Raw genomic sequence first — 42747 nt, 5'->3', positions numbered from 1 at the left:
GCGCTTGAGATGTCCGCGGCGGTGGGTGATGACGTCGTCGGCGTTGCGCTTGAGATGTCCGCGGCGGTGGGTGATGACGTCGTCGGCGTTGCGCTTGAGATGTCCGCGGAGGTGGGTGACGTCGTCCCGGGCGAGGAAGGCGTCGTGGAGGATGACGCCGACGAAGTTGCTGTCTCCGTGGCAGTGGGGTCAGGCGAGGTAGGGTCCGACGACGGGTCCCCCGTGGGTGCCTCGTCCTGCGGTTCCGATGTGGTCGGCGATCCGTCCGCGGGCGGCGCCTCGGACAGTTCCTCCACGCCGCCCAGGACCGTGTGGCTGTTGTCCTCGGCGACCGGGATGGCCCAGCGTTGCGCGCCGTCATCCGCGGGCTTGGCGTCATAGCTGACCATGGCTATGTCCTCGAGCTCGTCCAACTGAAGAATACGGAGGAGTGTCCAGTTCAGCGGGTTGGTGTGCTTGCCGTGGAGGATGGTTTCGAAATGCAGATGGCAGCCCGTGGACCATCCCGTGGTTCCAACCCGGGCAATGACCTGGCCCACCTGCACGGAATCCCCCGTCCGGACAGCGATGGCCTCCAAGTGGTTGTACGTGGTGATCAGCCCGTTGCCGTGGTCTATTTCGACGCGGTTGCCGCCGCCCCAGGGGTGCCAGCCGGCGGCCCTGACCACGCCGGCGTCGGCCGAATAAACCCTGGTGCCGCAGCCTGCAGCGAAGTCCTGGCCCAGGTGGAAATCACCGCCCGTCCCGGTGATCGGGCTGACCCGGTACCCAAAAGGAGAGCTTGAGGTGAGGAACTCAAGGGGCGCCATGAGGGACCCCTCCGGGGGGCGGGTGAGCCCGGCAGAGGCCACATTGAGTGGCGCGCTCCCGCCCTTGGCGATGGTCCTGACCAGTGTGCGGTTGAACGGAACCAAGGCCCGGCTGTCCGTCAGGAAAGCACCGGCCAGCCCAGGCAGGCCAACATGTCCGGCACCGACAGGCGACGCTCCCGGGCCAGGCTTAGAGGGGAGTGTTCCAGGGAATCCGACGGCGAACAGTGACGCGGCAACAACGGCACTGGCGGCCAGCACGCGCACAGCCAAGGCGCAACCGCCCGCAGGCTCCTTATCCCGGCCGGATCCCCAATGTTTGCCCACTCGCTACTCCCGGATTGGCCCGCCAGACCCCGGATCCAGACGGACTTACCATCTCATGGGACCACAAAGACCTGGGCCTGTGAACCCCCGCGCCGCTACCGCTGCGGACTTTATGTGGATCCGCTGTCAGAAACATGCCCGCCGGACTCTGGGCGAGAATAGTTTCATGCGAAATTTCCCTAGGGAATGGCAGGGTGAGATCAAACGGGTATTCACCGGCACCGCTGACGGTCCGCCTGCTTGGGTTCCGCGGCTGGCCGAGGGGGACGACGCCGGCTATCACCTGCCCGGTTCGGCCGTCTGGGCGGTGCACGGCTCCATGTCCACCATTGTGGCCGGGGTCCGTGCGCTCCTGATGCAGGCCTTGCATCCGGGAGCGCTGGCGGGAATTCACGAGCACTCCGACTTCCGCGCAGATCCGCTGAGCCGGTTGGCCCGGACCATCCGTTGGATCTTCACCGTCACTTATGGCCCGCAGGCCGCCGCAGACGAGGCTTCCGCCCGGGTCCGTCGCCTGCACGAGCCCGTGCAGGGGAGCTACGGTGACGGGCACGGCGGCGAGCGGAGCTACTCGGCCAATGATCCGGAACTCGCCCGCTGGGTCCACATCGCCTTCCTGGACGCTTTCCTCTCAGCCCACAAGATCTGGGGTTCCGCGATCCCCGGCGGCCCGGACGCCTATGTCCGCGAGTGGGCCCAGGCCGGACGGCTGATGGGCGTAGTGAATCCGCCCCTGAGCGAGGCAGAAATGAGGGAACAACTGGACCGCTGGTATAACAACGGCGAGCTGGTGGCGGACAGCAGGGTTGCCGAGACCGTTGAGTTCATCCGCAACCCGCCGCTGCATCCGTTGCTGCGCCCGGGCTACCGGATCATGTTCGCCGGCGCTGTCTACAGCCTGGAGCCGAAGTACCGCCTGATGCTGGGGCTCCAGGTCCCCCGACTGGGGCCGTTCCCGCTCCCCGTGAGACTGGCAACGAAGGTGACTCTCGGCGTAGTACATCTTGCCCTTGGACGCGGGCCTGGACCCAGCGAACAAGCGGCCCGGGAGCGCCTCCGCCGCCTCGGCTACGCGGGCGGCTGACCTGGGCACGTGACCCGTAGCCACGGGTCAAGGTCCGGCTGGAGGAAAGCAAAAACCCGGCCCTGACGATGTCAGAACCGGGTTTCTGGCTGGCGGAGAATGGGGGATTTGAACCCCCGAGGGCGTTAACCCAACACGCGTTCCAGGCGTGCGCCATAGGCCGCTAGGCGAATTCTCCAGCTGCTTCTGAATCAAAAGCAGACACTAGACTACCTGAACTTTCCGGCATCGCCCAATTGGGCCCGGCGGACTATTACCGCGGAAGGGCAGCCGGGACGCATCTGGCCATTAACGTCAAAATGGACGCCCCCAATGCGCCCATTCCTCCGATACGCCGTTGAGCTGCCGGGTCCGGCCCTCCAGCCAGGCCCCGCAGCTCACAACCTTGAGATTGCCCCAATCGGTGTACATATCCATGATCGGCCCTACCCGCCGGATAAGCAATGAAATTGCTGCCGATAACCCTGCCTTCTTGGCAGGATGAGGCCATGACACAGCTGCACGCCCTGGTGGTTTACGTTCCGGACACACACACGGCGGCGCTGCTCGCGGCAATCGGCGACGCCGGCGCGGGCAGGATCGGGAACTATTCGCACTGCACTTTCACCTCCCCCGGCACCGGGCGCTTCACTCCGTCACCCGGCGCCGAGCCGTTCGTCGGGGCGGTGGGTGCGGGCGAGCGCGTGCCGGAAACCCGGGTGGAATGTGTCGTGGAGGAAGAGACGCTCGACGCCGTTGTGCTGGCCCTGCGCGCGGCGCATCCTTACGAGGAGCCCGCCTTCATGACCTGGCCCGTGGACGGCTGGCGACGCTAGTGTCCTGCGTCTGAAATTCGGTTCAGAAGTCGGCCGATTGATTCGAGGATCTGTTCTGCTGTCTTTGTCCAGGTGAAGGGTGTGGGGTTGGTGTTCCATTCGCTGACCCATTTGCGGATGTCGGCTTCGAGGGCTTGGACGCTGCGGTGATCGCTGCGGCGCAGCAGGTCCTCGGTGACGAAGCCGAAGAACCGCTCGACCTGGTTCAGCCAGGATGAGTAGGTCGGCGTGAAATGCATGTGGAAACGCGGGTGGTTCTGCAGCCATGTCTTTACGGCAGGAGTCTTGTGGGTCTGGTAGTTGTCGCAGATCAGGTGCACGTCAAGGCCCTCTGGGACCTCGGCGTCGATCTTGGCGAGGAACTTCCTGAACTCGATGGCCCGGTGCTCGCGGTGCAGGCTGGAGATCACGGAACCGTCCGCGGTGTTCAGTGCCGCGAACAGGGTCGTGGTCCCATGCCTGACGTAGTCATGGGTCCGCTTCTCCGGCATCCCTGGCATCATGGGGAAGGCCGGCTGGGACCGGGCCAGCGCCTGGACCTGCGATTTCTCATCCACACTGAGCACCACGGCGGATTCGGGCGGGTTCAGGTAGAGCCCCGCCACGTCGTAGACCTTCTCCACGAACAAGGGATCATTGGAGAGCTTGTCTGCGCGGTGGGGCTTGAGCTCGAACGCCTTCCAGATCCGCCCGATCGTGGATTTCGACAGACCCGACCGCTGAGCCATCTTCGCCCGTGACCAGTGCGTGGCGTTCTTCGGCGTCGACTCCAGGGTCGCAACCACGACATCCTCAACCTGATCACTGGTAATGCTGGTTGGACGGCCGGGCCTGGGGTCATCGACCAGCCCGTCCAGCCGGCGCTCCAGGAACCGGCGCCGCCACTTCGCCACGGTATGAGGTTCGACTCCGCACCGGGCGCCCACCTCGACATTGCTCAGGCCTTCGGCGCTGCCGAGCACGATCTTCGGGCGCGTGGCCAGCGACTGGGACGATTTCGCCCTGCGCGCCCACCGGGACAGCGTCTCCCGCTCTTCATCCGACAGTTCCACAGGGGCCTTCGGCCGTCCAACGTTCGCCATACCCAATTCTATAATTACGAAGCGAATTTCAGGCGCAGGACACTAGCTCCCGCCTTTGCCAGGACGGCGTCGCCGACGGCCATCGGATAGATTGCGTCTTCTACGGTCATTTGACCGGTGCCCTCAGTAACGACGTAGATCTCTTCCAGCGAACGGTTGGGATGGGCATGTGAATGCATGCCCTCGAAGCCGCCGGGAGGAAGCTCCCAGGCTTGTTGTGCAACAGGCAGTTTGGAATGCCCGTAAAAGAGCCACTGCATCTGCAGCGGCGAACCCTCGTGAAGCTTGTGATGGAAGGCGTGCGTTCCGGCCTGTTCAAGCGTAGGACTCTCCTTTTGTCGACTCAAGCATCCTCAGCGGGGCGTGGCCACCCCCGCCGAGCAGTTGATATTTCGGACCAGTGACGTTCACGGCCCTGCTTTTCACCTTGCTGACGGCTCGCGGACCCGCGCGCCGGGGCAATAGCTTGGTTCGGCTATGTAGCATAGTGCTGTGCGTATACCGCTGTAATACAGAAAGCAGGATAGATGGCCGGTCGTCCCAGAACGGTAATGGAACGGGCTTATAGCGAGATCAAGAAGAAGGTAATGACTCTCCAACTCGCTCCAGGGTCCGTTATCGATGATCTTGGGCTTAGCGAGATGCTCGGTATCAGCCGTACTCCAGCGCGCGAGGCGCTCTTTCGTCTGGTTTCCGAGGGGCTCGTAGTGTCCGATCCTGATAGGAGGGGCTTCTTCGTGAAGCCTCTTGATATTCAGGATTTATCGAGTCTTTTTGAAGCCCACATGGTCTCCGCAAGGGCAATAGGCCGACTCGTTGCAGTGAGGTGCAACGCCACCGGGATTGCCAAGCTGCGGAAAGCGGAAAGCAAAGTTATCCGGGCTATTGAGCACGAGCGCCCCGAGGAAGTGGCCTCCAGCAATGCGGAGTTGCATCGGCTGGAGGCTACGCTGGCGGGCAACGGCTACCTTGCCAACCTCGCCTGTTCCATTCATGATCACGGACAACGGTTGGGCTACTTGGCTTTCGGCGGTGCCACCTCCTGGGAAACGCTGGAACAGCACTTCATTGAGGTTCAAAAGGACCACTCAGAACTGATTGATGCCTATGAAAGGCATGACCCCGATGCAGCGGAAGGCATTGCAGGCCGCCACGTGCTGCTCTTCCGGAACCGCATCTTTAACTTCCTGACTGACGACACCGCCGGCTCCATAAACCTGGGCGGGGATATTCTTCCGTCAATGCGGTTGTCGCGGAGCAACATGGAATAGTCCGTATTCGGCGTCGTCCTGGCCTTCCCAATGAACCTGATGGCTTGTTGTACGCATGCTGCTCCCCCGGGCGTGCAGGATCTGATCCATTGCGCCGGAGAACCAGCCCGTGAACATGTAATCCCCAGTGCCCTGGTCTTCGGATTCGGGCTGATGGAAGGCTGAGTTTCTTACACTGACTGATGCCTTGGCGTGGGCAAGGTCAAAGTCGAGCACCTGAAAGAGCCCCCAGCCGCGTTGTGAAAGTCGCCTTAAATAGTGCTCGAACACATCCATGCCGACCAGGTTGTGCAGTTCTGCTTCGTGTTCGCACCATGTCCAGGCCGATTTGTATCCGGCGTCGTAGAGCAATCGGGAGTAGCGGTCGACTCCAAGTTCTTTTTCGATCGCTTTGTGGTTGTTCACGAAGAAGTGAAGGGGAACATAGAGCATGGGGAGCGAATCTGTGGTCCATCGACCGGTTTCAGGGTCCACGCTGATGGGCACCTCGGGTGAATTCATCATGACCCCCACACGTCTCGAAGAACGCGCATCCAGTTCTCGCCCATGATCTTGCGGACGACGCGCTCGGAGTGCCCTCGTTTCAGCAACGTTTCCGTTAGGTTTGGAAACTCGCCTACGGTGCGGATTCCAAGCGGATTAATGATCTCCCCAAAACTCGTCAATCGACGTGCATACCCCTTGTCGTGGGTCAACCACTCAAAGAAATTCAGGTCCTGTCCCTGGGTGAAGTCCGTCCCGATTCCGATCGAGTCTTCTCCCACTATGTTCATGACGTACTCGATGGCTTCGGCGTAGTCATCGATAGTTGAGTCTGTTCCCTTGGCCAAGAACGGTGCGAACATGGTGACACCTACGAAGCCGCCGTGATCGGCTATGAAGCGCAACTCTTCATCGGACTTGTTTCGGGGATGGGCCTTGAGCCCATATGGAAGGCAGTGCGAATAGCAGACGGGCTTGCTGGACTCGAGAATAACTTCTTCCGACGTTTTCGACCCCACATGCGACAAGTCGCAAAGGATACCGACTCGGTTCATCTCCGCCACGACCTCACGTCCAAAGCCGGAGAGGCCGCCGTCCCGTTCGTAGCAGCCTGTGCCGACGAGATTCTGGGTGTTGTAACAGAGCTGCACCACGCCCACGCCCAATTGTTTGAAGAGACTGACGTATCCCAGTTGATCCTCAAAGGCGTGCGCGTTCTGGAACCCAAGTATGATTCCCGTCTTTCCGGCATCTTTGGCCGCCAGGATATCGGCCGTTGTGCGAACAGGCATGACGAGCTCGCTGCTCTCGGCAATCAGCTTGTTCACGCCCAGAATGTTGTTTACGGTGTCCTGGAATCCTTCCCAGACAGACACCGTGCAGTTGGCAGCCGTCAGACCGCCCTTGCGCATATCAAGGAACAGGTCCCTTTCCCACTTCGCAATGATGAGTCCATCGATAACGATGCTCTCTTCATGGAGAGCGCCTGGATCAATAACGTCCGGAGTGTTCATGGCCGTCCTTCCACACAACTTCTGGTTTCGGTGCCGAATGGCAGTGCAGCTTTTCATAATACGACTCGTATTTGAAAAGGGGAAGATCCGCGCCCGGCAACTTCCTGCCTGTACAGTGTCGGGTCCGAGGATTGACGAGAACTGGGGCTTGAGTGGAGGTGCGCCGTAGACAGACCGGCAATCCAGTAATACGATCTGTATTACGAAATGCAGCGTGCTGTGCTGCCGGCTTGCATCTTCCACTCGGCGAGCTCCTTCCTCGGCAACGATGCCAGCGAGAACGAGCGGTCCGAGCACGAGGGCCCAGATCCCCAACAGGAGACGATGAAATTGACCGTGAATCCCACCATTGACCAGACAGGTTCCGTTAGTCCAAAGCTGCTGAAGAAGGTGATTTCCGCAGCCGCCGTAGGCAATTTCATCGAGTGGTACGACTTTGCCGTCTACGGATATCTGGCGACCATCCTGGCTGCCAAGTTCTTCCCCGGAAGCAATCCGACTACGGCACTCCTGGAAACCTTCGCGGTGTTCGCTGTGGCGTTCGCCTTACGTCCTATCGGTGGAGTCTTTTTCGGCAGACTCGGCGACAGGATCGGACGGAAGAGAACACTCGTCCTGACGATCCTCTTGATCTCCGGATCCACCGCCTCCATTGGCATCCTGCCCGACTACGCCATCTGGGGTATCTGGGCCCCCATCCTTCTGGTGGTAGCTCGTTGCCTTCAGGGATTTTCAGCAGGTGGTGAATACGCCGGGGCCTGCGCTTACGTAATCGAACACGCCCCAACAGAGAAGAAAGCCACATACGCGAGCTTCGTTCCCGTCAGCACATTCTTCTCGTTCGCCTTCGCCGCCGGCTTCACATACCTCCTTGCCCAGGTGGTGGGCCCCGACAGTATGAACGACTGGGGCTGGAGAATTCCGTTCCTCCTCGCAATACCCCTAGGCCTCTTCGGTTTCTATCTGCGCTCCAAGCTCGGCGAAACACCACTCTTCCAGAACATAGAAGAAGGAAAGGAAGTCGAAGCAGCTCCACTGCGCGAAACCATTCGGACCCACTGGCGAACGATCCTTACCTTGGCCGGATTCATCTCCGCCACCGCCCTCTCGTTCTACACATTCACAACATACATGGCGACGTTCATGCAGGTCGTCGGAAAACTCAGCCGACCCGAATCGCTGCTTTCAAGCTGCCTCTGCCTGGTTTTCGCCGGCCTACTCTGCCCCTTCATGGGCCGTCTTTCCGACCGGATAGGACGCCGAAACACCACCCGCTCGGCCTGCATCGTCCTAATCATCACAGTCTTCCCTGCATTCATGCTCGCCGGGACAGGCAACCTCGGGCTTTCAGTACTCGGGCAGTTCCTGCTCGGTATAGGCGCCGTCATGACCGGTATCGTTACTGCCGTCCTCATGTCCGAACTGTTCCCCACAAAGGTGCGCTACACAGCGTCAGCAGCAACCTACAACCTTGCATACACGATATTCGGCGGCACCGCTCCCTTCATCGCCACATGGCTGATCGCCAGTACCGGAAACAACCTCTCCCCGGCCTTCTACCTCGTCGCCGTCTGCCTCATGGCCTTCATCGCATGTTCGAAACTGCCCGAGACATCGAAAGTCCCTGGACTTTTAGCCGGCGAAAGCTCTAACCCGGAATTGGCCAACGCGGATCCGCGTTGGCCAATTCTGTTTTCCCGGTTCGCAACAAATGCCAGCGGCCTCGCGGTCTTCCAAACCGCTTTAGACCTTGCGTCCAGTTGGCCCCATTTAATGCATGATACGTTCGTTGAATGGTTGCATATTTTGAGGTCGGTGGTCCGGTTGGGGCGCGGTGATTTGGCCGGTGCCGCGCATCTGGAACTGGTTTCCGGCGTGGTGCAGCTGCGCCCCGAAGACGCGATGGTGGAATCGATGTTTTCTGGCTGGCGGGCGCAGCAGGGATCTCGCGGGCTGCAGGAAGAGACGATGGTGCCCCGGGAGCAGTTGGTGCGTCGTTTTGTGGAGTTCACCAATGAGTATCCATGGAACTGGGGGCCGGCCGATGTGGACGAGTGGTCGCAGTCGCTGACCTCTGAGGAGCATTTGGCGCCGTCCACGATCCGAGGACATCAGGCGGTTCTGCGGCTGTTCAGCGAATACATCACCGATGCCCGGTATGGGTGGGCGCAGGCCTGCCAGGAAGCTTTCGGCACGCATCCGGTACCGATCACCCATGAGTGGAACACCATCGCCAACCTCAATGACTACGAGGGCGTGCCGGAGGCGCGGCCGTTCACCCGCCAGGAGCTGCAACGGTTCTTGGATTACGCCGACGAGCAGGTTGACCGGGCGGTGCGGTCCAAACGCAAGGGTGCGTTGGCGGCGTATCGTGATGCGACGCTGTTCAAGGTGATCTACGGGTGGGGCCTGCGCCGCACGGAGACCTCGAAGTTGGATCTGACTGATTGGGGCCGGAACCACGCAGCACCGGAGTTCGGCCGGTACGGGATGCTGCACGTGCGCTATGGCTAAGCGGTGCGCGGGCAGACACCGCGGCGGCGGAATGTCGCCTCGATCATGGGATGGGCGGTGGAGGCCGTCATCGACTACGTCGAGAACATTCGGCCCCGCTTCGACTGTGTCGATCATCCGGCATTGTGGCTGACGGAAAGAGGCGGCAGGGTCAAGCCCGCCGAGATCAATGCCCGGTTCGTCGCCTACCGCGACGCGTTGGAGTTACCGCGTGCGCTCACGCCCCACTCCTTGCGACATTCTTATGTGACCCAACTGACCGAGGACGGGGTGGACCGGCGGTTCATCCAGGAGTCAGTCGGGCACCGCAGTGACGCCTCCACCGCGATTTACACCCATGTGAGTTCCGATTTCATGAATACTGCCTTGCGCAAAGCGCTCACCCCGGCCTTCGACCAGTCCCAGTCAGAGCTAAAGGAGCCGTAAATGACACGCCAACTCGACTATCGATGGCATCTGCGCCAGGTCATGGCCAGCCGGTCCATGTTCGCGACCACCGATTTGGCCCCTCTACTGGCCGATCGTGGAATCCATCTTTCATCCAGCCAGATCTATCGTCTGGTGGTTGAGCGTCCTGAGCGGCTTAGCCTCAAAACACTCGTCGCGCTGCTGGACATTTTGGACTGCTCGATGGAGGAACTGATCGAACCGGTGGCGGCGGCCGAACCGGCGCGCAAAGCCAAAGCGGCCGGCTCCGGCGCGGGCCCGGTGGGTGCTCTGCGCCCGAAACGGGCCCGTATCACCGGCCCCGACGCGTAGCCGGTGAAGCCCGACACAGACACTGCCGACCCCCACACTGCCGGCACCGACGCCACCGGCACCGGGGTGGCCTCGGACCCGTTGAGAGTAATCATCGATCTGGTGGCGGGCCTCGAGACCGGTCTTGGCCGGGCTGTGATTCAGGACGTGGTGGTCGGCGTTGCCGGGGGCCGGGCCAAGGCCCGCCGGCTGGCCCAAGCCCTTCGCCGGCGACCGGCGTTGCTCACTGATGGACTCTCACCCGCCCCGCGCGCCGTCGGGGACCTGCTGATCGGCCTGGTCAAGGCCGGCGCGGTGAGGGTCTCGGCCCCGGTCTGCACCGGCTGCCACAAGGCCTTGAGAGCGATGCAACGCAACGGCGAGAACTGGTACTGCGGAGTCTGCGGACCCCGCCCCGAGCCATGCACGGGCTGCGGCCGGGACCGGCCGGTAGCCACCCGCACCCGTGACGGCGGCCCCCGCTGCGTCGGATGCCCGGTCCGCGATGAGCCCGACCCGGTCATCGTCATCGCCAAGATCGTCGCCGCCGCCGATCCCGCGATCGGGGCTGGGGCCGCACACGCGGCGATACTGGCCGCCGCTCCTCAACCGGGCCAGCGCCGCCGTCTGGCATGGGCGCTTGAAGAACGACCGGATCTGCTCACCGGGACCGGAGCCCAGTCACCGGTTCCCGCGGTGCTGCGCCTGATCGAGCTGCTCTGCCAGTCCGGGGCGGAGCACGTTGACAGCCTGTAACTATGCCGAGCCGACAGCCGCCGGGACCCCGCACACTAGACCGCCCTGGCAGCAGCCTCGGCATAGTTGCGGGCTCTCGCCAGAGAATGTCAGGCGGTTCTAGCGTTCGTTGCAACCCCCTTGCTTTTGGTTGTTGCAACGACCGTTGTTCGCTAAGCAGCAATTACGAAGGGCCAGATGGAGGCGCCTTCGAGCACGAGATCAGCAACACACGATCTGGTTCGCAGACGACCGGCGGCATATTCTCAATGTCATCGACCGAGCGAGCATCTAGGGTCCAGGATGGGCAGCTATCAGCTGCCAATATTTCGGACTCCGCTTGACTTTATCTCGACATTGTTGGCATTGGCGGGTCAGCTGAATTTGGTTGATAGCGGGGTCAAGTCCACTTGCGTGATCTGGACAACCCCGCCAATGTAACGTAGAGGTGGTGTTCGCCGAATTATTTGTTACATTTACCTTAGCTACCAGGAGTGCATATGGCTGAGACGCCGCGGTCGCTCGTCCTGAACCTATTTGGGGACTATCTTCGTTATGCCGGCGGGGAGGTCAAACTGGGCGAGCTAACCGAATTGATGATGGCATTCGGAATGGAACCGGCCACCATCCGGGTCAGCATGTCGCGGCTCAAGAAAGAGGGCTGGTTCACCACCCGTCGGGAGGGCCGGGAGACGGTCTACACCCTAAGTGAGAACATGCTCGACGTGCTCATCCAGGGCCGGGCGCGGATCTTCCGCCGCAGGGAGGAACCCTGGACCGGCCGCTGGACCATGGTTATCTACCAGGTGCCGGAATCCGAGCGGGCGGTGCGTGAACAACTTCGCAAGCAGCTGGCCTGGACAGGGTTCGGCCAGCTCTCCCCCTCGACCTGGCTGACCCCGCACAACCTCTCCCGGGAAGCAAAGGAGCTCGCATCCCAGTTTGAGCCTGCCCGGGTGGATGTCCTCTGGTGCGGTTCGGATGACGCAGAGGCGGCCCGGGATCTGGCCGCCCGATGCTGGGACCTGGAATCGCTGGGGCGGGACTACCGGAACTTTTTGAGCACCTATGCGCACCTGGACAACGAACGCGGCAACAGCGGCAAAGACGGGAAGCAGGCCCTGGTGCAACGCACCCGGATCATCGATGATTTCCGCCGCTTCCCGTTCCGCGATCCCGAACTGCCGCAAGAACTTCAACCGGGGGGCTGGCCCGGCCCGGCGGCGTTTAGCCTGTTCAGCCGGGTGCACGGACAGCTGGGACCACAGGCGAACGCCTACGTGGAGAGCGTCATCGGGCGGCCTATCGCCGTGATTACCGAAGCCGATATGTAACAAGAACTTGACGTTCAACCTTTTTAAGTAACATACTCGGAACGAGACCTATCTTACCTACTCCCCAATCTCTAGAAGGTGGCATCGATGGCACTTCGCATAGCCTGCATCGGCGGCGGTCCCGGCGGACTGTTCTTCTCAACCCTGTTCAAGCAGACCGTTCCCGACGCAGAGGTGGTGCTCTTCGAACGGAACCAGGCGACCGATGCCTTCGGCTTCGGCGTCGTCTTTTCAGACGCAACGCTGCGCCGGATCAATGAGGCGGATCCGGTTGTGCTCAACGGGCTCCGGGACTTCGGCACCCACTGGGATGACATCGAGGTCTGGCTCAAGGGAGAACGGAAGACCTTCGCCGGCAACGGCATGGCCGCCATCTACCGCAAGACCTTGCTGCAGCTGATGCAGGACCGGGCAGCGGAAGCCGGCGTCAACCTGCGTTTTGGCGAATATGTGCCCGAGCTGTCCCGGCTGGACGGTTTCGACCTGATCGTCGGCGCCGACGGCGCCAACTCCTCGACCCGCGAGCAGCTGGGCGAGAGTCTGGGCCACACCGCTGAAACCGCCACGGCCAAGTTCATCTGGTTCGGCACGAGCCACAAGTTCAAGGGCATGACCTTTCTCCACCGTAAGAGCGAGTTCGGCAACTTCGCCGTGCACGGCTATCCGATCAGCGATGACCTGAGCACCTTCATCGTCGAAACGGACGAGGAGACCTGGCGCAAGGCCGGACTCGACGAATTCGACGTCAGCCAGCCCCCGGGTCTCTCGGACCTGAAGACGCAGCGGTTCCTCGAGAAGCTCTTCGCCGAAGACATCGCCGGTGAGCCGCTCGTGGCAAACAACTCCCGCTGGGCGAATTTCCGCACCCGCCGCACCCGTTCCTGGCACAAGGGCAACGTCGTCCTGCTCGGAGACGCCGTGCACACCGCGCACTTCTCCGTCGGTTCCGGCACCAAGATGGCCATGGAAGACGCCATTACCCTGGTCCGGGAAGTTGCGGCGCACCAGGACGACCTCGAGACGGCCTTCACCAACTATGAGGCCGAGCGCCAGCCCCAGGTCGCCAAGATCCAGAACCAGGCCCGCGGCGGCCTGAGCTGGTGGGAGAACTTCGCCCGGTATTACGACTCCTTCGACCCGACCGAGTTCACCTTCCACTTCTTCTCCCGCAGCATCGACATCGACAAGATCCGCCAGCGCGACGCCGGCCTGGTCGAGTCCGTTGAAGCGGACTGGCTGGCCAGGCACGGACACACGCCACTGGAAACGCCGCTCGACGCGGGATCCGCCCGGTTCTGCGGCCGCATGCTCTCCCTCACCCACGAAGATGGGCAGGCCGCCCTGACCGGGTCCGGCGACCGCATTCCCCTGGTCACCGACCCGGCCGACGCCAGCGCCACCACGGGACTGCTGCTCACCGCCCCGGACACCGAGGAGGGCCTGGCCGCCGCTTTCGACCAGCTGCCCGCCCGGGCCGCAGCCATCGTGATCCAAGGCGGCAACCCGTTCACCCGTACCCTGCTCTCCGAGGAGGCCCGGCTCGGCCGCGGCCTGACCAGCGTCATCGTCGATGACCGCGGCCCCGTCTCAGCCCTCACCCAGATCCTTTCCGGCCGGGCAGACGCCGTCGCCAGCTCAGCCACGGAGGCAACCGATGCATGACCTGACCCCACTCTTTGCACCCCGCGGCATCATTGTCGTCGGCGCCTCCTCCAGCCCGGAGAAGCTCGGCGCCGTCATGGCGCAGTCGCTCTCCCGCTACCCGGCCCCCGTAGAACTGGTGAACAGCCGCGGCGAGAACGGCATGCACACCAGCATCGCCGACGCCGCAGCTGCCATCCCCGGCGGCCCGGACCTGGCCGTGCTCTGCATCCCCGCGGCCGCCACCGCCCAGGCCCTACGGGACAGCGCAGCGAACGGCGCCAAGGCTGCCCTGGTCTGCGCCGGTGGTTTCGCCGAAGCCGGCGGCCCCGGCATCGAATTCGACCGCAACGTCATGGCAGCTGTCCGGGACACCGGAATCCGGCTGCTCGGCCCGAACACCTCTGGCTTCTTCGTCCCCCACCGCAAGCTGCGCGCCAGCTTCGTCCCCGGCGTCGCGGAACTCGAACCCGGCTCCGTGGCCGTCGTGGCCGCCAGCGGCGGAGTCAACCACGTCCTGGCCTTCCACCTCCAGCGCGCCGGCGTGGGCGTCAGCCTCGCCGTCGGCATCGGAGCGGGCACGGACATCACCGCACCCGATGTCCTGGACTACCTGATCTCCGATGTGCAGACCAAAGCCGTCGCCCTGCACCTCGAAACCGTCAGCGACGGCCCGGCCCTCATCAACGCCGTCGCACGCCTGAGTGCCGTCAAGCCGGTGGTTGCCCTGGTGGTCGGCCGGAACGATGTTTCCGAGTTCGCCCAGTCCCACACCGGGGCACTGGCCACGTCCTGGCGCACCACCCGGGCCGTCCTCAAGCAGGCCGGCGCGGTGCTCGTCGACGACGAGAACCAGCTGGTTGCCGCCGTCACCGCCCTGGCCGGGCGCCGTCTGGCACCCGCCGCCGACCCCGGCGTCGGGCTCGTTACCGGCCAGGCCGGCCCCGGCCTGCTGATCGCCGATGCCCTCCACGGCGCCGGCGTCACGCTGCCACGCCTGGCCCAGGCCAGCCAGGACACCATCGGCACGCTCCTGCCGCCGCTGACCTTCCAGGCCAACCCCGTGGACACCGGCCGGCCCGGACCCGGCTATGAGAAGATCGTGGCGGCCGTCGCCGCCGACCCGGCCATCGACGTCGTCGCGGTTTACGGGCTGACGGAACCCGTCGCGGACCTGCCGCTGTCGGTCGGAGCCTCCGGCGCCGCCGGTTCCCTGCCGATCCTGATCGGCGTGGACGGCCCCGACGGCGACCTGGAACGCGCGAAAAAGTCCGCGCAGCAGCAGGACCTGCCGCTGATCGGCGGACCGACGTCGCTCGCCAATGGCATTACCGCCCTGGTCAACGACGCCCGCGGGCAGTTCCAGCGCGCGCAGGCCCCCGCCGGTGCCTTCACGTGGCCGGATCTGCAGGGGCCCTGGGACGAAAACCGTTCCAAGGAACTCCTCGATGCCCTCGGCATCGCCACCCCATCGCGGCGGCGCTGCATCACCCGCGCCGCCGCCCACGAGGCTCTGAGCGAACTGGGCGGACCTGTCGCGGTCAAACTGCTCGACGCCGCCATCCTGCACAAAACTGAGATCGGCGGGGTGCACCTCGGGGTGGACTCCCCCGCAGTCATGGACCGCGCCCTGGACGGACTCGAAGCCGCAGGGGCCCGCGAATTCCTGGTCGAAGCGATGGCCGCCCCCGGCGTCGACCTTGTGGTCGGGGCCCGCCGCGACCCGGTCTTCGGACCAATCATCGTCCTGGGCCTGGGCGGCACCGCAGCGGAAGTCTTTGCCGACATTTCCATCCGCTCCGCACCGCTTTCTGTCCGCGCGGCCGAAGGCATGCCCGGCGAGCTGAAGGCCCGCGAACTGCTGTACGGCTTCCGCGCAGGACCCGTGCTGGACTCTGCCGATCTGGCCGGATTGCTGGTCAGGCTTGGAGATGCCCTCGTTTCCAATGACGGAATCGCAGAGATCGAAATCAACCCCTTGCGCCTGACCCATGACGGGCTCGTAGCGCTTGATGCCGTAGTGATCAATGTCGAGGAGGACATTCAATGACCAGCCACACCAGTGAAGGCACCGTTCCCTGGCCCCCAGATCTCGCAGCCCATTTCCGCAGCAAGGGCTATTGGGAAGACCGCCCGCTGGGCGCCTACCTTCTCGACTCCGCCGACCGGCTTCCGGACAAGACCGCGGTGGTCGAGGGGGACGTGCGCCTGAGCTACGCGGAACTGGCCGACAGGGTGGATGCCGCCGCCGAACGCCTGCTGCAGTTGGGCCTCAAAGCCGATGACCGCATCATGGTCCAGCTGCCCAACGGCTGGCAGTTCACGGTGCTGACACTGGCCTGTTTCCGGGCCGGGATCATTCCCGTGATGGCGCTGCCGGCGCACCGGCAATACGAGCTGTCCTTCCTCACGGAGCTCTCCGAATCACGGGCCATCGCCGTGCCGGACGTCATCAAGGACTTTGACCACCAGGCCCTCGCCGAAGGACTGGAGTCAACCATTCCGTCCCTGGAGTACATCCTCGTTTCGGGAGCCGCCAAACCCGCCAACACGCGCCTCGAGGACATCCTGGCCCCCGGAACGGACGTGCCGGGCACGCGTGCCCGGCTGGACGCTGCCGCGCCGGCATCTGATTCCCCGGCGTTGTTCCTGCTCTCCGGCGGCACCACCGGGCTGCCCAAGCTCATTGCCCGGACCCACAACGACTATGCCTATAACATCAGGGCCACGTCAGCAGCCACCGCAGTCACCGAGGACACCGTCTACCTGGGAACATTGCCGGCCAGCCACAACTTCCCGCTCGCCTGCCCCGGCATCCTCGGCATCCTGTTCGCCGGCGGCCGGGCCGTCATGCTTCCAAGCCCCGAACCGCGCAAGGCATTCGCCACGATAGAACGGGAGAAGGTCACCCTCTCCACGGCGGTCCCCGCTGTGGCCCAGCGCTGGGTCGAGTACCAGCAGGAAACCGGGACCGGCCAGCTGGCCAGCCTCGAAGTGCTCCAGGTCGGCGGGTCACGGCTGCCGGACGAAATCGCCCGGAAGGTGAAGCCCGTCCTGGGCGCATCCCTGCAGCAGGTCTTCGGCATGGCAGAGGGTCTGATCAACACCACACGGCTGGACGACCCCGAAGACGTCATCTGCACCACTCAGGGACGCCCCGTATCCGAAGCCGACGAGGTCCGCATCGTCGATGACGCCGGCGAGGATCTGCCGGACGGAGTCCCCGGCGCCATCCTGACCCGTGGACCCTATACCCCGCGGGGCTACTACCGCGCACCCGAAGCCAACGAACGGGCCTTTACCCCCGACGGCTGGTACGCCAGCGGGGACATCGTCGAACGGCGCCCGGACGGAAACCTGATCGTCAAGGGACGCGACAAGGACATGATCAACCGGGGTGGGGAGAAGATCTCGGCCGAGGAAATCGAAAGCCTCGTGTACCGGATCGAGGACGTGACCATGGCCGCGGCAGTCTCCATGCCGGACCCGCTGCTCGGTGAACGGCTCTGCCTCTACATCACCGTTAAGCCCGGACGCGAGGTGACCCTCGAGCAAATCCAGGAGATGCTGCGGCAGACCGGTGTGGCGGCTTTCAAGATCCCCGAGCGCCTCGTGGTCCTCGATGAATTGCCCACCACGAAGGTGGGCAAGATCAACAAGAAGGACCTCCGGGCCGACATCGCCGGACGCCTGGCCGCCGCCGGCGCCCCGGCAAAGTAGAAGGGAAGATCATGACACAGAATCCAACGCATGAATCAGTCGCCGCCCAGCACACCGCTGCGGAGCCGACGCCGGAGGAGGCTGTACAGCTGGAGAAGCTGTACGAGGATTTTGAGTCCGGGAACCTGATCCCGCTGTGGACCCAGATCGCGGACCTCATGCCCATGGTCCCTTCCCCCAAGGCCGTTCCGCATGTCTGGCGCTGGAACGACCTCTACCCGCTGGCGGCGCGCGCCGGCGACCTGGTGCCCGTGGGCCGCGGCGGGGAACGCCGCGCGATTGCCCTCGCCAACCCGGGGCTGGGCAAGACCCCGTACGCCACCCCCACGCTGTGGGCGGCCATCCAGTACCTCGGGGCCCGCGAGACAGCCCCGGAGCACCGCCACTCCCAGAACGCGTTCCGTTTCGTGGTCGAGGGTGAGGGCGTCTGGACGGTCGTCAACGGCGACCCGGTGCGCATGTCCCGCGGGGACTTCCTGCTGACCCCGGGCTGGAACTTCCACGGCCACCACAATGACACCGATGCGCCGATGGCCTGGATCGACGGCCTGGACATCCCGTTCGTGCACTACGCCGACGCCGGCTTCTTCGAGTTCGGCACCGAACGGGTCACCGACGATGCCACCCCTGACATCTCCCGCTCCGAACGGCTCTGGGCGCATCCGGGCCTGCGCCCGCTCTCCGGGCTGGATGACACCACCAGCTCCCCCATCGCCGCGTACCGCTGGGAGCACACCGACCGTGCCCTGCGCGAGCAGCTGCTGCTCGAGGACGAGGGCCACCCCGCGACCGTCTCCCAGGGCCACGCCGCGGTTCGCTACACCAACCCCACCACCGGCGGGGACGTGATGCCCACCATCCGGGCCGAATTCCACCGGCTGCGCGCCGGCGCCTCCACGGAGGCCCTCCACGAGGTCGGTTCCAGTGTCTGGCAGGTCTTCGAGGGCTCCGGCTCCGTGGTCCTGAACGGCGAAACCAGGAACCTGGCCAAGGGCGACCTGTTCGTGGTCCCGTCCTGGACCGCTTGGTCTTTGCATGCCGAGACGGAATTCGACCTCTTCCGCTTCAGCGATGCCCCCATTTTTGAACGGCTGAATTTTAACCGCACCTACATCGAAGGACGCAACAACAAATGAGACTCCTCACCCTCCGCACTGACCATGGAACCAAGGCAGTCCGCCAGGACGGCGACACCCTGACCGAGATCGACGGCTTCGCCAACGTCGGCGAGCTGCTGAACACCGCAGGCTGGGAAGAAACCGCCCAGGCCGCCGCCGGCGCCACGCACCCGGCCGACGGCGCCGACCTGGACGCCGTCGTGCCGTTCCCGGGCAAGATCATCTGCGTCGGGCACAACTACCGCAACCACATCAAGGAGATGGGCCGGGAAGTCCCGGAGTACCCCACCCTGTTCGCCAAGTACCAGGAATCCCTGATCGGCCCCAACGATGACCTGGCCCTGCCGCAGGAATCGGACAAGGTCGACTGGGAGGCCGAACTCGCCGTCGTGATCGGCAAGAAGGGCCGCCGGATCAGCGAGGCCGACGCCGCCGAGCACATCGCCGGCTACGCCGTGCTCAACGACGTGAGCATGCGCGACTACCAGTTCCGCACCATCCAGTGGCTGCAGGGCAAGACCTGGGAGAAGTCCACCCCGTTCGGCCCCGCCCTGGTCACCAGGGATGAGTTCAGCGCCGGCCTGATGACCTCCGCCGTGGACGGCGAGATCCAGCAACAGACCCCCACCAACGACGTGGTCTTCACCCCGGAGTTCCTGGTCTCCTACATCTCCACCATCATCACGCTGAACCCGGGCGACGTGATCGCCACCGGCACCCCGGGAGGCGTGGGCCACGCCCAGGAGCCCAAGCGCTACCTGCAGGAGGGCCAGGTCCTGGTCACCAGCATCGAGGGCCTGGGCCAGCTGAAGAACCGCGTGGTCAAGGAAGCCTGATAGTGGAACGCCACGACCAGACGACGGACCCGGACCTGCTCGCGGCCCTGCTGCACGCACGGCGGGGCACGGCGTTCTTCGCCCGCAAGCTCAACGAGCTGTCCGACGCGGAACTCGACGGTGATTCGCTGCTCGCGGGCTGGAGCCGCCGCCACATCACGGCGCACATCGGCTACAACGCCCGGGCCATCGCGCGCCTGGTCGAGTGGGCGGGCACCGGGGTGGAGACTCCGATGTATGCCTCCACCGAGGTCCGGGACCACGAGATCGCGTTCGGCGCCACGCTGAGCCCGATCGCGCTCCGGCACCTCTTCGACCACTCCGCGGTGCACCTGAACGTGGAATGGCGCGACCTGCCAGAGGACGCCTGGCACCACAAAGTGCGCACCATCCAGGGCCGGGAAGTCCCCGCCACCGAGACGGTGTGGATGCGCACCCGGGAGGTCTGGATGCACGCGGTGGACCTGGACAACGGGGCCACGTTCGCGGACATCCCGGCACCCGTCCTTGCCCGCCTGCTGGCGGACATCACCGGCGCCTGGAAAACCCGCGGCACCGACACCGGGCTCGTGGTCAAGGTGACCGGGCAGGATCCGGAACCCACCCTCGGCGCCACCTCCGCACAGTCCCCGACAGTGGTTTCCGGCCCGCTTCCCGCAGTGGTCGAATGGGCCGCCGGCCGGGGCAGCGGCGGCGTCACCGCCGTCCAGAGCGGAACCTCACGGGAGGACGCGCCCGCAGCGCCCAAGTGGATCTGACTCCTGAATTCGCGCACGACCGCCGCTGTCTTGCTTCGGAGGTCGTAACCGTCAACGACAATGACGACAAAGCACGCAAATGCATCGGGCGCCAGATTTTGGGGCCGGATGCATGCAGCGGTCTGGGAATGACCGGGCGCAATGGGCTCCAAGCGATTACGCCACAGCTTTGTGCGGGTGATAAGTGCGGGAAGAAGGAGCCAGGAGTGCCGCAGGACTATCCGCGGCGGATTTGCCAGCGCGGCCCTTACCTGATCTACACGAGTTCCACGCTGGAGACCCAAGTGATCAGGCTTCCGCGGGCATGTAGCGAAAGTCACAGACCCCGCCTACGCAGTCGCCAAGAATGAAGAGCATTAGTCGCTGTCAATCGTTCTTAGGAGATTAGAAATGACTATCGCATCTTCAATCCGCACCACTGTTGATCCGAGGCAACTTCGCAACGCCTGTGGCGATTGGGTTACCGGCGTCTCGATTGTGACGGGCACGGATGGTTTCGGAAACCCCGTGGGCATGGCCGTGAACTCTTTCAGCTCCTTGTCCCTCGAACCGCCTTTGATCCTTTTCTGCCCTGCGAAGAAGTCGTCGACCTGGGCCCATCTACGCGACACGGGCCGGTTCGTCGTCAACATCCTTTCGGCAGATCAGGGCGAACTCTCGGGTGCCTTCGCAAGGTCCGGAGCGGACAAGTTTGCCGGCGTGGACTACCGCACGGAAGACGGCTTGCCTATTCTCAACGGATCGGTGGGCCATTTGGCATGCAGGCTCGTTGATGTCTTTGACGGAGGGGACCACGAAATAGCAATCGGCCGGGTGGAAGCCCTCGAACGCGGTGATCGTCGCCCGCTGGTCTTCCACCGTGGCACCACGCTCGGTTCTGTGGAAGGCCTGTGCGCGTGAAGGTTGAAATCGGAAGTGTTGGCGAGACCAGCTGCGTCCTGACCGATGTCGACAGGTTTAGTGACTTCAAAGTCGTTGTGGACCCCAGGCTGTCGCCTGAGGCCGCGGGAGACGCCATGGCAACGGCCGGTGTCGGTGAATTGCTTGGCGGCAATGCCTGGGTTTCAATTCCATGGCTAAAGAGCCAGCTTGCAGGTCAAGGGGCCACATTCTGGATCGGCTTCGACGGCATGGTCTCATACGCCAAGAGCCATGGTTGGCTTTCCAGCGACCAGACCGCTTTGCAGGCGCACGTGGAGCATCAGGACCTGAGCAGACCAAGGAGTGAAAGTGACGCAATTCCACTCGCGGTTCAGTGAAACCATTGGACTGAAGACGCATTATCTGGAAGCCGGCGAAGGCGGGTACCCCATGGTCCTGCTTCACTCTGGCGAATACGGCGGATGCGCCGAATCCTCTTGGAGCACGACAATTTCCTTGCTCGCCTCGGCGGGATTCCATGTCTATGCCCCGGATTGGCTGGGCTTTGGACAAAGCGACAAGATTGTCGATTTTGTAAATCCCAGAGGACGCCGCCTTCAGCACATGGGTCAGTTCATTCATAATCTTCGTCTCCCCGAACCGCCCGTCATCGTTGGAAACTCCATGGGCGGAACCTACCTCGTTCAGGAGCTGGCGAACGGGAACACAGCATTTGAGGCTGCCGCAGCCGTTGTAGTCAGCGGGGGTGGCTTTGTCCCTGACAACGAAGCTCGCCGAGTGATCCAGGAATATGACCTGACGAAAGAAGGCATGCGCCGGATTCTCGGGGTCCTGCTTCATGACCGAAAATGGACTGAAGACGAGGATTTTGTGGTTTGGAGGCATGAACTGAGCCTGGTCCCCGGTGCTTGGCAGTGCGCGGCGGCTGCCCGCCTCAATCCGCCGGGACCTCCGCATCGTGGCGGAGAGTTCGGCAAGGAAGATCGGACGCGGTATGAGGACGTCCGCTGCCCTACCCTGGTCGTGGCCGGTGCCGAGGATCCACTCCGGCTGCCGGACTACGCCACGGAAATCTCGCGGCGCATACCGTCAAGTGAACTGCTAACCTACGAGAATTGCGGGCACATGCCCAACATCGAATTTCCGGACCGGTTTGTGAAAGACGTAGTGAATTTCTCCCGGAGGAATATCAATCGTGATCCGTCGTCCTTCGACGGACCTGAGATCGCCTACGCAAACCGGTCGCAACCCTAACCGCGAGGAGCACAGCACGTGGCAAAGACGCCGCTTGAAGGGGGAATAGATCCCGCGGCCCTCTCCGCATGGAATCTCAGCTATCTGAGGCAACTTCCGGACGACTTACGCGACACCTTACTCGCGGACGCGTTCGTGGTCACCGTCCCGGCGGGAAATACAATCTACGCTGCGTTCCGAGCGGCGCGATTCGCTCTGATCCACAAGGGTCGAGCGCGGGTCCAGGCGTCATCCCAGGACGGACGGCAAGTCACGCTCCGTTATGCCGGTCCGGGACAGGTCATCGGACTGCCGTCGATGCTGGCCAGCGTCTCTCCAGTGGGTGCTGAAGCAGTCACGGAGTGCGAGGTGATCCTGCTCAATGTTGCGATGATACAAAGGCAATTGAAGACCAGCCCGGAGCTGGCGGGATTGCTTCTGAAAGAAGTCACGGCGGTCCTTTTCGAGGTGATCGAGCTGCTGACGGAGAATGTCTTCGGATCCGTACTCCAGCGCGTAAGCCGGCACATGCTCGATTTGGCCGTGGACACTCCTGAGGGCCTGGTCGTTCAGGCGGACCAGCACAGCATTGCAGAAGCAATCGGATCAGTCCGCGAAGTGGTGGCACGCGCCCTTAGGACGCTTCGCGAGGACGGAATCGTTGAGCGCCGTGCCTCGGGCATTCTGATCACGGACCGGGAACAACTGACCGATCTGGGCCGCGGGGTCTGAGGTCCCGCGAGCAAGGCGTCCGAATCACGCAAGAAATCTGCGCGAGTGCCGTCATCGGCACAGCCTTTGTTCTCCCCCTGCCCGAATCCACTTTTCAACAATTCTCACCACGGAGAGTGACTCTAATCACAGTCAGCGGCCAGCCGCGTCCCTAATGTTGAGGGCGGCGCAGCCTCCCCCCACGGTGAGACTCCCCATCCTCAACTCAGCCCCAGCACGTTTTCAAGGAAGAAAAGGTGACTCCATGACCACGGAAACCACTATGGGTGTGATCCCAAAGCCCTCCCGCCCAGCCAGCGGATCCAGGCGAGCCATTCTCGCGGCCACCCTGGGCAATACTCTCGAATGGTACGACTTCGCCGTCTACGCCTATTTGACACCCGTCATCTCACAATTGTTCTTTCCCAGCCGCGACCCGCTCACATCCATACTCTCAACGTTTGCTGTGCTCGCCGTCGGATTCATCATGCGTCCCGTTGGAGCCGTCTTCTTCGGCTGGCTGGCCGACAGGACCGGCCGAAAGAAAGCACTCATCGTTTCCGTGACGGTGATGGGCGTTGCTACCGTCCTGCTCGGGCTCATTCCGACGCACGCCCAAGTGGGAATGCTCGCCGCCGTGCTGCTGACTGTGGCCAGGCTCTTCCAAGGTTTTTCGGTCGGGGGCGAATACGGGGCCTCGACCTCCTTCCTGGTGGAGCACGCGCCGGCTGGCCGACGCGGACTCTTCGGTTCTCTCGCGTACTTCTCCTCCATCTTGGGGATGGCGATAGGAGGCAGCGTTGTGCTGGTCTTCACCGTCATTCTGTCCTCGGCCGACATGGCCGCGTGGGGTTGGAGGATCCCGTTCCTGCTGAGCTTCCCGCTCCTTCTCATTGGCACGTACATGCGTTTGAAGATCGACGAGACGCCGGAATTCAACACCCTCAGGGACGAAGCTGCGGTAGAAAAGTCTCCTCTCAGGACCGTTGTGCGATCCCACGGAAAGAACATGCTGATTGTCATGGGCATCGTCATAGCCTTCGCCATCAGTACGTACACCGTTGTGTCTTTCATGCTGTCGTACCTACGGACGGTGATTCGTATCGAGACGGTGCCGGCCACCCTGTCCGTCGTGGTGGCCACATTGTTCGGAGCCCTGTTGATCCCTGTTTTCGGATGGCTTTCGGACCGCGTCGGACGCAAGCCCCTGCTCATTCTCGCCTGTATGTCCTGCATCATTCTCCCGCTGGTCGGTTTGATGATCGTCCTCACCGGTTCGATGGCGGCGGTATATGTGGGCCAAATGGTGATGTGGATTCCGGTAGCGATATTCTGCGGCGTGACACCTGCGGCATTTGCCGAGCTGTTCCCAACAGAGGTCCGCGTGTCCGGGTTCGGCATTGCATATGCAGTAAGTACAGCCCTTTTCAGCGGCACTGCACCGTTCGTTGCAACCCTGCTCATCGAACGCACCGGCAACAACCTCGCGCCGGGCTGGTATGTAGCCGTTGCGGGCGCTATCAGCCTCCTGTTTGTTCTGCGCCTCCGTGAAACAAGCCGGGAAGAACTCCCGGCAAATGTCAGGACGCACATCTCCTAAACGATCCGGACGTGAGGTGTCCCATCAGAGCACAGGACCCGCCACGTCAGCATCACTCAGCTTCAAGCCTGCAAAGGAAACCCATGCCTAACGCACTCAAGACGCTCACACTAGTGGACCATCTCACCGGCACTGTCCTCTCCCCTGACATCGTCCTGGACCTAAAGGTGGTCGGGTCCGGCCCGCCAATCCTGCTGCTCCATGGGGCGGAAGGATCAGAGGCAAACCACGAGCTCATAGAGGCTCTGGCCCTCGACCACACCGTCTACGTCCCAACGCACCCTGGCTTCGGCCTGTCTCCCATGCCCACATGGTTCCGGGGTGTGGACGACCTGGCCTACACCTATCTCAATTTGCTTGATCAGTTCGACTTGAGGGATGTCCACCTCGTGGGCTTGCAGTTCGGGGCATGGGTTGGCGCTGAACTGGCGATCAGGGACTGTTCACGCCTTGGGCAGTTGACCCTGGTCAACCCCGTCGGAATCAAAGTCGGGGCTCCAACCGAAAGGGAAATTTTGGATGTCTTTGCCACCGCCCGCGAGCTGGTGGATGCCGCCCGATTTGCTGCTTCGGACAAGAATCCGCTCAGGGATTTGAAGTCTGCCGATCCAGAGGATGTGCTCCTTCTCGCACGGAACGAGGAAGCGCTGGCCACCTATGCGTGGGAGCCTTACATGCACAATCCCCGCCTTAAGTACTGGCTCAGCCGGATCTCGGTTCCTTGCAGGGTCGTCCGGGGAGAGCAGGACGGAATCGTCGGGCCGGACTATGCCCAAGCATTCGCGGACTTCATTCCCAGATCGTCCCTTGAGCTGCTTCCCGACGCCGGCCACTGCGCCCAGATCGACCGGCCCACAGACATCGCCGAACTCGTCCGCGGCTAAGACGACTCCAAACAGAGGATAGAAAACATGGAATATTGGCACTTCAGCGAGACGCCCTACCCTGACCTTCCCCCGGAGAAAACTTACGACTCAGTCCGGGTCACCATGCCAAACTCGGTCATCGACCCGGCCAAAGCGGCCGACCTCTGGGCGCGCTACATAGAAGACTGGAAGGTCGCGGACGAAGCCGGCCTCAACATCATGGTTAACGAGCACCATGGCACGGCAACGTGTATGGACGCTGCCGCCCCCGTCGTAGCGGCGGCCCTCTCCCAGGTCACGAAAAACGCAAAAATTCTGGTTCTCGGAAATCCGGTGTCCAACAGAAAAGATCCGGTTCGCGTCGCCGAGGAAATGGCCCTGGTAGACCTGCTGAGCCGGGGACGCCTGGAAGTAGGCTTTGTCCGCGGCGTTCCCTACGAAGTGTCAGCCACTAATTCTTCCCCAGTGCGCATGAACGAGCGTATGTGGGAAGCAATAGATCTGATCAAGGCCGCGTGGGAAAACCACGACGGGCCGTTCAACTGGGAAGGCGAGCACTTCCAGCACCGCCAGGTCAACATCTGGCCGCGCCCCTACACGCAGCCACACCCTCCCATCTGGGTCACCGGGATGTCGCCAACTTCCGTTCCCCGGATCGCGGACAACGACTACGTCTTGGCAACCTTCCTCACCGGGTACGAAGGCACCAAGAAGGTTTTTGACGCCTACCGGACGCGGTGGGCAGAAAGCGGGAAAGGCGAAGTCCCAGCGGACCGGCTCGCCTATTGCGCCATGACCTACGTTGGACGTACGGACGACGAAGGAATGGAAGGCGCGGAACAGCTGATGTGGTATCTGCGCTCCAACAAAGTTCCGCCGCATTTCATTCTCCCGCCAGGTTACACGCCGTATTTCGTCCGCGCAGCAGCACTGCAGGGCGGCAAATCAGCCTTCGACCTGGCCAGCATGACCATGGATCAACTGTTGGAGTCCGGAATCATGTTCGCAGGGAGTCCGAGCACTGTCACGGCACAAATCGAGGAATTCCACGACCGCGTAGGAGGTTTCGGTCATCTGATCCTCCACGGGCAAGCGGGCTTCATGGACCATGACACGACTTCTCGGGGCATCCGTAACTTTGTGGAGCTCGTGAAGCCTCGCCTCGATTCCCTTTTCACCTCTTCAAATCCAGTCGGGGCAGCTGTCGCGGCCGGTGTCTGAATTGCGAAATCGCGGCCGGCGGACCTCTGGCATCAACGTATTGCCTGGGAGCCCGCCGGCTTTTCCTTTCCCTCTTGTCGCTGACCTCCAGCGTGCCGACTACCAGCGATCAGCCGCTCAGAGCATGTGCCAGGCCGCGGTGAGCATGGAGTGTTCGACCGCGACGAGTGCTTTCATGGGTCCTCGCCGGGCGGTGATACGTGAGTACTTTGCGGCGAAGTAGGTGTTTTTCGATCGTGCTGCCGACAGGGCAGCGATGCCCAGGGCAGCTTTGAGGTAGCGGTGGCCGGGGCGTGTTTTGGTTGATTTGACCCGTCCGGCGGATTCATTGGAGCCCGGGGACGTGCCGGTCCATGATGCCAGGTGTCCCGCGGTGGGCAACACGGTCATGTCGGCGCCGGTTTCGGCGATGAAGATCTCGGCGATTGTGGTGCTGAATCCCGGGATGCTCACGAGGAGTTCCCGGGCGAGGCGAAAGGGTTCGATCGCTTCCTCGATCCTGGCGCTGAGGGCGTCGATGTCGGCGGTGTGGGCGTCGATCCGGTGCAGATACAGTTCGGCCATGTAGCGGTGGTGGCTGCTGAACCGGCCGGTCAGCGCGTTGGTGATGAAGTGAACGCAGCAGCTTGAGTTCCGCGGGAACAAGGAACGGCAACGCCGCTGCCCAGACCGCGTTACCAGTGGTTCACCGTCTTTTGCACGGTCGAACTCTCGGGCTGTTGAACTGCTCCAAAGGGGACCGGATCGACTTTCGTGCAAGGCTGTCAAACTTTCTGACATGCTGAAGCGACCCCTATCCACCTTGCCTCGTCGACCAGTCGATGCAGTTAGGCTGTGGCTTCTTCTACCTGGAGGAGCCAGATGCAGCTCAGGACGTGTTCTTCCATTTCCTTTCTGGCGGTAGCCGCGTCGCCCCGTGCGAGGGCTTCCCGGATCCGGTCGTGATCTTCCTGGCGTTCTCTGATGATCCCTGCCATGGGCTGGGGCGGGCCGGCGGTGCTGACCAGGAAGTCGCTCAGGTCCCACATTCTCCGGCCTGCATTAGCGATGATCCTTGAGGAACCCATTTCGTGAATGGTCTCGTGGAACCTGCGGTTGAGCAGTCGGTAGTGGCGGGCACGAGCGGCTGCGTCCGGGTTGTCTGCGAGTTCGACGATCTTTAGCGATATTGAGTCCAGTTCCTCGAGCGCCCGGAGCGTGCTGCGGCCGGCGGACACTCCCGCTATGGCACCTTCAAAGGCGGAGAACATGCGGAAGAAATCTGCGACTTCCGGCTGGGAATAGCTGGCGACGACGCATCCGATCTGGGGGAAAATCTCCACGAGGCCTTCGGAGGACAGCAAACGCAACGCTTCCATGACGGGCTGTTTGCTTACTCCGAATTCAGTCCTGATGTACTCGACAGATAACTTGGAGCCCGCGGGGTAGTCCCCCTCGAGGAGCCGGGTCTTAAGCGTTTCATACACGTGGGCGGAGAGCCGCCCTCCCGCACCAGGGACCTGATGGACTGCGGACTGAAATTCGATGCTCATGTGTTTAGTATCCCAAGGGCTAATAGTGATCCTGCTGCTGGTTCGGGCCGGGGCGTATACCTGAACGAGGTAATTCTCGATCTAAATTATGCTTCACAGCTCGAATTCCTTCGGATCCGGAATATCTGTTCAGGCTGTCGCCCTGCGCGATTCACATCATCGGAAATGGACTGAACCGCCTCTTGCAACAGCGGAACCGCACGTTCGGCGAAGGAGTCATCAACCCTTGCCAGGGGTCCTGATACCGAGATTGCTGTTGGCATTGGCGCATTGGGCACTGCCATCGCGAAACAGCGAAAAATAACCGACGGCTGGATTCACCAGGGCTTCGGTGATCCCCTCCGCCGCTGGATGACACAGGAAAGAACCGTGCCGACATTCACCGGTCCCGAGACCATCAGCCCGTCCTTGACCTGAGGAACCACGCACAACGGTCCCGGGCCCACATTCACCGATTTGGGTCAACTTAAATGAGACGGGACACCTGCCAGGCTGTCCCTTGCTTATCGCGTTCACCGTGTGGGCAACGATCAGGTGCTGCCGGGTGGTCCGCACTATTCCAAGCACCGGGTCCGGTACGGTAGCTCTTCCACAGGCACCGCACCTGGATCTCCCCTTTCTTATGGCATCACATCGCCGGAGTTTGGGCCGAGGGTTTGTCCGACGAAGAGGTTACCGCCGGGGTCGCTGGCCAGCAGTAGTGCTGTGGGCGCCACTTCCGCGGTCGTTCCGAACCTTCCCAGTGGAAGTTCCTCCCGCTTGGCGGCTTTCCAGCTCTCGGAGATGCCGTCGACCAGCGGCGTCTCGATGGGGCCCGGGGCGATGCTGTTGACGAGCACGTTGTCTGCGGCGGTTTCCAGGGCCAGAGCCTTGGTCAGTCCTACGACGCCGGCTTTGGCAGCGCTGTAGTGGCTGAGCCCGGTTCCACCTTTGATGGCCAGCTGGGAGGCGATGTTGATGATGCGGCCCCACTTCTGCTGCCGCATCTCCCCCACCACCTCCCGGCAGCAGAGGAAGACGCCTGTCAGGTCAACGGCAATCGTTTCGTTCCACATGGCCAGGGTCATGTCTTCCAGCCGCGATTCGGTCAGCAGGCCCGCGCTGTTCACGAGAATGTCGATGCTTCCGAGTTGCACCCGTGCGGCGGCGAAGGCCGCCTTGACGCTCGCTTCGTCCGAGACGTCGACGGCGATGGTTCCCGCCACGCCCGACCGGTCCAGGACAGCCACTCTGTCGCCGTTGGCGGTGAAGGCTTCGGCGATGGCCTTGCCGATGCCGCTGGCTCCGCCTGTGACCACGACGGAGCGGTCCTCTGTGTAACGGGAGTCGTCTGGGTTGTTCATTCTTGTCCTTCCGGGCTTTTCAGGCGCGCATCTTGATGGTGAGACCGCCGTCGACTATCAGCGACTGGCCGGTGACGTAGGAGGCGTCATCGGAGGTCAGGAAGCCGATCACGCTGGCGACCTCCTGGGGCCGTCCGACGCGGCCCCAGGGGATTTCCAGACCGGCGCGTTGCAGGCCGTCAGGACCGAGCGAGTTCACCGGGTCCAGGGACTGGGGCGTCTCGATGAGTCCGGGAATCACGGCGTTGGCGCGGATGCCGCGCGGTCCCAGCTCGGCGGCCACGCTGCGGATCAGCCCGAGCACGCCGGCCTTGGCTGCTGCGTAGTGGGCATGTTCCTCCCACCCGTAGACGCCGCCGGCAATGGAGGACACCGCAACCATCGCTCCGCCGCCGGCCATCCGCGCGGACCCGGCGCGCAGGGTCCGCAGCACACCGGTGAGGTCGACGTCGAGCATGTCGTCCCAGCGCTCATCGGTCATCTCCTCCAGCGGTGAGTTGCGCAGGATTCCGGCGTTGGCCACCGCGTAGTCCAGACGGCCGTACTCGTGGACGGCGCGTTCGGCGAAAGCATCGACGGACGGGGTACTTCGGACATCCACTTCGTGGATGACCCCCTGGCCGCCGGCGGCTTCCACCAGGCGAAGGGTTTCCTCCGGGTCGTGCGGGTCGCCGGGAAATGTGCCGATCACCGACTGCACGCCCCGGTGGGCGTAGTGGACCGCTAGGGCCCGTCCAATTCCGCTGGCCGCTCCTGTGATGACGGCCACCCTGTTCTCAGACGTCATGCGGGTGGTCCTCAAGCAGGGCTTCGACCGGCGGCTTCGCGGCGATCATCAGCAGGCCGGAGAGCAGCGTTCCGGCGGCGCCGACCCACAGGGCGGCAGTGCCGGTTCCCGCGGCGGCGGCCGCTGCCGTGAAGAGGGCACCGCCGAGGATGATGCCGGGCTGGCTCATTGCGCCTATGAAGGCTGTGCCGGTGGCACGGCAGCTGACGGGGTAGCACTCGGCCATGAAGTACTGGATCGCGGCGTACGGTCCGACCAGGAAGAACAGTCCGGCGCCGTAGGTCACGATGATCATGAAGGTGTTTGTGGCGATGGGGCTGAGCATGATGGTGAAGGAGATGCCGGAGAGAATCCAGCCGCCGATGATTGTCCGTTTGCGGCCGATCTTGTCACCGAGCCATCCGTGGAAGACGTAGCCGAAGTACGCGAGCATGTTGATGACGATCAGCATCCAGAATGCATCGGAAAGTTCCACACCCTTGGCGTTCTTCAGGACGGAGCTGCCGAGGATGCTGAAGATCATGATGCCGAAGAAGTTGAAGATCCAGGCCAGCGAGAAGACGATCGTGTTCCGGCGCAGGTGCGGCTCCCAGATGCGCTTGAGCGGGGCAGCGGAAGAGTGTTCGACGCCGAATGCGTGGGCCAGGGAGTGGGCTTCCTCGGTCTTGCCGCTCTTCTCGAGTTGGGTCAGCTTGTGGTGCAGTTCGAACTGCGGCGTCTCCTTCAGTTTCTTGGCGATGAGCCACACGATGATTGCTGCCGGAACGGTCGCCATCACGTACAGTGCGCGCCAGCCGAGGGATGGGAGGAAGGCGAGGGCGAGTGCGCTGGCGAGGAGGAAGCCGAGCGGCCAGCCGCCCTGGATGAAGGAGTAGTGGAAGCCGGGGCGCTTGCGCTTGTCGGCGACTTCGGTGACCTGGTAGACCTCGTTCATGTAGGTCGCGTTGACTGCCTGCTCCGAGAATCCGAGCCCGCCGAAGGAACGGACGAGCACGAGCAGGCCGTTGCTGAGGAACGGGATTCCGGTCGGGATCAGGGCCGTCAGGCCGGAGACGACTGCGGTTCCACCGACGGTGGTCATCATGCCCTTGCGGCGGCCGAGCCGGTCAATGACGGGGCCGATTCCGAAGCAGACGATCGCGGTGCCGACGGCGATCCAGGTGTTGATTGCGTAGGCTTCGGTCTCGCTCCAGCCGAATTCCTCCTGCATGGCCGGCAGGAGGGTGCCGAAGAGTCCGTAGTCGAACACGGCGACGGTCCAGGCCAGCAGGGCCAGAACGGTGGCGGTGGTTGTGTGGTGCTTGGAGAATATCGGGAAGCGGCGTTTTTCGTCCGGTGCGGGTTGCGTCAGGTCGACGGCGGGCTGCTGGATGGTCATTACTGGTTTTCCTTTCGGGGGCTGCGGGCGAGGAAGGAGTCCGCGATCTGGTCGAACGTCAGCCAGCTGACGCCGTCGTGGGAGTTGATGTGTTCGATGAGGCGTTCAAGCATGAGCAGGACCTGGGGGCGGCCCGAGACGTCCGGGTGGATGGTCATGGTGAAGACGGCCTGATCCATTTCCCGGTACACCCAGTCGAACTGGTCGCGCCACATTTGTTCGATGTCCCGGGGGCTCACGAATCCGTGGGAGTTCGGGGCCGCCTTGATGAACATCATGGGAGGCAGGTCGTCCAGGTACCAGTTGGCCGGGATCTCGACGAGGTCGGTTTCCTTGCCCCTGACCAGCGGCTCCATCCAGGTCTCGGCGGCCTTGGTGTAGTCGATCTTCTTCCAGCTGTCGCCGACACGCACGTAGTAGGGCTCGAAATCGCGGTGCATCAAGGAGTGGTCGTATTTGATCCCGCGTTCGAGGAGGATCTCGTTGGTGACCGGGGAAAATTCCCACCAGGGAGCGACATAGCCGGTGGGGCGACGGCCGGAGACCTTTTCGATGAGTTCGATCGACCGGTCCAGGATGGCTGTCTCCTGCTCGCGGGTCATGGCGATGGGGTTTTCGTGCGAGTACCCGTGCACTCCGATTTCGTGCCCAGCGTCGACGATCATCCGCGTCAGGTCCGGGAAGGTCTCGATCGAGTGGCCGGGCACGAACCAGGTGGCGGGCAGGCCGTACTTCTTGAAGAGCCGGATGAGGCGCGGGCCGCCGACTTCTCCGCTGAACAGGCCGCGGGAGATATCGCACGGTGAGTCCTCGCCCCCGTAGGAGCCGAGCATTCCGGCCACGGCGTCCACGTCGACGCCGAACGCGACTTGGATGTCCTTAGTCATGGGATCAACCTTTCATTGCGTTTTTTGTTGAGGTTTTGTTGTTGCGGTTTTGGTTTCGGGATGGAACTAGTCTGGGAGCCTGCCCCGCCGGGCGAAGGTCTCCGCAATGCGGGCCGTGGGGGTGTCGAGCCTGAGCAGAAGACTGAGCAGGATCAACGACTGGGACGGCCTAAGCAGCCCGGAGGGTATGGCGCCGGCCGCGCGCAGGTCCTCGCCGCCGCCGTCGCCGTATCGGGGGACTACGGCACCGGCGTCTACACGGGTGCTGGTGACCACGACGACGCCGGCCGAGGCAGCGTCGGCGATCTCCGTGCACAGCTCACGGTTGGCGTTGCCCGTTCCCGTCCCCTGCAGCACAATCCCGGCCGCCCCGGCCTGGAGGGAGGCCCGCAGGAGAGTGGAGTCGGCTCCGGGATAGGCAGCAATCAGGTCTACGCGCGGCGAAGCGGCTCCGGCGCCCGGTAAAGGCAGAGGCTCGATTCGGGACGGTGCCTGCTGCATCCGGAGTTCGCCGGTGTCGGACACCCATCCTCCGGTTCCGAAATCCGGGTTGGAGAACGCGTTTAGGCTCGTTGTGTGGCTCTTACGTACCCCGGCAGCAGGGAAGATCGTCCCGGCAAACGCGAGCAGCACGCCCCTGCCTCGGGCCTGGGGGGAGCCTGCGACGGCGATCGCGCGGGACAGATTGTCGGGACCGTCCGGGGACTGGGAGTCGGCGGCCTGCTGCGCCCCGGTGAAAACCACCGGGCGAGGATCATCGTGGGTGAGATCGACAAGGTAGGCCGTCTCCTCCATCGTGTCCGTGCCGTGGGTGACCACGACCCCCAGAACCTGGGGTTCGGCCAGGGCTTGCCTGATGCTGGCGCAGACGGCGATCATGTCGTCGACCGTCAGCAGGTATGAACCCTTCTGGAAAACGTCAACCACTCGGACCGGATACGAAGCTTGCACCCCGACGCTGGAGAAAACCTGCTCTCCCGTGTCCGACGCCACGGCACCCCCGGCCTCCGACGCACGGGAGGAGATTGTTCCTCCCGTGGCCAGGAGCACCACGTGGGGTCCAGCCAATTCTGTGACAGTCAATTCCACTCCGTTGTCTCGCGCCTGTTTCCAGGCTCGTACCCAATCGATTGGGTAGATGGATATGAAATAACCTTGTGATGCTTCATGCCGTTGCTTCCGGGCGTTTGGAAGATGTAGCTACTTCCTCGCGGGTGCCGGAATCCTGGCTAACCAATCGATTGGGTACATTGATGAAATGACTATAGAATGTGAGGTGCGGCACGTCAAGGGCTCCCGAATCAGAGATCTGCTTGATATCGGGCAGGCTTAGTGGGCGGCATCTTTTTGAACTGAGGCAGGGAAGCGAATGGAAGGAACCATGGCCGGGGGCCGCGCGGTCACGCTGAAGAATCTGGCGGACGAGCTCGGCATCCACCCGTCGACTGTGTCCAGGATCCTTCACTCGGGCTCCGAAGTGGCGCGCGGGGCGGCCTCCGTGGCCACGGCTGAACGCGTCCGGGAGCTGGCGCGGAAACGGGGCTACTCCCCTGACCCCCAGGCCGCCGGCCTGCGGACGCGGCGCACGCGCCTCATGGGGGTGATCGTGCCCCGGCTTTCGGACCTGGTCCTGGCAATCATGTACGAGGGCATTGACGAGGCCGCTGCGGCGTTGGGCTATTCGACATTCGTCATGAACTCCCGCGACGACCCCGAGGAACAACGGCGGAAGACGGACACCATGCTTGCCCGGCGCGTGGACGGGCTGATCATCGGTGACGCACATCTGGACAGTGGCCTGTTGCGGGAGTTGACGGCCCGGAAGGTGCCTTTCGTGCTCGTGAACCGCCGCGTCCCTGGCTACCCGTCCGCCACCTGCGACGACGTCCTTGGCGGCGAGCTTGTGGCCGACCACCTGTGGGGCAAGGGGCATCGTAACGTCGCTGTGATCGCCGGCGAGCCATACGCCAGCACGGCCGTTGATCGGGCGGCCGGCTTCGTGGACCGCTGGCGTTCGCTAGGCGGAAAAATCCCCCAGAAGGCCGTGGTCTGGTCCCGGTTCGATACGGCCGGCGGACGGGAAGCGGCCGAGAATATCCTGACCCTCTGCAATCCCCATCCGACTGCGCTGTTCGCCGTAAATGACTTTGCGGCAATCGGTGCTATGGGAGCACTAAGGTCCCATGGCCTCACTGTTGGCGGCGACGTGGCGGTGGTTGGTTTCAATGACACATCGCTGGCCGCGGAGCTTCCCATCCCGCTGTCCTCGGTCCACTCCCCCATGCTGGACATCGGGCGGACGGCGGTGCAGCTCCTGAAGCGCGTGCTGGACGGCGAAATCGTCAAGCCCGTCAGGCTGGAACCGAACCTCTGCGTGCGGGAAAGCAGCGCCTGAGGCAGCGGAGGATGACACGGCAAGGGAACCTCTAGTCAGTTGAATCGGAAGGCCGGATCGGCGTCGCCGACCGTCAATGACCCGGCCGGGAAGGCGTCTAAGCCCATAAATTGACATTAGTGACACGACTCACAGCGGCACATCGGAAGTTCGCCCAAGATTGGGACTACTTTTCGTGCACGCCGCACATGTCCAGCCTGAGATTTTCTCAGCGTGGGTTCACGAGCGCGGTTTCCCTGCGGGATTTTCAGTGCGATGCCGCGACGATTCCCAAGGCGAGCATGCACGTGGCACGGACTTCGCCGTCGGACAAATCCAGTTTGAGGAGCTCCTCGATTTTCCGCAGCCTGTAGCTGAGCGTGTTCCGGTGGATGAAGAGCTCCTCGCAGATCTTCGCAGAATTCCCGCTGTGGCGCAGGTAAGCGTCGAACGTCTCCCGCAAAGCGCTGCCGCCGTCGGAGGCCAACGGGGCCAACAGCCGCTGGCACATTGCCACCAGGCCCGGGCTGGGCAGCCCGTGCACGATGCCGGCGAGATCGGCCAGCGGCGCCTGGTGCACGCCGGCCGGCCCAACGTTACGGCGGGCAAGCTGCAGCGCCAGCGGCAATTCGCTGAGGCTCGGGGATTCGGAGACGACGACGGACAGTTCCGGGGCGTCCGTAAAAAACCCCCGCGTGGCATCGAGCAGATCGGCCGCTCCGTGCCTGTGCTGCACCAGCAGCGTGGTGAGCCCGGCTTCCTCCATGAACCTCACCGTGCTGAAACCGGCCTGCAGCCCCACGCGTGCGCGCCAGGCGATGGCACGCAACTTTGCGGGGGCTGCTTCTTCCGAACTGCCGATAAGCACCGCACCCCAGTCGCCGTCAGGATCAAACCCGGATTCGAGGGCGTAGCGGCGCAACGGCGCCAACGGCTCACCGCGGTCCTCGTAGAGGGCCTCCATAAAGCGTGCGGCCTCCCGGGAATGCAGGGGTGAATGCGACCCGAGGGTGTAGCTCAGCTGCATCGCGATGACTGCAGCGACGGGGCCAAGAATGGGCTGCAGCACGATGTCGCTCCCGATTCCCTCGATGGCAAGCCGGAATTGCTCGGAGTCGCCGCTGGGCAGGCGCAGCGCGGTTCGCGTGGGCCCGCCGTGAGCCGCGCCCGCGGAGACAAGCTCGAACGCATTGTGATCGATCACGGCCACCCTCGCGTTGACGACGTCCGCCACCCGCTCCAGAACCTCGGCCAGGGAATGCCCGCCGGCCGCCAGCCGGGTGCATCCATCGGCCAGCTCCCAGCCCTTTCGCAGCTCCTCATAACGCTCGGCGGCGATGGCCTGCTCCACATGGCGCATGATCAGCACGAAGGGCACTTCCGGCGGGAGCTCCAGCAGTGGCAGGCCGTGCGCCTCGCAGGCCTGGATCAGGCCGGCCGGCAGCTCGCGGTGCGCGGCGCCCAGCCCGAATCCCAGCCCGGAGACAGGGACGGAGATCAGCCGTTCCACGTACGCGTCCCAGATCCTGAAGTCCTTGACGTTCAGGCCCATCCCATTGGTCAGCACAAGGGCATTCACACTGAGGAAGGGCGTGGGGTCCATATGCTCGGTCGGAGCGCACCAGGTGATGGGTCGAGCCAGGCGGCCTTCGCCGCCCGTAACGCGAAGGCGGATGTTGAGGTCGGCGTCGTCCGCCAAGTCTGAGATTCGCAAGGAAGCCTCCAAGAACGGCGGGAGTCGCCCGCTGGACAGTGCATTAACCATAATTCACCCCTGGATATTCAGCGAGCTGCACAATATCGGTAACCCGAAATGCTGAGTAGCGTTGCACCCATGCAAACCACTGTGACTCCCGACACTCCCGGACGCGTGCTCTTGAACTCCGACATGGGCGAAGGCCTCGGCCTTCACGAGTTCGGCAACGACGAAGAACTCATGCGCATCATCGACGTCGCCAACGTTGCCTGCGGCTATCACGCCGGCGATCCGGACGTCATGAATCGGACCGTGGCCCTTGCAGCGGAGCACGGCGTGGCCGTCGGGGCGCACCCGGGCCTTCCGGACGTGGTGGGATTCGGACGCCGCCGCATGGTGCTTAGCCCGGCTGAGGTCGAGTCCATCATCCTGTACCAGACCGGGGCCCTGACTGCTTTTCTGGCAAAGCACGGGCTTGAACTCAACCACATCAAACCCCACGGCGCCCTCTACGGAATGCTGGCCGGCGACGAGGAACTGATGCAGGCCGCCGCCGGAACCGCCAAACAGTTTGGCGTCCCCTTCTACGGGCTCGCCGGCACCGCTCACGAAACCGTGTGCCGGGCCATGGGGGTGGAATTCGTGCCGGAACTCTATGTTGACCTCAATTACGGTCCCGCCGGTGAACTCCTTATCCAGCGTCGCCCGGCCCCCACGGACCCGGTCGCCGCTGCCGAGCGCGTCAGACGGGCGCTGGCGGGACAGCCCATTCTGGCCGTTGACGGCACCGAACTGGACATCTCGTTCCAGAGTATCTGCGTCCACTCCGACGCACCCAACGCTGTTGCAGTGGCCACTGCCGTGCGCGCGGTCCTGGGCTGACTCTGACTTATCCAACCATCTGAAAGCGAGCAACCCCGTGGCAACCATCGTCTCCCCGCTCCCCGGAATCTTTTACCGCAAGCCCGGCCCCGGCAAGCCGCCGTTCGCCAACGAAGGCGACACTATCGAGATCGGCCAGACGCTGGGCATCGTCGAAATCATGAAGCAGTTCACCGAAATCCAATCCGATGTGGCCGGGGTCCTCGAGTCCTTCGAGGTCAACGAGGGCGACATGGTCAACCCGGGCGACGCCGTCATCGTCATCCGCGAAGGAAAGCTATGAAGAAACTACTCATCGCCAACCGCGGCGAGATTGCCGTCCGAGTTGCACGGACCGCACGCGAAATGGGCATCGAAACAGTCCTGGTCGCCAGCGAACCCGACGCCAATTCCCTGGCAGCCCGCACCGCCGACAACTTCGTCGTGGTAGGCCCGGCTCCTGCGCCCGCCAGCTACCTGAACCAGGACGCCATCATCTCCGCGGCCTTGGACAACGGCTGCGATGCCGTCCATCCGGGCTACGGCTTCCTCTCCGAGAACTCCGCATTCGCCCGGAAGGTCGCCGATGCAGGCCTGACCTGGGTGGGTCCGGACGCGGACGCCATCGAAATGATGGGCAACAAGTCCATGGCCAGGGAATCCGCCCGCAAGGCCGGCGTCCCCGTGCTCCGCGGCTCGGACGGACCCCTCGATCCCGGGGCCGACGCCATTGAGGTGGCCCGCGGCATCGGCTACCCGCTGGTGGTGAAGGCCTCCGCCGGCGGCGGCGGCCGGGGCATCCGCTTTGTGCACAGCGAGGACGAGCTTCTGAAAACGATCGAGACGGCCCGCGGGGAGGCGGCTTCCGTCTTCGGAGATCCAACGGTTTACCTGGAACGTTTTGTGCAGCATGCCCGCCACGTGGAGGTGCAGATCCTCGGCGACGGAACGAGCTTCATCCACCTCGGGGACCGGGACTGCTCCATGCAGAGACGCTCGCAAAAAGTCATCGAAGAAGCACCGGCACCGGACCTTCCGGACGCCGTCCGCCAGAGGATCCGGGAGTCCTCCGTGGAACTCGCCCGGGAATGCGGCTACAGCGGCGCCGGCACGGTCGAATTCCTCTATGACCCCATCAACCACGAAGCCGCATTCATCGAAATGAACACCCGGATCCAGGTTGAGCACCCGATCACCGAGCAGATCACCGGAATCGATCTGGTCCGCGAACAGCTGCTGATTGCTTCCACAGGATCAATGTCCATCCGGCAGGATGACGTCCGCTTCAGCGGGCACGCCATCGAATGCCGCATCAACGCCGAAGACCCGGAGCACAACTTCTTTCCGAGTCCGGGCCTCATCACGGCCATGGAATGGCCCTCCGGCGAAGGCATCAGGGTGGATACGGGCGTGGAAGCAGGATCCGTAGTGAGCCCGTACTACGACTCCCTGCTCGCCAAGCTGATCGTCCACGCACCCGACCGTGAAACGGCCATTGAGGCCATGCTGACAGCCTTGGACGGAACACACATCGAAGGGGTCAAGACCACCGTCCCGGTTCACAAGACGCTTCTGGCGCGGCCCGAATTCGCCGCCGTGACCCACCACTCGAAGTTCCTTGAAACTGCCGATCTTTTGGAGGCACAATGAGCAGCCCGGCACCCGCCTCGCAGGAGGCGCGCTACACCTGGGGCGGAGACGAATTCCTGTTCGTTGAAGTCTCGGAGTCCATGAGTCTGGCCGCCAACTTTCGGGTCATGTCCATTGCCGCGAAGCTTTCAGCCATGGAACTGCCGGGCATCGTGGACATCTGTCCTGCCAACGCATCGCTGCTGGTGAGGTTCGATCCCGACGTCCTGCCGCCGTCGACCCTGGAAGAGACCGTCCGGACGATTGAAGGGGACCTGACCCACCATCAGGAGCAGGCGCTCGAAACCCGGATCATCGAGGTCCCGGTCTGGTATGACGATCCCTTCACAGCGGAGGTGGCGGAGCGCTTCCGCGAAGGGTTCCATCAGGAGCCTGACGGCACCGACATTGACTACGCGGCGAAGGTCAACAACCTCAAAGATGCCGCCGAATTCATCCAGCGGCACCATGAGCAGCCGTGGCTTGTTTCCATGGTTGGCTTCGTGGCCGGCCTGCCGTTCCTCTTCCAGCTCGTGGAGCGGGAGAAACAACTGGAAGTCCCCAAGTATCTGAGCCCGCGCACCGATACCCCCAAGCTGACGGTGGGCCACGGCGGCTGCTTCGGCTGCATCTATTCCGTGCGCGGTGCGGGCGGATACCAGATGTTCGGCGTTGCTGCCGCGCCGATCTTTGATCCCGCCCAGACCCTGGAAGACTTCAAGGACTTTATGGTGTTCTTCCGTCCGGGGGACATCGTGAAGTTCAAGCCGGTCACCGAGGCCGAGTACAACGGCATCCAGGCGCAGATTTCCGCAGGAACGTTCCGCTACCGGCAGGTACCCGTGACATTTGAGCTGTCAAAGGCCTTGGCGAATCCCGAAGGCTACAACCAGGAACTCATGGAGGCCCTCAATGGCGTTTGACATCAAGAACCCCGGCCTGGCGACAACGGTCCAGGACCAGGGCCGCGGCGGCCACTACAACGTGGGCATCCCGCAGAGCGGTTCCATGGACCAGTACTCTGCCGAACTCGGCAATGCCCTGGTGGGCAACACTGTCAAGGAAGCTGTCCTTGAATGCACGTACCTGGGCCCGGTGCTGACGATCGATCAGGATGCCGTCATCGCGGTCACCGGGGCCCCGGTGGAGGTGAAGGTCAACGGGGAATCCCGGCCCGAGTGGACCCGGTTGCAGCTGAATGCCGGCGATGAACTCAGCTTCGGAGTCATCCAGGGCGGCACGCGCTACTACATCGCAGTCCAGGGCGGCATCGATGTTCCCGAGGTGCTCGGCAGCCGGTCCACCTACAGTCTGGGGGCAATCGGCGGATTCCGCGGCCGGAAACTTGAGGCGGGCGACCTTGTTCCCGTCGGCAGCCCGCTTGACGATGGAACGCTGCCCGACGCCGACACTGTTCCGGAAGAATTCCGGCCCGTGTTCGCGAAGGAACAGGCGGTCCGGATCGTCTTAGGGCTGTACGACCACCGCCTCACCGACGAAGGCCTGGACAACCTTCTCAACGGCGAGTGGAAGCTGACCCCGGTGGCGGACCGGATGGGATTGCGGTACTCGGGCCCGGGCGTGAAGTGGAAGGAGCGGGAGCAGCCCTTCGGAGCCGGTTCGGACCCCTCCAACATTGTGGATGCCGGATACGCGGTGGGGTCCATCCAGATTCCTGGCGGCACGCAGCCCATCATCCTGCACCGCGATGCCGTCTCCGGCGGCGGATACGCCATGGTGGGCACGGTGATCAGCGCCGACATGGATCTGGTGGCCCGTGCGGCCCCCGGCACGTCCACCAGGTTCGTCGCCGTCAGCCAGGAGGAGGCCCTTGTGGCGCGCAGGGAACTTGCTGAACGCAGGAAGAACGCGCGGGCAGCCTTGGGCGTTGGCAGCTGAGTAGCAGCAACGTGATAGCGGCGATCCATGAGCGATGAGCGGCAGCCCTAGCCACGGGTCCGGCGCAGGGTCCGGAGCCGTATCAGGACCCTGCGGGCGGCATATGCGCGAGCAAGCAACTCAAACCTTGTGCATCCAGGCTGACCGGTCCTTACTGGTGGGAGGAGCGCAGGCCGACGGCTACGAGGGCGGGATATCTGGATGATCCAGCTCCCAGTTCAAGGGCGTGAGCGGCAGGCACTTCACTCTCTCGGAACCAGGAGGATGGACATGTTCGCTCGCGTCAGCACTTATCAGCCCGGCCCTGACAGCTCGGGGGCCCCGTCAGAGGACACCGTCAACCGGGTGCTCCAACTGCCGGGATGCCTAGGTATCTATTACTTGCTCGGGAAGGACAACAGGTCGCTGTCCATCACTCTGTGGGAGGACGAGGCAGCCCTCGCCGGCAGCGAGGAGACGGCCACCAAGATCCGCTCGGAGACCAGCGCGGAGCAACACCGGCAGATTCTCGGCGTCGAGGGATTCGAAGTGCTGACACGTCAGCTCAAGGATTGAAGTCCCCCGAACGCAGCTTTACAAACCACTGCCTGACCAACCAGCCCGACGCCGCCAAGGCCCCGGCCGGTGGCGGCGTCGCCGGAATGGGGGAACCCTTGCCGGGCAACTGTGAGCCCGTCCAGAAGCCGGCGAGACCTTTGCCAATCATGACTGCGCCAATGATGCCGAGCACGACCGCGATGACGAGCTTGGAGTAAGCGAACCAGCCATGCCCGGATCGGTTCCAGCACCCCGCGCACTTGAGCACCGCCGAAAAGATATGCCACCACCGGCACCACGACGGTGATCATGGCGATCGCCGTATAGATGAGCAGGGTTGCGGCACTCATGCCGAGCGCGAACGGACTAACCCCAAGATCAATAGCCCGCGGCAGCCGGTGAAGACTAGGAGTTCCTTCAGGAACTCGATCCGCACACCCTTTGTGGTGAACTTGTGCACCAGGGACCGGAGGTCATCCAGGTTCCGTACGAGGCGGTCCATGCTGTGCACGACCAGGTTGTCACCGTCACGGATGAAGCTCGGGAGCTCCTCAAGCTGGGGCGTTTGGTGTCCTTTTCCGTGAAGATCCGATCCAGCTGGACACCTCGAGCTGGTGCCCGGTGTTCTTATCCAGACTGCTGACCCTGATGTATCCGATGCGCTGCCCGGCCATGGTGCGTTCCTAACCAAGAGTGTCGGTTGGACCTTAAGACCGTGACCCTGAGTGTCCATGAATTCCCAAAGCCATCCCAGCCTGACAAAACTGCCACCATCATCCTGACGTCCAGTTGGGGTATACCCCAAACGGACGGTCAAAAACGCTCCCCCACACCTAAGGATCTTGAGGACTACATCGGGCAGGCATACCGGGTGACGGCTGACCGGATTGCCGCCGGCGAAGGGCCGGATGAAACATCTGAGATCCCTGTTGCCTCATTGCAATACCTCCGGGAAGGGTGATTCGTTGCCTCATCTGAAAACCTCCGGATTTTCAGTTGTTCCAGGCCCTGTTGATGGGTTTGGCGGCGGCGG

General features: G+C 63.2%; 42 protein-coding genes, 1 tRNA gene and 2 pseudogenes. 28 read left to right on the top strand and 17 right to left on the bottom strand.

Annotated elements, in window-relative coordinates; all coding sequences use genetic code 11:
• Window positions 1-1070: M23 family metallopeptidase (locus tag AC50YA_RS20750; protein ID WP_494984081.1), on the bottom strand; the 1070-nt coding region annotated here is incomplete at its 3' end.
• 232 nt (window positions 1071-1302) lie between these two features.
• Between AC50YA_RS20750 and AC50YA_RS20745 the strand changes: the two genes are divergently transcribed.
• A complete protein-coding gene (locus tag AC50YA_RS20745; protein ID WP_494984080.1) occupies window positions 1303-2220 on the top strand; it encodes an oxygenase MpaB family protein in 918 nt (305 codons plus the stop codon).
• A 90-nt stretch (window positions 2221-2310) separates the two neighbouring features.
• Here AC50YA_RS20745 and AC50YA_RS20740 read toward each other — a convergent pair.
• Window positions 2311-2398 (bottom strand) — tRNA-Ser (locus AC50YA_RS20740).
• Window positions 2399-2708: 310 nt separating this feature from the next.
• Here AC50YA_RS20740 and AC50YA_RS20735 point away from each other — a divergent pair.
• Window positions 2709-3035: a hypothetical protein gene (locus AC50YA_RS20735; RefSeq protein WP_494984079.1), complete on the top strand. Its 327-nt coding sequence runs from the start codon at window positions 2709-2711 to the stop codon at window positions 3033-3035.
• On the opposite strand, the gene AC50YA_RS20730 is transcribed toward AC50YA_RS20735, so the two are convergent.
• Together AC50YA_RS20730 and AC50YA_RS20725 are read right to left on the bottom strand one after the other, a co-directional pair.
• On the bottom strand, window positions 3032-4117 hold the full coding sequence (locus AC50YA_RS20730; RefSeq protein ID WP_494984078.1) for an IS630 family transposase: 1086 nt from the start codon (window positions 4115-4117) through the stop codon (window positions 3032-3034). The genes AC50YA_RS20735 and AC50YA_RS20730 overlap by 4 nt on opposite strands.
• Before the next feature lie 14 nt (window positions 4118-4131).
• Window positions 4132-4464 (bottom strand): cupin domain-containing protein, encoded by a 333-nt coding sequence (locus AC50YA_RS20725; RefSeq protein WP_494984077.1) that lies wholly within the window; start codon window positions 4462-4464, stop codon window positions 4132-4134.
• Window positions 4465-4644: 180 nt separating this feature from the next.
• On the opposite strand from AC50YA_RS20725, the gene AC50YA_RS20720 reads away from it, so the two are divergent.
• Window positions 4645-5388, top strand: coding sequence for a GntR family transcriptional regulator (locus AC50YA_RS20720; protein WP_494984076.1), 744 nt, complete (start codon window positions 4645-4647; stop codon window positions 5386-5388).
• On the opposite strand, the gene AC50YA_RS20715 is transcribed toward AC50YA_RS20720, so the two are convergent.
• Both AC50YA_RS20715 and AC50YA_RS20710 read right to left on the bottom strand, forming a co-directional pair.
• Complete coding sequence (locus AC50YA_RS20715) at window positions 5356-5889, bottom strand: DUF5943 domain-containing protein (RefSeq protein ID WP_494984083.1); 534 nt, start codon at window positions 5887-5889, stop codon at window positions 5356-5358. The genes AC50YA_RS20720 and AC50YA_RS20715 overlap by 33 nt on opposite strands.
• On the bottom strand, window positions 5889-6884 hold the full coding sequence (locus tag AC50YA_RS20710) for a dipeptidase (RefSeq protein ID WP_494984075.1): 996 nt from the start codon (window positions 6882-6884) through the stop codon (window positions 5889-5891). Before AC50YA_RS20710 ends, AC50YA_RS20715 begins: the two co-directional genes overlap by 1 nt.
• 207 nt (window positions 6885-7091) lie before the next feature.
• On the opposite strand from AC50YA_RS20710, the gene AC50YA_RS20705 reads away from it, so the two are divergent.
• The 18 genes from AC50YA_RS20705 (at window position 7092) to AC50YA_RS20620 (ending at window position 26791) form a co-directional block, all read left to right on the top strand.
• Window positions 7092-9398, top strand: a complete 2307-nt coding sequence (locus AC50YA_RS20705) for an MFS transporter (RefSeq protein ID WP_494984074.1) — start codon at window positions 7092-7094, stop codon at window positions 9396-9398.
• A gap of 57 nt (window positions 9399-9455) precedes the next feature.
• Window positions 9456-9824 (top strand): tyrosine-type recombinase/integrase, encoded by a 369-nt coding sequence (locus tag AC50YA_RS20700; RefSeq protein WP_494984073.1) that lies wholly within the window; start codon window positions 9456-9458, stop codon window positions 9822-9824.
• Window positions 9825-10157 (top strand): helix-turn-helix domain-containing protein, encoded by a 333-nt coding sequence (locus AC50YA_RS20695; protein ID WP_494984072.1) that lies wholly within the window; start codon window positions 9825-9827, stop codon window positions 10155-10157.
• Window positions 10158-10160: 3 nt separating this feature from the next.
• Entirely contained in the window at window positions 10161-10892 is a 732-nt protein-coding gene (locus AC50YA_RS20690) for a hypothetical protein (protein WP_494984071.1), read from the top strand.
• 479 nt (window positions 10893-11371) lie between these two features.
• Window positions 11372-12205: a PaaX family transcriptional regulator gene (locus AC50YA_RS20685; protein ID WP_494984070.1), complete on the top strand. Its 834-nt coding sequence runs from the start codon at window positions 11372-11374 to the stop codon at window positions 12203-12205.
• A gap of 87 nt (window positions 12206-12292) precedes the next feature.
• Window positions 12293-13867: an FAD-dependent monooxygenase gene (locus AC50YA_RS20680; protein WP_494984069.1), complete on the top strand. Its 1575-nt coding sequence runs from the start codon at window positions 12293-12295 to the stop codon at window positions 13865-13867.
• Window positions 13860-15896: an acetate--CoA ligase family protein gene (locus AC50YA_RS20675; RefSeq protein WP_494984068.1), complete on the top strand. Its 2037-nt coding sequence runs from the start codon at window positions 13860-13862 to the stop codon at window positions 15894-15896. Before AC50YA_RS20680 ends, AC50YA_RS20675 begins: the two co-directional genes overlap by 8 nt.
• Window positions 15893-17566 carry a (2,3-dihydroxybenzoyl)adenylate synthase gene (locus tag AC50YA_RS20670; RefSeq protein ID WP_494984067.1) on the top strand — a complete coding sequence of 558 codons (1674 nt, stop codon included), beginning with the start codon at window positions 15893-15895 and terminating at the stop codon, window positions 17564-17566. The genes AC50YA_RS20675 and AC50YA_RS20670 overlap by 4 nt, the downstream gene beginning before the upstream one ends.
• Before the next feature lie 11 nt (window positions 17567-17577).
• Window positions 17578-18702, top strand: coding sequence for a cupin domain-containing protein (locus AC50YA_RS20665; RefSeq protein ID WP_494984066.1), 1125 nt, complete (start codon window positions 17578-17580; stop codon window positions 18700-18702).
• Window positions 18699-19520 carry a fumarylacetoacetate hydrolase family protein gene (locus AC50YA_RS20660; RefSeq protein ID WP_494984065.1) on the top strand — a complete coding sequence of 274 codons (822 nt, stop codon included), beginning with the start codon at window positions 18699-18701 and terminating at the stop codon, window positions 19518-19520. Before AC50YA_RS20665 ends, AC50YA_RS20660 begins: the two co-directional genes overlap by 4 nt.
• Window positions 19520-20278, top strand: a complete 759-nt coding sequence (locus AC50YA_RS20655) for a maleylpyruvate isomerase family mycothiol-dependent enzyme (RefSeq protein ID WP_494984082.1) — start codon at window positions 19520-19522, stop codon at window positions 20276-20278. The genes AC50YA_RS20660 and AC50YA_RS20655 overlap by 1 nt, the downstream gene beginning before the upstream one ends.
• A gap of 390 nt (window positions 20279-20668) precedes the next feature.
• Window positions 20669-21178: a flavin reductase family protein gene (locus tag AC50YA_RS20650; RefSeq protein ID WP_494984064.1), complete on the top strand. Its 510-nt coding sequence runs from the start codon at window positions 20669-20671 to the stop codon at window positions 21176-21178.
• Window positions 21175-21537 (top strand): hypothetical protein, encoded by a 363-nt coding sequence (locus tag AC50YA_RS20645; RefSeq protein ID WP_494984063.1) that lies wholly within the window; start codon window positions 21175-21177, stop codon window positions 21535-21537. The genes AC50YA_RS20650 and AC50YA_RS20645 overlap by 4 nt, the downstream gene beginning before the upstream one ends.
• Window positions 21509-22414: an alpha/beta fold hydrolase gene (locus tag AC50YA_RS20640; protein ID WP_494984062.1), complete on the top strand. Its 906-nt coding sequence runs from the start codon at window positions 21509-21511 to the stop codon at window positions 22412-22414. The genes AC50YA_RS20645 and AC50YA_RS20640 overlap by 29 nt, the downstream gene beginning before the upstream one ends.
• 18 nt (window positions 22415-22432) lie before the next feature.
• On the top strand, window positions 22433-23125 hold the full coding sequence (locus tag AC50YA_RS20635; protein ID WP_494984061.1) for a Crp/Fnr family transcriptional regulator: 693 nt from the start codon (window positions 22433-22435) through the stop codon (window positions 23123-23125).
• A 244-nt stretch (window positions 23126-23369) separates the two neighbouring features.
• Window positions 23370-24704 carry an MFS transporter gene (locus AC50YA_RS20630; protein ID WP_494984060.1) on the top strand — a complete coding sequence of 445 codons (1335 nt, stop codon included), beginning with the start codon at window positions 23370-23372 and terminating at the stop codon, window positions 24702-24704.
• An 83-nt stretch (window positions 24705-24787) separates the two neighbouring features.
• Window positions 24788-25588, top strand: coding sequence for an alpha/beta fold hydrolase (locus AC50YA_RS20625; protein WP_494984059.1), 801 nt, complete (start codon window positions 24788-24790; stop codon window positions 25586-25588).
• A 27-nt stretch (window positions 25589-25615) separates the two neighbouring features.
• Window positions 25616-26791, top strand: coding sequence for an LLM class flavin-dependent oxidoreductase (locus AC50YA_RS20620; RefSeq protein WP_494984058.1), 1176 nt, complete (start codon window positions 25616-25618; stop codon window positions 26789-26791).
• Between the two features lie 120 nt (window positions 26792-26911).
• Here AC50YA_RS20620 and AC50YA_RS20615 read toward each other — a convergent pair.
• The 8 genes and pseudogenes from AC50YA_RS20615 to AC50YA_RS20580 form a co-directional block, all read right to left on the bottom strand.
• A pseudogene (locus AC50YA_RS20615) lies at window positions 26912-27454 on the bottom strand (transposase); the annotation flags it as partial.
• A 164-nt stretch (window positions 27455-27618) separates the two neighbouring features.
• Entirely contained in the window at window positions 27619-28323 is a 705-nt protein-coding gene (locus AC50YA_RS20610; RefSeq protein ID WP_494984057.1) for a GntR family transcriptional regulator, read from the bottom strand.
• 86 nt (window positions 28324-28409) lie between these two features.
• Window positions 28410-28619: pseudogene (locus tag AC50YA_RS20605) on the bottom strand (hypothetical protein); the annotation flags it as partial.
• 324 nt (window positions 28620-28943) lie between these two features.
• A complete protein-coding gene (locus tag AC50YA_RS20600; RefSeq protein WP_494984056.1) occupies window positions 28944-29666 on the bottom strand; it encodes an SDR family NAD(P)-dependent oxidoreductase in 723 nt (240 codons plus the stop codon).
• 19 nt (window positions 29667-29685) lie between these two features.
• Window positions 29686-30453, bottom strand: coding sequence for an SDR family NAD(P)-dependent oxidoreductase (locus tag AC50YA_RS20595; RefSeq protein WP_494984055.1), 768 nt, complete (start codon window positions 30451-30453; stop codon window positions 29686-29688).
• On the bottom strand, window positions 30443-31831 hold the full coding sequence (locus AC50YA_RS20590) for an MFS transporter (RefSeq protein ID WP_494984054.1): 1389 nt from the start codon (window positions 31829-31831) through the stop codon (window positions 30443-30445). Before AC50YA_RS20590 ends, AC50YA_RS20595 begins: the two co-directional genes overlap by 11 nt.
• Window positions 31831-32718 carry a polysaccharide deacetylase family protein gene (locus AC50YA_RS20585; protein WP_252564154.1) on the bottom strand — a complete coding sequence of 296 codons (888 nt, stop codon included), beginning with the start codon at window positions 32716-32718 and terminating at the stop codon, window positions 31831-31833. Before AC50YA_RS20585 ends, AC50YA_RS20590 begins: the two co-directional genes overlap by 1 nt.
• Before the next feature lie 66 nt (window positions 32719-32784).
• The gene (locus AC50YA_RS20580; protein ID WP_494984053.1) at window positions 32785-33801 is read right to left on the bottom strand and encodes an asparaginase; all 1017 of its coding nucleotides are present in this window, start codon (window positions 33799-33801) and stop codon (window positions 32785-32787) included.
• Between the two features lie 286 nt (window positions 33802-34087).
• Here AC50YA_RS20580 and AC50YA_RS20575 point away from each other — a divergent pair, with 286 nt between their 5' ends.
• A complete protein-coding gene (locus AC50YA_RS20575; protein ID WP_494984052.1) occupies window positions 34088-35113 on the top strand; it encodes a LacI family DNA-binding transcriptional regulator in 1026 nt (341 codons plus the stop codon).
• Between the two features lie 247 nt (window positions 35114-35360).
• On the opposite strand, the gene AC50YA_RS20570 is transcribed toward AC50YA_RS20575, so the two are convergent.
• Window positions 35361-36806, bottom strand: coding sequence for a PucR family transcriptional regulator (locus AC50YA_RS20570; protein ID WP_494984051.1), 1446 nt, complete (start codon window positions 36804-36806; stop codon window positions 35361-35363).
• A gap of 120 nt (window positions 36807-36926) precedes the next feature.
• On the opposite strand from AC50YA_RS20570, the gene pxpA reads away from it, so the two are divergent.
• The 6 genes from pxpA to AC50YA_RS20540 all read left to right on the top strand — a co-directional run bounded on the left by pxpA (window position 36927) and on the right by AC50YA_RS20540 (window position 41732).
• The gene (gene pxpA / locus AC50YA_RS20565; protein ID WP_494984050.1) at window positions 36927-37670 is read left to right on the top strand and encodes a 5-oxoprolinase subunit PxpA; all 744 of its coding nucleotides are present in this window, start codon (window positions 36927-36929) and stop codon (window positions 37668-37670) included.
• A 37-nt stretch (window positions 37671-37707) separates the two neighbouring features.
• Window positions 37708-37953: an acetyl-CoA carboxylase gene (locus AC50YA_RS20560; protein WP_494984049.1), complete on the top strand. Its 246-nt coding sequence runs from the start codon at window positions 37708-37710 to the stop codon at window positions 37951-37953.
• Window positions 37950-39299, top strand: a complete 1350-nt coding sequence (locus tag AC50YA_RS20555) for an acetyl-CoA carboxylase biotin carboxylase subunit (RefSeq protein ID WP_494984048.1) — start codon at window positions 37950-37952, stop codon at window positions 39297-39299. The genes AC50YA_RS20560 and AC50YA_RS20555 overlap by 4 nt, the downstream gene beginning before the upstream one ends.
• Complete coding sequence (locus tag AC50YA_RS20550) at window positions 39296-40201, top strand: 5-oxoprolinase subunit B family protein (protein ID WP_494984047.1); 906 nt, start codon at window positions 39296-39298, stop codon at window positions 40199-40201. The genes AC50YA_RS20555 and AC50YA_RS20550 overlap by 4 nt, the downstream gene beginning before the upstream one ends.
• Window positions 40191-41177, top strand: a complete 987-nt coding sequence (locus tag AC50YA_RS20545; RefSeq protein WP_494984046.1) for a 5-oxoprolinase subunit C family protein — start codon at window positions 40191-40193, stop codon at window positions 41175-41177. Before AC50YA_RS20550 ends, AC50YA_RS20545 begins: the two co-directional genes overlap by 11 nt.
• Before the next feature lie 270 nt (window positions 41178-41447).
• Complete coding sequence (locus AC50YA_RS20540; protein ID WP_494984045.1) at window positions 41448-41732, top strand: antibiotic biosynthesis monooxygenase family protein; 285 nt, start codon at window positions 41448-41450, stop codon at window positions 41730-41732.
• On the opposite strand, the gene AC50YA_RS20535 is transcribed toward AC50YA_RS20540, so the two are convergent.
• A complete protein-coding gene (locus AC50YA_RS20535) occupies window positions 41717-42064 on the bottom strand; it encodes a hypothetical protein (protein WP_494984044.1) in 348 nt (115 codons plus the stop codon). The two genes, AC50YA_RS20540 and AC50YA_RS20535, sit on opposite strands and share 16 nt — an antisense overlap.
• Window positions 42061-42447, bottom strand: a complete 387-nt coding sequence (locus AC50YA_RS20530; RefSeq protein WP_494984043.1) for a recombinase family protein — start codon at window positions 42445-42447, stop codon at window positions 42061-42063. The genes AC50YA_RS20535 and AC50YA_RS20530 overlap by 4 nt, the downstream gene beginning before the upstream one ends.
• Between the last annotated feature and the right edge of the window lie 300 nt (window positions 42448-42747).

It is taken from the genome of Pseudarthrobacter sp. RHLT3-21 (genome assembly GCF_059383495.1).
Note: the sequence above shows the minus strand (reverse complement) of the source record. Positions and strands in the feature narration are given on the sequence as shown.

Excerpts from the sequence above, each read along its gene's own strand:
- AC50YA_RS20715 (WP_494984083.1), bottom strand. The coding sequence starts at position 5,889 with ATGAATTCACCCGAGGTGCCCATCAGCGTGGACCCTGAAACCGGTCGA.
- AC50YA_RS20670 (WP_494984067.1), top strand. The coding sequence starts at position 15,893 with ATGACCAGCCACACCAGTGAAGGCACCGTTCCCTGGCCCCCAGATCTC.
- AC50YA_RS20625 (WP_494984059.1), top strand. The coding sequence starts at position 24,788 with ATGCCTAACGCACTCAAGACGCTCACACTAGTGGACCATCTCACCGGC.
- AC50YA_RS20660 (WP_494984065.1), top strand. The coding sequence starts at position 18,699 with ATGAGACTCCTCACCCTCCGCACTGACCATGGAACCAAGGCAGTCCGC.
- AC50YA_RS20735 (WP_494984079.1), top strand. The coding sequence starts at position 2,709 with ATGACACAGCTGCACGCCCTGGTGGTTTACGTTCCGGACACACACACG.
- AC50YA_RS20550 (WP_494984047.1), top strand. The coding sequence starts at position 39,296 with ATGAGCAGCCCGGCACCCGCCTCGCAGGAGGCGCGCTACACCTGGGGC.
- AC50YA_RS20590 (WP_494984054.1), bottom strand. The coding sequence starts at position 31,831 with ATGACCATCCAGCAGCCCGCCGTCGACCTGACGCAACCCGCACCGGAC.
- AC50YA_RS20710 (WP_494984075.1), bottom strand. The coding sequence starts at position 6,884 with ATGAACACTCCGGACGTTATTGATCCAGGCGCTCTCCATGAAGAGAGC.
- AC50YA_RS20650 (WP_494984064.1), top strand. The coding sequence starts at position 20,669 with ATGACTATCGCATCTTCAATCCGCACCACTGTTGATCCGAGGCAACTT.
- AC50YA_RS20720 (WP_494984076.1), top strand. The coding sequence starts at position 4,645 with ATGGCCGGTCGTCCCAGAACGGTAATGGAACGGGCTTATAGCGAGATC.
- AC50YA_RS20595 (WP_494984055.1), bottom strand. The coding sequence starts at position 30,453 with ATGACGTCTGAGAACAGGGTGGCCGTCATCACAGGAGCGGCCAGCGGA.
- AC50YA_RS20535 (WP_494984044.1), bottom strand. The coding sequence starts at position 42,064 with ATGAGTGCCGCAACCCTGCTCATCTATACGGCGATCGCCATGATCACC.
- AC50YA_RS20545 (WP_494984046.1), top strand. The coding sequence starts at position 40,191 with ATGGCGTTTGACATCAAGAACCCCGGCCTGGCGACAACGGTCCAGGAC.
- AC50YA_RS20675 (WP_494984068.1), top strand. The coding sequence starts at position 13,860 with ATGCATGACCTGACCCCACTCTTTGCACCCCGCGGCATCATTGTCGTC.
- AC50YA_RS20730 (WP_494984078.1), bottom strand. The coding sequence starts at position 4,117 with ATGGCGAACGTTGGACGGCCGAAGGCCCCTGTGGAACTGTCGGATGAA.
- AC50YA_RS20585 (WP_252564154.1), bottom strand. The coding sequence starts at position 32,718 with ATGACTAAGGACATCCAAGTCGCGTTCGGCGTCGACGTGGACGCCGTG.
- AC50YA_RS20665 (WP_494984066.1), top strand. The coding sequence starts at position 17,578 with ATGACACAGAATCCAACGCATGAATCAGTCGCCGCCCAGCACACCGCT.
- AC50YA_RS20540 (WP_494984045.1), top strand. The coding sequence starts at position 41,448 with ATGTTCGCTCGCGTCAGCACTTATCAGCCCGGCCCTGACAGCTCGGGG.
- pxpA (WP_494984050.1), top strand. The coding sequence starts at position 36,927 with ATGCAAACCACTGTGACTCCCGACACTCCCGGACGCGTGCTCTTGAAC.
- AC50YA_RS20610 (WP_494984057.1), bottom strand. The coding sequence starts at position 28,323 with ATGAGCATCGAATTTCAGTCCGCAGTCCATCAGGTCCCTGGTGCGGGA.
- AC50YA_RS20630 (WP_494984060.1), top strand. The coding sequence starts at position 23,370 with ATGACCACGGAAACCACTATGGGTGTGATCCCAAAGCCCTCCCGCCCA.
- AC50YA_RS20600 (WP_494984056.1), bottom strand. The coding sequence starts at position 29,666 with ATGAACAACCCAGACGACTCCCGTTACACAGAGGACCGCTCCGTCGTG.
- AC50YA_RS20685 (WP_494984070.1), top strand. The coding sequence starts at position 11,372 with ATGGCTGAGACGCCGCGGTCGCTCGTCCTGAACCTATTTGGGGACTAT.
- AC50YA_RS20530 (WP_494984043.1), bottom strand. The coding sequence starts at position 42,447 with ATGGACACTCAGGGTCACGGTCTTAAGGTCCAACCGACACTCTTGGTT.
- AC50YA_RS20620 (WP_494984058.1), top strand. The coding sequence starts at position 25,616 with ATGGAATATTGGCACTTCAGCGAGACGCCCTACCCTGACCTTCCCCCG.
- AC50YA_RS20680 (WP_494984069.1), top strand. The coding sequence starts at position 12,293 with ATGGCACTTCGCATAGCCTGCATCGGCGGCGGTCCCGGCGGACTGTTC.
- AC50YA_RS20555 (WP_494984048.1), top strand. The coding sequence starts at position 37,950 with ATGAAGAAACTACTCATCGCCAACCGCGGCGAGATTGCCGTCCGAGTT.
- AC50YA_RS20695 (WP_494984072.1), top strand. The coding sequence starts at position 9,825 with ATGACACGCCAACTCGACTATCGATGGCATCTGCGCCAGGTCATGGCC.
- AC50YA_RS20745 (WP_494984080.1), top strand. The coding sequence starts at position 1,303 with ATGCGAAATTTCCCTAGGGAATGGCAGGGTGAGATCAAACGGGTATTC.
- AC50YA_RS20705 (WP_494984074.1), top strand. The coding sequence starts at position 7,092 with ATGCAGCGTGCTGTGCTGCCGGCTTGCATCTTCCACTCGGCGAGCTCC.
- AC50YA_RS20575 (WP_494984052.1), top strand. The coding sequence starts at position 34,088 with ATGGAAGGAACCATGGCCGGGGGCCGCGCGGTCACGCTGAAGAATCTG.